39 protein-coding genes (2 of these 39 running past the window's edge) are annotated in these 57,671 nt (G+C 34.8%); 3 read left to right on the top strand and 36 right to left on the bottom strand.

Annotated elements, in window-relative coordinates:
• The 20 genes from J8M14_RS08410 to J8M14_RS08315 all read right to left on the bottom strand — a co-directional run.
• A protein-coding gene (locus tag J8M14_RS08410) for a hypothetical protein (RefSeq protein WP_211074146.1) crosses the window boundary here: on the bottom strand, nt 1–1,095 show its 5' portion. It extends 231 nt beyond the left edge of the window; 1,095 of the gene's 1,326 nt are visible here — the first part of the coding sequence; the start codon lies at nt 1,093–1,095; its stop codon lies beyond the left edge, outside the window.
• 4 nt (nt 1,096–1,099) lie between these two features.
• Entirely contained in the window at nt 1,100–2,113 is a 1,014-nt protein-coding gene (gene pseI / locus J8M14_RS08405) for a pseudaminic acid synthase (RefSeq protein ID WP_211074145.1), read from the bottom strand.
• 3 nt (nt 2,114–2,116) lie between these two features.
• Complete coding sequence (locus J8M14_RS08400) at nt 2,117–2,983, bottom strand: UDP-3-O-(3-hydroxymyristoyl)glucosamine N-acyltransferase (RefSeq protein WP_211074144.1); 867 nt, start codon at nt 2,981–2,983, stop codon at nt 2,117–2,119.
• A complete protein-coding gene (locus tag J8M14_RS08395; protein ID WP_211074143.1) occupies nt 2,984–3,214 on the bottom strand; it encodes a phosphopantetheine-binding protein in 231 nt (76 codons plus the stop codon).
• A 4-nt stretch (nt 3,215–3,218) separates the two neighbouring features.
• Nucleotides 3,219–4,148: a ketoacyl-ACP synthase III gene (locus J8M14_RS08390; protein ID WP_211074142.1), complete on the bottom strand. Its 930-nt coding sequence runs from the start codon at nt 4,146–4,148 to the stop codon at nt 3,219–3,221.
• Nucleotides 4,149–4,159: 11 nt separating this feature from the next.
• A complete protein-coding gene (locus tag J8M14_RS08385) occupies nt 4,160–4,792 on the bottom strand; it encodes a hypothetical protein (RefSeq protein WP_211074141.1) in 633 nt (210 codons plus the stop codon).
• Nucleotides 4,779–5,828, bottom strand: a complete 1,050-nt coding sequence (pseG, locus tag J8M14_RS08380; protein WP_211074140.1) for a UDP-2,4-diacetamido-2,4,6-trideoxy-beta-L-altropyranose hydrolase — start codon at nt 5,826–5,828, stop codon at nt 4,779–4,781. Before pseG ends, J8M14_RS08385 begins: the two co-directional genes overlap by 14 nt.
• 8 nt (nt 5,829–5,836) lie before the next feature.
• The gene (gene pseF / locus J8M14_RS08375; protein ID WP_211074139.1) at nt 5,837–6,529 is read right to left on the bottom strand and encodes a pseudaminic acid cytidylyltransferase; all 693 of its coding nucleotides are present in this window, start codon (nt 6,527–6,529) and stop codon (nt 5,837–5,839) included.
• On the bottom strand, nt 6,522–7,670 hold the full coding sequence (gene pseC / locus J8M14_RS08370) for a UDP-4-amino-4,6-dideoxy-N-acetyl-beta-L-altrosamine transaminase (RefSeq protein ID WP_211074138.1): 1,149 nt from the start codon (nt 7,668–7,670) through the stop codon (nt 6,522–6,524). The genes pseF and pseC overlap by 8 nt, the downstream gene beginning before the upstream one ends.
• Nucleotides 7,670–8,689, bottom strand: a complete 1,020-nt coding sequence (pseB, locus tag J8M14_RS08365) for a UDP-N-acetylglucosamine 4,6-dehydratase (inverting) (RefSeq protein ID WP_211074137.1) — start codon at nt 8,687–8,689, stop codon at nt 7,670–7,672. Before pseB ends, pseC begins: the two co-directional genes overlap by 1 nt.
• A 25-nt stretch (nt 8,690–8,714) precedes the next feature.
• Entirely contained in the window at nt 8,715–9,680 is a 966-nt protein-coding gene (locus J8M14_RS08360) for a type I phosphomannose isomerase catalytic subunit (protein WP_211074136.1), read from the bottom strand.
• A gap of 4 nt (nt 9,681–9,684) precedes the next feature.
• A complete protein-coding gene (gene rfbD, locus J8M14_RS08355) occupies nt 9,685–10,530 on the bottom strand; it encodes a dTDP-4-dehydrorhamnose reductase (RefSeq protein WP_211074135.1) in 846 nt (281 codons plus the stop codon).
• 56 nt (nt 10,531–10,586) lie between these two features.
• Nucleotides 10,587–11,645, bottom strand: coding sequence for a hypothetical protein (locus tag J8M14_RS08350; protein WP_211074134.1), 1,059 nt, complete (start codon nt 11,643–11,645; stop codon nt 10,587–10,589).
• A 45-nt stretch (nt 11,646–11,690) separates the two neighbouring features.
• Entirely contained in the window at nt 11,691–12,245 is a 555-nt protein-coding gene (rfbC, locus tag J8M14_RS08345) for a dTDP-4-dehydrorhamnose 3,5-epimerase (protein ID WP_211074133.1), read from the bottom strand.
• The gene (gene rfbA, locus J8M14_RS08340; RefSeq protein WP_211074132.1) at nt 12,246–13,103 is read right to left on the bottom strand and encodes a glucose-1-phosphate thymidylyltransferase RfbA; all 858 of its coding nucleotides are present in this window, start codon (nt 13,101–13,103) and stop codon (nt 12,246–12,248) included.
• 58 nt (nt 13,104–13,161) lie between these two features.
• Nucleotides 13,162–14,172: a dTDP-glucose 4,6-dehydratase gene (gene rfbB / locus J8M14_RS08335; protein ID WP_211074131.1), complete on the bottom strand. Its 1,011-nt coding sequence runs from the start codon at nt 14,170–14,172 to the stop codon at nt 13,162–13,164.
• A 1-nt stretch (nt 14,173) separates the two neighbouring features.
• On the bottom strand, nt 14,174–15,166 hold the full coding sequence (locus tag J8M14_RS08330; protein ID WP_211074130.1) for an AtpZ/AtpI family protein: 993 nt from the start codon (nt 15,164–15,166) through the stop codon (nt 14,174–14,176).
• A complete protein-coding gene (locus J8M14_RS08325) occupies nt 15,163–16,863 on the bottom strand; it encodes a hypothetical protein (RefSeq protein WP_211074129.1) in 1,701 nt (566 codons plus the stop codon). The genes J8M14_RS08330 and J8M14_RS08325 overlap by 4 nt, the downstream gene beginning before the upstream one ends.
• A gap of 115 nt (nt 16,864–16,978) precedes the next feature.
• Nucleotides 16,979–18,478 (bottom strand): GH3 auxin-responsive promoter family protein, encoded by a 1,500-nt coding sequence (locus J8M14_RS08320; RefSeq protein ID WP_211074128.1) that lies wholly within the window; start codon nt 18,476–18,478, stop codon nt 16,979–16,981.
• Nucleotides 18,479–18,480: 2 nt separating this feature from the next.
• Nucleotides 18,481–19,350 carry a M23 family metallopeptidase gene (locus tag J8M14_RS08315; RefSeq protein ID WP_211074127.1) on the bottom strand — a complete coding sequence of 290 codons (870 nt, stop codon included), beginning with the start codon at nt 19,348–19,350 and terminating at the stop codon, nt 18,481–18,483.
• Nucleotides 19,351–19,520: 170 nt separating this feature from the next.
• Here J8M14_RS08315 and J8M14_RS08310 point away from each other — a divergent pair, with 170 nt between their 5' ends.
• Nucleotides 19,521–19,709 carry a twin-arginine translocase TatA/TatE family subunit gene (locus tag J8M14_RS08310; protein ID WP_282100241.1) on the top strand — a complete coding sequence of 63 codons (189 nt, stop codon included), beginning with the start codon at nt 19,521–19,523 and terminating at the stop codon, nt 19,707–19,709.
• A gap of 209 nt (nt 19,710–19,918) precedes the next feature.
• On the opposite strand, the gene J8M14_RS08305 is transcribed toward J8M14_RS08310, so the two are convergent.
• The 6 genes from J8M14_RS08305 to J8M14_RS08280 all read right to left on the bottom strand — a co-directional run bounded on the left by J8M14_RS08305 (nt 19,919) and on the right by J8M14_RS08280 (nt 29,145).
• Complete coding sequence (locus J8M14_RS08305; protein ID WP_211074126.1) at nt 19,919–22,045, bottom strand: Tex family protein; 2,127 nt, start codon at nt 22,043–22,045, stop codon at nt 19,919–19,921.
• Nucleotides 22,046–22,132: 87 nt separating this feature from the next.
• Nucleotides 22,133–24,571: a hypothetical protein gene (locus tag J8M14_RS08300; RefSeq protein WP_211074125.1), complete on the bottom strand. Its 2,439-nt coding sequence runs from the start codon at nt 24,569–24,571 to the stop codon at nt 22,133–22,135.
• 155 nt (nt 24,572–24,726) lie between these two features.
• Nucleotides 24,727–25,713: a DUF4837 family protein gene (locus tag J8M14_RS08295; RefSeq protein ID WP_211074124.1), complete on the bottom strand. Its 987-nt coding sequence runs from the start codon at nt 25,711–25,713 to the stop codon at nt 24,727–24,729.
• A 147-nt stretch (nt 25,714–25,860) separates the two neighbouring features.
• Nucleotides 25,861–27,489: a lytic transglycosylase domain-containing protein gene (locus J8M14_RS08290; RefSeq protein WP_211074123.1), complete on the bottom strand. Its 1,629-nt coding sequence runs from the start codon at nt 27,487–27,489 to the stop codon at nt 25,861–25,863.
• Between the two features lie 212 nt (nt 27,490–27,701).
• On the bottom strand, nt 27,702–27,968 hold the full coding sequence (locus J8M14_RS08285) for a hypothetical protein (protein WP_247672585.1): 267 nt from the start codon (nt 27,966–27,968) through the stop codon (nt 27,702–27,704).
• Nucleotides 27,958–29,145 carry a phosphoglycerate kinase gene (locus J8M14_RS08280; protein ID WP_348772830.1) on the bottom strand — a complete coding sequence of 396 codons (1,188 nt, stop codon included), beginning with the start codon at nt 29,143–29,145 and terminating at the stop codon, nt 27,958–27,960. Before J8M14_RS08280 ends, J8M14_RS08285 begins: the two co-directional genes overlap by 11 nt.
• 178 nt (nt 29,146–29,323) lie before the next feature.
• On the opposite strand from J8M14_RS08280, the gene J8M14_RS08275 reads away from it, so the two are divergent.
• Together J8M14_RS08275 and J8M14_RS08270 are read left to right on the top strand one after the other, a co-directional pair.
• Nucleotides 29,324–30,478 carry a DNA polymerase III subunit gene (locus J8M14_RS08275; RefSeq protein WP_211074122.1) on the top strand — a complete coding sequence of 385 codons (1,155 nt, stop codon included), beginning with the start codon at nt 29,324–29,326 and terminating at the stop codon, nt 30,476–30,478.
• Between the two features lie 89 nt (nt 30,479–30,567).
• Nucleotides 30,568–30,966, top strand: coding sequence for a DoxX family protein (locus J8M14_RS08270; protein ID WP_211074121.1), 399 nt, complete (start codon nt 30,568–30,570; stop codon nt 30,964–30,966).
• A gap of 66 nt (nt 30,967–31,032) precedes the next feature.
• Here J8M14_RS08270 and J8M14_RS08265 read toward each other — a convergent pair whose 3' ends face one another.
• The 10 genes from J8M14_RS08265 to J8M14_RS08220 form a co-directional block, all read right to left on the bottom strand.
• A complete protein-coding gene (locus J8M14_RS08265) occupies nt 31,033–31,992 on the bottom strand; it encodes a type IX secretion system membrane protein PorP/SprF (protein ID WP_211074120.1) in 960 nt (319 codons plus the stop codon).
• A 180-nt stretch (nt 31,993–32,172) separates the two neighbouring features.
• The gene (locus J8M14_RS08260) at nt 32,173–47,052 is read right to left on the bottom strand and encodes a T9SS type B sorting domain-containing protein (RefSeq protein WP_211074119.1); all 14,880 of its coding nucleotides are present in this window, start codon (nt 47,050–47,052) and stop codon (nt 32,173–32,175) included.
• Nucleotides 47,053–47,109: 57 nt separating this feature from the next.
• The gene (locus tag J8M14_RS08255) at nt 47,110–50,265 is read right to left on the bottom strand and encodes a PorP/SprF family type IX secretion system membrane protein (protein ID WP_211074118.1); all 3,156 of its coding nucleotides are present in this window, start codon (nt 50,263–50,265) and stop codon (nt 47,110–47,112) included.
• 4 nt (nt 50,266–50,269) lie between these two features.
• On the bottom strand, nt 50,270–52,117 hold the full coding sequence (locus tag J8M14_RS08250; protein ID WP_211074117.1) for a gliding motility-associated C-terminal domain-containing protein: 1,848 nt from the start codon (nt 52,115–52,117) through the stop codon (nt 50,270–50,272).
• 566 nt (nt 52,118–52,683) lie between these two features.
• The gene (locus J8M14_RS08245; protein WP_211074116.1) at nt 52,684–53,217 is read right to left on the bottom strand and encodes an OmpH family outer membrane protein; all 534 of its coding nucleotides are present in this window, start codon (nt 53,215–53,217) and stop codon (nt 52,684–52,686) included.
• A gap of 231 nt (nt 53,218–53,448) precedes the next feature.
• Nucleotides 53,449–54,300 (bottom strand): class I SAM-dependent methyltransferase, encoded by an 852-nt coding sequence (locus J8M14_RS08240; RefSeq protein WP_211074115.1) that lies wholly within the window; start codon nt 54,298–54,300, stop codon nt 53,449–53,451.
• A 56-nt stretch (nt 54,301–54,356) separates the two neighbouring features.
• Nucleotides 54,357–54,836: a hypothetical protein gene (locus tag J8M14_RS08235; protein ID WP_211074114.1), complete on the bottom strand. Its 480-nt coding sequence runs from the start codon at nt 54,834–54,836 to the stop codon at nt 54,357–54,359.
• Nucleotides 54,836–56,707 (bottom strand): tRNA uridine-5-carboxymethylaminomethyl(34) synthesis enzyme MnmG, encoded by a 1,872-nt coding sequence (gene mnmG, locus J8M14_RS08230; protein ID WP_211074113.1) that lies wholly within the window; start codon nt 56,705–56,707, stop codon nt 54,836–54,838. The genes J8M14_RS08235 and mnmG overlap by 1 nt, the downstream gene beginning before the upstream one ends.
• Nucleotides 56,708–56,791: 84 nt before the next feature.
• Nucleotides 56,792–57,214, bottom strand: coding sequence for an rRNA maturation RNase YbeY (ybeY, locus tag J8M14_RS08225; protein ID WP_211074112.1), 423 nt, complete (start codon nt 57,212–57,214; stop codon nt 56,792–56,794).
• A protein-coding gene (locus J8M14_RS08220) for a DUF4175 family protein (protein ID WP_211074111.1) crosses the window boundary here: on the bottom strand, nt 57,207–57,671 show its 3' end. The gene runs 2,904 nt beyond the window's last position; 465 of the gene's 3,369 nt are visible here — the last part of the coding sequence; the start codon falls outside the window, past its right edge; the stop codon is at nt 57,207–57,209. Before J8M14_RS08220 ends, ybeY begins: the two co-directional genes overlap by 8 nt.

The raw sequence follows: 57,671 nt of genomic DNA, 5'->3' as shown, positions 1-57,671 counted from the left end.
TCCTTGTTCGTTATTAATTGTGTTTACTAGAGTAACCACAGGAATATTAGATAATATGCATTCAATGGCGATGGTACCTGTTACCGTTATTACCAAGTCGATATCTGCCAATATATCATCCATTTTGACCTCATGCTTTAGCATTGTTATATTATCAGTGGTTTGAGCATAATCCAACAATGCTTCTGACAATTCGTACTTTGATTTGGGATTCGGTTTAACTACAAGCTTTGTTTTTTTGTTAAGTAAATTTTTACTGATTTCTTGAATCAATTTGAGTTGATCTCTATGCTTGCGCCCCCAGACATCCAAGTTAGCTTCGGGTTGCATCTGCAAAGGATACAACATAATAAGTTCACCTTTACTTTTATCAATTTTTTCATTCGCTAGCAAATCCCAACGCTTTATATTTTTCTTTTTTGTTTTTTCTATCTTAAATTTGACCAAAGGACTTGGAGTATTATACGTATCTCCTTTTATGAACGAAACTGTTTTAGAAAATTTATCTTTAGTATTTTTAGATCTAGATTTCTTAACAACTTTCATATAATCAGGTTTAGTAGATCTATTAACTATCCCATTTATTATTTCTAATGCCTGAGAATATGTTAGTTCTTCATTACTTCCTTTATAAGGTTCTAAGGTGTCGTATTTATAAAAAGAAAAGCGGTTTTTTGGATATCTGCAGGTAGAAGGATTTAGATATAAAATGTTTCTTTTTTTACAGTTTTTTATTGTGATTAATTCGTGAAATGCTGTCGATTCTCCAAAAACTACATCAGGTTTAACTAAATCTAATATTTCTTCTATTTTTTCATTGTAATAGTAAAAGTAACTAGTTCCTTTTTTATGAAAAAAATTTTGCATTCGATCAGAATTAATAATATTTATTATTTCTGAATCAGCCTTATATTCTTTGTTTAATTCTTTTGAATCTGGAAATGGAATAATGTGACAATTGAAGTCTTCTTTTTTTGGGGCATAATAATTGTTTTGAATCAAAAAAGAAACTTGGAACCCATCTTTTATAAAGAGATTTCCTATGGCCTCATAGGTAAATGTTTTATATCGGTTCTCTATGAATAAAATGTTCATCTAACTAATTTATCAATTCAAAACTTAATGGTGTTCCCTTTTTAATATCCTTTTTAAAAGTTTTATTTAACACTTCTTGATAATATTTAGGATGTAAGCCATAGGCAGGTCTAATAGAACGAATATTCTCTTTAGTAATAAAATCTCCCTTCTTAACGTCTTGGGATACATATAATGATCTCCCTCTCTCTCTTGCAATCTTTGACTCATCAGATATCTCAAGAGAAGACGTTCCGAGTGCCTGTTCTAGTTGACGAATACCTTTTACCATGAAGGTAAACTCTTCAGGATTCATAGAGAAAGATGAATCTGCTCCTCCTAGTTTTCTATCCAAAATGAAATGCTTTTCTACTACTCTGGCTCCCAAAGATACTGCTCCCAAGGGCACAATACTCCCCATAGTATGATCCGACAAACCTACTTTAACATTAAATTTTTCTTTCAAAGCCGGTATGACGTTAAGGTTAATCTCATTATAAGGTGCAGGGTATGCAGATGTGCACTTAAGGATAGTAATGTCATTATTTCCAACCTTTTTACAGGTTTCTATTGCAAGTTTTATATCTTCTTCTATAGCAATTCCGGTAGATATGATCATTGGTTTTCCTTTAGAAGCAGCATATTCTATAAGAGGTATATCCAGAATCTCGAATGATGCGATTTTATAAATCGGACAATTTATAGATTCTAAGAAGTCTACTGCTTTAAAATCAAAAGGAGATGAGAACCATTGTATACCCAAAGAAAGGGCATAATTTGATAATTCTATCTGCCAATCATAACGTAAGGAAGTTTCTTGGTATAAATCGTACAGTTTTCTTCCGGCCCACGCTCCTTTTGGATTAGCTTCAAAATCCTTCCCATCTATATTCAAGGTCATAGAGTCTGCCGTAAAAGTTTGAAACTTAACCGCATCCGCTCCTGATTCTTTCATTGCGTAAATCGTATCTTTAGCCAATTGAAGATCATTGTTGTGATTGGCAGATAATTCGGCAATAATAAATGTCTTATTTTCCACTTTCTATAAGTCTTTTATTTTTCTTGCAGGATTTCCTAAATAAAAACTATTCTCTAATACGTCTTTGATTACCACAGCTCCTGTTCCAATCTTGGCTCCATCACCTACTTTGATATGATCAACTATAGAAACTCCCGGAGAAATCCAACAGTTATCTCCTATGTTACAAGCACCTCCAATAATTACTCCAGAAGAAATGTAGCAATTCTTTCCTATAACGACATTATGTCCAATATTGACGTTGTTCCCTATTTTGGTTCCTTCGCCAATATACGTTTTTTCAAAAATACCTCTTAAAACACTCACGTTAGATCCAATATCCACATTATCACAAATCTCTAGTATTCCTAATTGAACAATCTTATTGAAGTTTCCTAAATCATCTTTAACATAAGACATCCCAATTCCTCCTAATACACTTCCTGATTGTATGACACAATTACTTCCTATAGAAGTAGAATTCAGAATGGTGACATTAGGATATACTTTCGTTTCGTTTCCTATATGAACCTCGTCCTCTATATATGCATCTGAAGATATCTTCGATTCATCGTTAACTATTTTTTTTTGATCTGTAAAAGTATTTTCAAAATTTTTAGCTAGCAATTTTGCAAAAAACAACATTGGATTATCTGTAAATAAAATTGCTGATGCTATATAGTCTTTGATTTTGCCCTTGAGTTCTTCTTTGACAATTAAAATTCCGGCCGAAGTTTTGGCAATACGATCCAAATCATCTCCCTTGTAAAAAGTGATCGTTGTATCATCACTATAGGCTAAAGAGGTAATATATTTTACCTGAAAATCTGAATTTCCCAAGAACTCCTGTTCTAAAGAAGATACCGATATCGGTCTAATAGGGTGCTTCATTTAATTTAACTTTTCTTCGATATATTGCTTAACGTCTTGAAACGTTTTAAGTTTATCTACATCTTCATCCGGAATTTGAATTTCATACGTTTCCTCCAGGTGCATATAAAAATCCAACATATCCAAAGAGTCGACAATCTGACTTAATTCACTTGTCATCTCAATCTCATCCAAGTCTCCATGATAAGATTTTTTTAATATTTCTTTTAAGTTTTTTTCTGTTATTTCCATTTTTCTATTTATTTCTTTTCAATATTGTGCTTGACCAAGAAAGTCCTACTCCAAATCCACTTATTGCTATTTTATCTGCATCAGAAGCCAATCGATCTTTAACTAAAATTGGGATGGAGCTTGAAACTGTATTACCATAATTCTTTGCCGAAAATATAACTTTGTCAGGGTCTAGTTTCATCCTTTTTGTAAGAACGTCGATCATATATTTACTGCCCTGATGAAACAAAAACAAATCAATACTGCTTTTGTCAATTTCATTTAAAGCATATAACTTTTCAAGATCTTTCGGTATATTTCTTATTACAAAATTATAAATTCCTCTACCGTTCATATACAATTTACTTCCATCAATCCCGGCAGTTAAATTATGACTTTCTTTACCGACCGTCCCAAAAGTAAATTTCCCTAATGTGAGAATTGGTTCATTTCTAGTAATATAAGTAGCCGTTGCCGCATCACCAAATAACAGTGAAGTATTCTTGTCATCATAATCCATAATTTTAGAATATGGGTCACAGGTAAATAAAAGAGCATCATCTATATTGTTGGATTCCATTAAGGATTTAACAACGGATAATCCATAAACATATCCTGAACATCCCAATGAAATATCAAAACAAGCACAATCATTTGGTAAATTTAACTTATCATGGATTAAAGCAGATGAATGAGGAATATTGCTTTCTGGGTTTTGTGTAATTAGAATACATATCTTAATTGTGTCTAAATCAATTTCCCCTAATTTTTTTAAATCTTCGAATGCCTTAACACACATATCCGAAACATCCTCGGTCTCTTCTTTTACAGCTACCTTTTCTATACCAATTTTGTTGATTACAAAATCTTCTGTTGTTTCAAACTTGGATAACTTATCTAAATTTGAAACTTTCTTATTAGGTATGTATACACCAACGTTTTTTATTCCGATCATTTCATTTTTCTTTAGATTAATGAGAAAAATAAATTTCCTATTTTTTTATTATTGCTGAGCAGTATGCTTTTTGAATATTTATTTGAAAAAACCTTAATTAACTCAACCGCATAATTTGACCTTTCTTTGAGTAAATCCTCAAGGTCATCTAATTGCAATCTAACTGAAAGCCATTTCCCTTCAATATCCGGCCTAACCTCATAGAGTAATCTCTTATTCATTGCGGTTAATACATCAAGGTTAGAATATTTTTTATAGTCATTTGACAATTCTATTCTTTGCTTCACTTTATCTATTTCAGCATTTGAAAAAACTTCTTTTTCATTATACTCAGTTCGCTTTAAAATTTCTGACGAGCCTTTTCTAATCACACCAAAGTAAGTTGTATCATTGGATTCAAATTTTATTTGCGCCAAATTATCTTCATTGGTTTCTAAAACATCACTTTGAAAAAGTAATAATTTAATTTCTTTGTTAGATATACTATGTACAGAAAAATCAATATTTTTTATGTTGGTAAAATCTTTTGCTATTAATTCCTTTGCAATTAGGATAAACATATCTGATGCATAAATATAATCCCTGTCTCCTTTAAAGGAAATTTCCAAATCCTTTTCTAAAATTATGGTGTTATAATTTTTCATATTCTGTAATAACTTGGTTTATTAAATCGGTTTTCCCGTTAATATTTATATGATCGTATAATTTATCCAACCCTGATCTATATTGGTTCATGTTATCAATATATTTATCCAATCCCGTTTGCCATTTTTTCTCCCAATCTTTATCATCATAGTCCCCGAGATTATAACAATAATTTTCTTTGCCTATATACTTCAACACCGGTTTTTCTCTTTCTGAACCGGAAATCGCTATACAGGGAACTTTATGCAATGTCAACTCCCAAAAAGTGAGTCCCATAGATGTTATAGCCAAATCAGTATCCGACATAAGTTTATACATTTCTTTAGTATCGATATAAATTTCTACATTATTCTTCGATAAGAGTTTGTGTTTTTTTATATTATCGACATTTGTGTTTAGTCCCCCCGCGACCACTCTAAGCTTATTAAAGAAATGTTCATATCTTTCTAAAATCGAAAGTAATTTATATGTCAAATTGTTTGGGTCAGCGCTTCCAAATGTCAATAAAATATTTTTTGTTTTTGATTCTTGCCTTAAATTCGGTTTTATTTCTTTGAAATTATCATCCAAAATAAAATATTTTGGACCAAGCATTAGTCTTGTATACGATTGTGTTTCATAATTTGTTGCTAATGCAATTATATTCGGATTTAAAAGAAAATGTGAGTAATAGGAAATGTTATTCTTTATAGTAATATACATAAACCTAATACCTCTTTCATATATTGATTTTTGATAATTAGACTCATAAAATTCTTGGTCGTCTGTGTCAATAATTAACAAACTTTGCTCTTTGTTAATGAAGTGAAATGATGTTTCTAATAAGGATTTTTTAGTGTCAAAAAGTTCTAATTCATGTTTTTCTTGAACCTCATTGATCATATGTTTTGAGATATTGTCACTTAAAAAAACAGTCTCAATACCTTTCGAATTAAACTCCTTTGCTAATAACAAACACCTTTTTAAATGCCCAAAACCTATTCTGGAATTTGCGTTTACTATGAAATAAATCTTCTTAAGTCTATAATTAGACATGATTTAATCTAATTTGATTTAATTAACTTATATTTTAATTCCGCAAGTTGCCAATCTACTTCATTATCAATGTCTTGAGCTTCCATTTCTGACAAGATAATTGGTTTACAACGCATATTAAATATCGACTTCTTTTCTAAATAACGCTTTGTTTTATAAAAATAAAACTGACCCACATCGTGGTAACTTTCTTTTAAATCCTGAGAACGTGTCTTTAGATGTTCTTGTGAATTCATTTTTATAAAATTGGTTTCGTCTAGGCTTAACGATCTTTGAATTGGATACGAATAAGGAGTTACGGTTAATACTCCATCAGTATTATCCTTTTTCAATAGGTTAAACGCTTTAATAAGTTGTTCAGGACTTACAAACGGTGCTGTCGGATAAAGGCAACAAGTATAGTCAAACTCTCTTTGTCTTTCTTTATAACAGTTAATCACTTCATTAATTACATCATATGTTGTAGCATAATCATCTGAGTTTTTTGTGCTTCTTAAAAAAGGAACTGACGCCCCATATTTTTTGGCTATTTCTGCTATCTCAACATCATCTGTAGAAACCATTACCTCATCAAAAATATTAGCCTCCAATGCAGCTTTGATAGAATAGGCTATAATCGGTTTTCCAAGAAAAAATTTTAAGTTTTTTCTTGGAATGCGTTTACTTCCTCCTCTAGCTGGTATAATAACTACATTACTCATTTATAAAATCCAAAACTTTAGAAATCACAAAATCTTGTTCTTCATCTGTTAAAGTAGGGTACATGGGCAAGCTTAAACAACGAGAATAATAATTTTCTGAGTTCTTCAGATCTGCCTCTTTATATCCAATTTTTCTATAATAAGGGAGGGTATGTATTGGAATATAATGTATTTGTGCATAAATTCCATTTTCCCTCAAATAATCATAAAGTTCTTTTCTATTGTCCGATTCAATTACAAATAGGTGGTGCGCATTATACCTGTTTTGAGGAAGTGATTGAAATTTTATTTTATTTTCAAAGGCTTGACGATATCTTTTAGCGATTGTATTTCTTTTTGCAACTCCTGTAGCATTTTTAGCTAATTGAGTTATCCCCAATGAAGATTGGATATCTGTTAGCCTATAATTGAACCCTAATTCTTGCATCTCATAATACCAACCTCCATGATTTTCAGACATATTTTCTTTAGTAATACCATGGGTCCTTAATAATAAAAGCTTTTTATATAAATCTTCATTATTAGTAGTAATCATACCTCCCTCACCACAAGCAATATGTTTCACTGGATGAAAAGAAAAAATGCCTATATCCGCATAATTTGAATTACCAGACATTTGCTTGATGTTATTAGAATCAGCAAAATATCCTCCCGGTGCATGACAAGCATCTTCTATAATCCACAAGTCATGTTCAAGTGCAAGCTTTCTAAAATTCTCAAGGTTAACAGGCAATCCCGCAAAATCTACGGGTATTATTCCTTTAAAAAAACCTTTAGGTTTGCTTTCAATTAATTTTCTAGTTTCTTCAAAAGAAAGCAAATAAGTGTCTGGGTCTATATCCGCAAACCAAACTTCACCTCCAGCATATCGGATACAGTTTGCAGACGCAGCAAAAGTTATAGGAGTCGTAATTACTCTATCGCCAGGTTTAAGTCCTAATGCTAAAACTGCCAAATGTAAACCAGCTGTAGCGTTACTGACCGCTATAGAATATTTGCACCCCACATATTCAGAAAACTTGTCTTCAAAGCTCTTTACTACAGGCCCTTGTGTCAAAAAATCTGATTGTAGCGTTTTAACAACCATATCGATATCTTTTTGATCGATATTTTGTCTTCCGTATGGAATATTCATTTTCATTATACCTCAAAAGTTGAATCTACGTGAGTTTTTATAAGTGATCTTAAGCTTTCTACTGTTTCCCATTCATTATTTTTTCCTGAGTTATAGCTAAAACCTTGTGGTACCTTTTTGGCATTGAAAGTTTTGATAAAATCATCTAAACTCCATTGATGTGTTGCAGGAAGGATCGTATAATACTTTCCTAAATCATATGTATAAAATGAATCCGAAGGAGTAATCATTTCCTCGTGTACTTTTTCACCGGGTCTTATTCCTACTATTGGTTTTTCACATTCCGGTCCAATAGCCTCAGCTACATCCATAATTTTATATGAAGGTATTTTAGGCACAAAAAGCTCACCTCCCCAGGCATTTTCTAAGGCATGCATTACCATTTCTACACCTCCTTCTAAAGAAATATTAAAACGTGTCATGCCTGGATCTGTAATTGGTAACTTACCTTCTTGTTTTTTCTTTTTAATAAAAAACGGAATAACCGAACCATTAGACCCCATAACATTTCCATATCTCACTACAGAAAATCTAATAGGGTTTTCTCCTTTAATATTATTGGCAGCGACAAAAAGTTTGTCAGAAGTTAATTTGGTAGCTCCATAAAGATTAATAGGGGCACAAGCTTTGTCGGTTGACAGTGCAACAACCCTTTCTATATTGGTTTTAAAACAAGCTTCTACGATATTCTCTGCTCCTCCAATATTTGTTTTAATACATTCATCAGGATTATATTCGGCAATATGCACGTGCTTCATGGCTGCAGCATGTATTACATAATTAACATTTTGGAAAGCCCGAACCAATCTATCCTTGTCTCTAACATCCCCTATGAAATACCTAAGTTGTGGATATTTTTCATTGGGAAACTCTTGAGCCATTTGAAATTGTTTCTGCTCATCCCTTGAAAAAATTATTAATCTTTTTATCTCTGGATATTTAGATAAAATATGTTTCGTTAAAGCTTTTCCTAATGACCCAGTACCACCAGTAATAAGTATTGATTTTCCTTTAAGATCAAACATGTTTACTTTGTTTTTATTGCAATGTTTAAATAAATACTTCAATAATTTTTGAAGCATCACATATTAATTCTACTTCTTGGATACAGGCAGGCAGTAAAATTGTTTCTCCCATTACCAGATCGTATTTTTGGTTTTTACACATGATTTCAGTGATTCCCTCAACGCAAATCAAAGTTACAAAAGAATCAATACTACTATAATTTCTCTTTAATTTTCCATTTACATTTAGAAAATTGGTGTTGAAATAAGTGCTGTTTACGTGGGGATTAACACGATTGGTAGTTTGAGAATACTCTATTTTATAATCTTTTTTAAAACTAAAATCCAAAGCTTCCAAAGCTAGTTCGGTATGTAATTCTCTCTGATTTCCCTTACTGTCTTTTCGCTCCCAATCATAAACTCTATAAGTGATATCAGAAGTTTGTTGTATCTCGGCAATCAATGACCCCGCTCCAATAGCATGAATTTTTCCAGCATTAATGAAATAACTATCTCCAGCAACTATATTCTCAAAATTCAGCAGCTCTTCTATTTTACCTTCTTCCAAATACTTCTGGTACTCTTCTTTGCTGGTTTTCCTATTAAATCCAACGATCAATTTAGTCTCCTTGTCTGCCTGTACCACGTACCACATTTCGGTTTTCCCGAAAGAATTATGCCTTTCTTTTGCTAATTCATCATTGGGATGCAACTGAACCGACAACTCTTCTTTAGCATCAATAAATTTTATTAGCAATGGGAATTGATTTCCAAATTCCTCATAAGTTTTCTTGCCGATCAAGTTTCCCTTATATTCCTTTATGAGTTCTACCAAATTTCCACCGACTAATTCTCCGTTAGATACTACAGAGATGTCTTCTCCAACAGTCGAAATTTCCCAACTTTCACCAATATTACCTTCCAAAAAAGGTTTGTTGAGTAAAATTTTAAATTTATTTCCTCCCCAGATTTTTTCTTTTAAAATTGGGTGAAATTTTAATGGGTATAGCATTATTCTAATTCTTCATTATTTTTTCTAAAGATTCTTTCCAATTCAAAATCTTTAAATCAAAATTCTTTTCAACCTTTTCTTTACTTAACACGCTATGTTTCGGACGTTTTGCAAAAGTAGGATAATTATCTGTTTTTTCCAGCTTTATTCCCTCTAGTTTACCTGAAATTTTTAAAATTTCCTTTGCAAAATCATACCAGGTAACGTTTCCAAGATTACTGAAATGATAAATTCCATAATTTTCACTTTTGGTTTCTACAATTTGAAGTAAAAATCTAGCTAAATCATTTGCATTTGTTGGGGTACCTGTTTCAGAAGTTGTTATGGTAAAATTGGTTTGAGTATTTGACCTTTCAAGAATGGTTTTATAAAAATTCTTACCGTATTGAGAATAAAGCCAAGAGGTTCTAATAATAAAATATTTTTCTAAAATTTCTTGAATATATTTTTCGCCTAAAAGTTTAGACTCTCCATATTTGTTAATAGGATTGGGAAGATCTTCCTCAACATATGGGCTACTTTTCTTTCCATCAAATACATAATCCGTCGAAATATGAATTAAAATAGTATTGTTTTCTTTACAAACTTGAGTCAGGTTTTTGACTCCATTAGCATTGACTAAAGAAGCTTTCTCTGGCTCTTTTTCCGATTGTTCTACATTAGTATAAGCGGCACAATTAATAACATAATCAAAAGATTCTTTTCTGAAATGATGTTCTAAACTATCCTTTTCAGTAATATCTAATTCTTTAGAGTCAGTAAAAAAGAAACTTAAACTAGCATACTCACTTTCGATTCTTTTAATACATTGGCCTAATTGCCCATTACTACCTGTGATAAGGATTTTCATGCTACTATATTTGGTTAATTTTGATAAGGATTTCAACAAGCTCAGCCTAATAAACTCTAGAAACTTGTTTCATTATAATTTTTTAAATACTTATTCAGTGATAGCAAAACTAAACTTATAAAAACCAAACCAATACATAAAATTGGTAATAACACCTTCTTTTGATTAAAAAAACTATTGGCCAACACGCCTTTATCCGGAAAATCAGAAATAACGTTAATAATATTTTCAGTATTAGCTTTACGTTGGTTTAACACCATAATTTCATTGTTCAGCGCTTTTGATTCTTTAAGTAAAGTAATTTCCGAACGATCCAGATCCTGATTTTTTGCTGCTAAATTTATACTAGTTCCCGATGTACCTTCTGGTTTTTGAATTTCGAGCATTTTCAAGTTTTGATAGAAAAATAATAACGAGTCTACTTCTACCAATTGTTTACGGACTACTGAGTCATTTATCCTAAGATTTAATTCATTGGTTCTTTTTTGTGACCTAAAATATTCATTATTCTCAATAGATCTTACTATGGCATTCTGACATTCTTTAGCTACACCCGAATCTGTTGCTACAATTTCAATTTTATGAAACCTCGAATTTATATCATTAAAATTCTCCAGATAATCATTGTAATCTACCAGCTTTCTTGAGACCGTATCTAATTCTTGAATAAACTCACTAAACTGTCTTATTTTTTGAGTATTATCAGAAAAAGATTCAATTCGAACTCCGTGTATGGTTCTTGCTAAGCTGTCAGAAATTTTTAATGCTCCAGCTAATGGTCTATTGGCACCCTCTTTAGCCAACTCGTTATAAAAATCAATATTATTATATAATTGCTGAACACTATTAAAATTAGGCTCAACTATCATAGAAGATATATATATTGGTACAGCTTTGTTATCTAAATACCATCCAATAGCTATACCCACTACTCCGGCAATAACAAATTTTAAAAAGTGAATTCTAATAAATTGTAAAAATTGTATTAATAAGTGAAATAATCCTTTAAAAATATTTCCGACGAATTGAAATAGTTTATTAAAAGCATCTCCAATTAACTTAAACAAATGTCCTAGATCTATTTCTTCTGATATGTTTTCTTTATTAGTACTCATTCTCTATAAATAATTTGTGCAAATGTAATTCCTTTTACTGAATAATTACGGCGTAAAAACTCCTAAGTCCTTTAAGGATAATAGTTCCATATCTTTTTCTGACAGAAGTACTTCCGAAGCATCTAATTTCCAATCTATATCGAGGTCAGGATCGTTATAAATAATTCCGGATTCAGACGCTTTATGGTAATAATTATCACATTTATAGGCAAAAACGGCTCTTTCACTTAAGGTAACAAATCCATGCGCAAACCCTCTTGGTACGAAAAGTTGATAGTTATTTTGATCATTTAACACTATTGAAAAGTAATTACCATAAGTTTTAGACTCTTTTCTTACATCAACAGCAACATCTAATACTTCACCTTCAATAACTCTAACAAGTTTGGCTTGAGCGTACTCTCCCACTTGCATATGTAATCCTCTAAGCACTCCTCTTGAAGAGATAGATTGATTATCTTGTACAAAATTAGTTTGTAGACCTGTTAATTCCTGAAATGTCTTTTGATTAAAACTTTCAAAAAACGACCCACGCTCATCTTTAAAGACCCTAGGTTTAAGAACAAAACATCCTTCTAAATATGTGTTTTCGATTTCCATTTAATCTAATTGTAATAAATACTTTCCGTAACCACTCTTCAATAATGGTTTAGCTAATTCTTGAAGTTGATTCTTATCTATAAAACCATTTGCATATGCTACTTCCTCTATTGCTCCAATCCTAAGTCCTTGTCGTTCTTCTATCACTTGTACAAACTGCGATGCCTGCATTAAGGAATTAAAAGTTCCTGTGTCTAGCCAAGCAGTACCTTTATCCAAAATACTAACTTTTAAATTCCCTTTTTGGAGATATGCATTATTGACATCTGTAATTTCGAGCTCTCCTCGGTCACTCGGTTTTATATTTTTAGCTATTTCCACAACCTCATTATCATAAAAATAAATTCCAGGCACAGCATAATTAGATTTGGGGTGTTCTGGCTTCTCTTCAATTGAAATTACCTTACCGTCTTTATCAAAGTCTACCACTCCATAGCGTTCAGGATCTTGAACATGATATGCATATATAATGCCTCCATCCGGGTTATTATTACTCTTTAAAAGATTCTTTAAGCCAGAACCATAAAAGATATTATCACCCAGGATCAAAGCCACTTTATCTTTACCAATAAATTCTTCTCCTATGATAAATGCTTCAGCTAATCCGTTAGGTTGATCCTGTATAGCATATTCAAAACGACATCCATATTTTTTACCATCTCCCAATAGCTGTTCGAATAAGGGTAGATCTTTTGGTGTAGAAATTATCAGTACCTCACGAATTCCCGCTGACATTAAAGTAGAAAGTGGGTAATAAATCATGGGCTTGTCATATACCGGCATTAATTGCTTACTTACGGCCAATGTTAGCGGATGTAAACGTGTTCCTGATCCTCCAGCGAGTATAATTCCTTTCATATTCTAAAAGTATTTTTGAGGAAAAAACATCCCCTCACCCCCTTAAAAGGAGGAATAATTAATTTTTATATTTTTTTAAATACCAATCTATTGTTTTTTCAATTCCAGATTCAAAATTTTCATCGGCTTTCCAGCTTAATTCACTTTCAATTTTAGAAGCATCTATAGCATATCTAAAATCATGACCTGGCCTGTCTGTAACAAAAGAAATCAAATCCTGATATGACCCTTCTTTTCTTGGATGTTTTTTATCCAAAATATCGCAAATAGTTTTGGCTATATAAATATTCTCTCTTTCATTCTTTCCGCCAATATTATATGTTTCACCAAGCCTTCCTGATTCTAACACAATATCAATTCCTTTACAGTGATCTAAAACATATAACCAATCTCTTATATTCTTTCCGTCGCCATAAATAGGGATGTTCTCTTCATTAATGGCTTTTCTAATGATGGTAGGTATTAATTTTTCGTCGTGTTGTCTCGGACCATAATTATTAGAACAATTAGTGGTTACGACCGGTAATCCATACGTGTGGAAGTAGCTACGGACCAACATGTCTGAAGATGCTTTAGAAGCGCTATACGGACTATTAGGTGCATAAGGAGTTTCTTCTGTAAAAAGCCCTGTTTCTCCCAATGTTCCATATACTTCATCCGTAGAAACGTGCAGAAAACGAGCATTTTCATACCCTTTGTTTATTTTATTGGGTTCACTCATCCAAGTTTTATATGCTGCCTGAAGTAAGTTAAAAGTTCCCGTGATATTTGTGTCTACAAAAGCTTTAGGACCGCTAATAGAATTATCCACATGAGATTCTGCAGCAAAATGAACTACCTTATCTATTTTGTGTTCTGAAAAAATCTGTTCTACCAAATCATAATTACAAATATCTCCTTCAATAAAAAGATAATTCTCATCCTGATCGACCTCTATATTATAAAGGTTTGCTGCATATGTTAAGCTATCAAGATTAATTAGTTTTGCTTCTCCTAATTCAGATTTATAATTCAAATAGTTTGATCCTATAAACCCTGCTCCTCCTGTTATTAAAACTGTTTTTTTCAAATTATTTAACTTTTGTGATAAAATTTTCCATACTCCTATAAAGAAATATACTTATATAAAAAAATAATATGCTAAAGCATAGTGTTAATGGAACTAAAGCGATCATTCTATAATATAACTTTTTTTTCTCAATAATAATATTGGTTTTTTCAATGACTGAGAAAAATTCATTATGTAAATTAATTACCTTTTCACTTTTATTAATTGACTTAACTATCGCAGCTTTTTCTTTTAACAGAGAGGCTACTGTTGAGGTTTGAGAATCATCGGCAACAATTACAACATCCAGAGTATCATCTGTTTTTTCTTTTGTGAGCTTCGATAGATATTGATCAATAAATTGTAAGGACGTTTTATTTTTTTCTAATGATTCTCTAGCCTGATTAACCGAAAGATCAGTTTGTTTTTTAAAGTGTTCATTAGAATAAATATATTGTAAAAACGTATCAGTAATCCTTTTGTTATATTCCTTTTCAGCTATAAATGAAATAGTAAGCTTGTGGTACCGATAAAAAAAGGTGTATTTATTGCTTTCTATTTCTTTTTCAGAATAATCCCGGATAGTATATTGAAATTGATAATCTTCATAATTAGTATGTAAATGATCAAAAATATCTTCAATAGCTACTATAGGTTTTATTTTAATTGATTTAATATTTTCAATCCATTCTGAGCGTAATCCTAAGGATTGAAAATACTCTTCACTATTATGTATTGAGGATAGATTGTCTACAAAATTATATAGATAACTGGTAGAATTATGCCTGGGTTCAATGGTAATTTCTTGCTTAATAGTATTTGTTTCAAAATGTCGGTCTAGAAAATATCCTAAAATTACACCTACAACAACCAATCCAATAAATAAAAAAGCTTTTTTTCTTAAAAACAGAATAGACAAGTAAAAAAGTCTTAAAACAGATTTAAAAAACTCCCTAATCGGTCCAAAAACTTGTTTTAGATAAACTTCTTCATCGTTTTGATCAAGTTGACTCATAGTTTTTCATTCATTATCTGTTCAATGATTTTTTCGGTTATCAAATACGTAGGCTTTACTCCAGTGGTTCCTAATCCTCCAGAGGCTAGTGTACTTCCTGTTTCTAATGGATTATCAGAAGCATAGTATGCATATCTCACTTTCACCTCATCACTTATACTTCCTCTTAGTTTTGAGGCTGCCTGAATAGCCTTTTGATAATGAGCTCCTTCCATCTCTAAGCCTATGACGTTCCAGGTAGAATCGTGGAAAAACTTTAGGATATCTCTATTCTGCAATGAAGTTCCTAATACGGTAATCATGGAACCATCAAAAATATCTATTCCATTTCCTTCTAAATCCTTTTTCTTCAACTGATTTCTAAATGGATAATTATCTGCTGTTCCTTCAAAAACATGAGCAGAAGGAATCATGATATCACCCTTTCCTCCTTCAAGAATTCCAGCTTTACCCATAATAGAAACAGATTTAACATTTAAATATTTCTTAACACCATCTTTTTGAACAAAAGGTTTTAAAAGTTCGTCCATCGTTTCATATGCTTGTTCACCAAAAGCATAATCCATTACTATAATTATCGGCTTATTTTTGTTATTAAGATCAGAAATCTGAGCTGCAAAATTCCCTTCAGTATATTTTGATGTGTCAAAAATCTGAACATTGATATTAGCGCCACTTTGATCTTCGATATAAGTCATTCCTTTTTGCAAAGCAGCTTTCTCTACTTTTGCCCTCAACCTTCCGTTTGAATCATCACTTAGTAATTCATATATATCAAAGGTACTTTTATTTTTAAGCTCGGTTTTTAACGCAATAGGTGTATACAGTGTATTCATAACACTATGCATATTAGCGCTAATGATATGAATCGGTCGTTCCAACAACCCCAGTTCTTGCAATTTTATCTTGATAGTATTCGCCCAGATCTCTCCATGGATGTGATGACCCAGACGTTCTCTTAAAACAGGACTGAACGTTACAATGCGTTTATTATCATTGATATACTCTTCAATAGCAAGTTTACCAAGCCAATAGATAATATGTAGAAAACGTTCTTTGTTTTCAGGACATGAGAAGCTTCCATAAATAGAAGTAACCTCTTCAAAGGTCCGGCCTAAAATATTGGCAGTATGTGTTAATGCGACCTCACGATCAGCTTGTGTCAACTCTTTTTTCGACAAAACTGCTTTCTCCAGTTTTTGCCAATCCCTAGTAACATTTCCTTGTTCGTTAATGACTACTTGTTTCATCACCTTATGTGACTCAATAAAAAGAAAGGTAAGGTGAGTAAGAATATCATAAATCTCAGAACGTCCTCTGGTAATCTCGATATTCATCTGTTCTTCATCAATACGATAACAGTTTCTTCTTCTTTTTGGGGGAACTATAGCTTTAAAGTGAGAGTTTTTATATCCCTCCTCACTTGTCAGGTTAATATATTGACATTCTTCAATTCCATAAGGCAAACGATCTATTACATAAAGTAACCCATCTAATTCCACCTTTTCTTCTTCTGCAACAGAACCATAAATCTCAGGACGAAGTGTCAATAAACCTTCACGCAATGTGTCTCCAGAAACTCCCATAGGCTTATAAAAACCTCTGTTGAATAAATGGCGCATAGTGATATACATACGTTCTATTGCGCTAGAACTTTCCTGGGCTCTTGTTCTTCCTTGTAGTTTGAGATTTATCATAATTTTTTCCTGGCAAAGATATATAAAAAAGCATCACAATCCTCTATTGTTTTTATAGCAGGAATAAGGCTTCTATTAATTTTTCAACGGGGAAATGTTTTGAGAGAAATAAACATTACTTTTTAAACATCTCTACAAGAGCGTCAGCTATCTTTCTATCATTAGAAAGTCTCGGTAATTTATTTTGACCTCCGAGTTTACCTATAGACTTCATATAGTCATTGAATCCATTTTTAGGGACTGAGGTAATTCTAAGAGTTCTCAGGATATTGCCTTCTATCAAGTCTTTATAATACGAGTTTTGACCACATAATGCTTCATCTATTTTTTGCTCTAAAAGTTTCAGGTCTTTTGGTTCTTCTTTGAATTCTATAAACCATTCGTGATAAGGCAAATCGGATTCATCAGGGTTTATTTGCGGGGCTACAGTGAATTCATTTATCATAGCTCCTGTAGCCTCTGCTCCTTCTTTAAGGGCTTGTTCTACCTCTTTACCAATGACATGTTCTCCAAAAGCAGAAATAAAATGCTTTATTCTTCCTGAAACGACAACTCTACAGGGAGAGGTACTGGTAAACATAACAGTATCTCCAATATTATATGCCCATAATCCTGCATTAGAAGAAATTAACATCACATAATTGATGCCTACTTCTACTTCGCCAATAGTTAATCGTTTGGGGTTTTCTTCGAAAAATTCATCTGCTTTAACAAACTCATAAAACATTCCTGAATCTAGCTGAAGAAGCATTCCCTTTTCGTTTTGTTTATCCTGAAAAGCGAAAAAACCTTCAGAAGCAGGATATAGTTCTATACTTGCAACTTTTCTTCCTATTAATTTTTCGAAAGTTGACCTGTAGGGCTCAAAATTTACTCCACCATAAATAAACAGTTCAAAGTTTTTAAAAAGTTCTCCGATAGATTTACCAGTCTTTTTCTGAAGTCTTTCAAAATACATTTGTACCCAGGGTGGAATACCACTAATAATAGTCATATTTTCATTGACTGTCTCCTCTACAATGGCATCTACCTTTTCTTCCCAGTCTTCGATACAATTAGTGTCCCAGCTAGGCAATCTATTTTTCTGAAGGTACTTAGGTACGTAGTGTGCTACAATACCTGAAAGCCTTCCTAAATTGACTCCGTTCTTTTCATTTAATTCTGGGCTCCCCTGTAAAAATATCATTTTACCATCTACAAAACCTGCCTTTCCGCTTTCAGCAACATAACACAAAATTGCATTACGCGCTGCTCGTATATGAGTGGGCATAGATTCCTTCGTTAAGGGGATATATTTTACACCACTTGTCGTTCCAGAGGTTTTTGCAAAATACATGGGTTTTCCCGGCCAAAGCACATCGCTTTCTCCCTTAACCACTCTATCCACATAAGACCTTAATTGTTCATAGTCCCGAATAGGTACCTGTTTTACAAAATCTGAATGCGTTTTTATATTTTGAAAACCGTGATCTTTTCCAAAAGCTGTCTTACGAGCTGAGTTTATTAAGTTTTTAAAAACCCGATCTTGGGTTTTCACTGGATTACTGGCCCATTTATTAATTTTCTTCTGAATTCTTTTTGCAAAAATTTTTGCCCCTAACGCTTTAATAGACATATTTATTCAAAATCAATAAATTTTGACGGATCTGTAGGATATCCATCTCTCCATAACTCAAAATGTAAATGCGGTCCTGTAGAAAGCTCTCCTGTAGACCCTGCCGTAGCTATTACTTCTCCAGCTTTGACCTGATCCCCTTGTTGTTTTGTCAAAGATGCGTTGTGTTTATATACCGTAAGTAGTTTATTACCATGTTCTACAATAATCACATGACCTGTTTCTGCCGTCCATTCAGCTAAAATTACGGTACCCGAAGCCGCTGCTTTGATGGGAGCGTCTTTAGGAACAGCAACATCTATCCCAAAATGCTTTTCATTTACATTATATTCTGATGTAATATTACCTTCTACAGGAGGGAACAAAGAAAATGATACATTTGATTTTTCGCTCTCAAACAAACTATATTTATCTTCTTTAGAAACCTCTTCCCTAAGTTTGATATCTTCTTGAGATGGACTTAGATCCACTTCTTCAGGATCTAATTTTTGTGATTGTATAGCAGAATCGATATCAAATTCTACTGTTTTTACATCTCCTGTCAATACTTTTCTGATAGAATTATAATATTTCTGATTCACGCTAATTATTGATTCTAGAGAATCTGTAGTGGTTTCTAGTCTGGCAGCTTTTAGGTTTAAAGAAGTTGAAGAATATCCCGGTATATATTCACGTAATGGTGTAAATGCAATTAATACAGTAGTAAAAGCAACTAAGAAGATTCCTGTAATAGTAACCAAAACAAAGACATTAAGCCTATTAAGTTTAAAAGAAATTCTTTCTTCAAAAGTATCCTCATTAAGGATAACCAAGCGATACTTATTCAGCAGCTTTTTGGTAAATTTTTTTTGTTCTTTTTTCTTTTTTGCCATGATATTCTAATCGCAAATATACATATTCTCGTAATTTCTGAATATAACGTTATCTATTAATATATCGTCTGAAAATATTTAAAAAATAATGTTCTGAATCACTGTTTTTAACACTTTAAAAACAGTTTTAATATTATTCTTATTAACTTTGTATTCTAATTTTACAGATCATGATATCATTAAGTATATTTTTAGGAATGATTGGTCCTTGGCAGATAGCCCTGATCGTTGTAATCGTTCTACTTTTATTTGGAGGGAAAAAAATTCCTGAATTGATGCGAGGACTTGGAAGCGGAATTAAGGAATTTAAGGATGCATCTAAAGAAGAGGAAGACCCTAAAATTGATGAAAAGAAATAATTTCTATATTCAATAATTATACAAACCCATCTACGTTTAGATGGGTTTTTTGTTGTCTCTCTATCTTCTATGCCTTGTATAATGTGATTTTTTTATGAAAACCCATCATTACTGAATCAAGTTCAGCACAGGCTCTAACTTCTCTCCGAGAAGAAGTAATATACTTATATTACGAATCACAAAATAATAGTACTTACTAAAAATAAAAGTTAGTCGATAAGCGAAAGTTGTATTCGTTTACGATCAAGATCGACATTAATCACTGTGACCATTACATGCTGGTTTAGTTGTACTACTGCATTAACATCGCTAATAAATTCGTTCGCTAATTTTGAAATATGAATCAAGCCACTTTCTTTGATTCCAATATCTACAAAGCATCCAAAATTGGTAATATTATTGACAATTCCAGGTAATTTCATCCCTGTTTTGAGATCATTGATCGTTTTTACATTTGGGTCAAATTCGAAAACTGAAGCAGCTTTTCTAGGATCAACACCAGGTTTTTCTAATTCTTTTACAATATCGGTTAATGTTGGAAGGCCAACATCCCCAGAAACATACTGCTGTAAATCAATTTTAGTGATCTTTTCTTTGTTTCCTATTAGTTCCGAAAGTGGAACTCCAGCATCTTTCGCCATTTTAGAAACCAACTGATATCGCTCAGGGTGTACTGCAGAATTATCTAATGGGTTTTTAGGATCTGTAATCCTTAAAAATGCTGCGGCCTGCTCAAAAGCCTTACCTCCTAATCTTGGTACTTTTTTTAACTCCTGTCTTGATTGTAAAGCTCCATTTTCTGATCGATACGCTACAATATTTTCTGCCAATTTTTCTCCAATACCAGAAACATAACTCAGCAATGGCACACTGGCCGTATTTACATTTATCCCTACGCTGTTAACACAACTCATCACTACAGTGTCTAATTCATTTTTAAGTTTGGTTTGATCTACATCGTGTTGATATTGACCAACACCTATAGATTTAGCATCTATTTTTACAAGTTCTGCTAGTGGGTCTGCCAACCTTCTTCCAATAGAAACGGCTCCACGAACCGTTACATCATAATTCGGAAATTCTGCGCGGGCAATTTTAGAAGCAGAGTAAACTGAAGCTCCGCTTTCATTAACCATAAAAACCTGTATATCCTTATCAAAAGGAATCTTTTTAATGAAAGCTTCTGTTTCTCTAGCCGCAGTACCATTACCAATAGCAATTGCTTCTACTTTATATGCATTAACCAATGACTTGATTTTTTTGATTGCATTTGTAGTTTCTCTCTGAGGTGGATGTGGATAAATGTTTTCATTATGCAATAAATCACCTTGTTCTGCCAAACAAACTACCTTACATCCAGATTTAAATCCAGGATCTAATGCCAGAATTCTCTTTTGCCCTAACGGGGAAGCCAATAATAACTGTTTCAGGTTTTGAGCAAATACAGTAATAGCGCTATCATCTGCTTTTTCTTTGGCTTGATTTAATACTTCAGTTGAAATTGCAGGGGTTAATAATCTCTTATAAGCATCAGCTATCGCCAAAAACATATGGTCTGTGCATGATTCTACATTAGTTTTGATCATTAAATCATCAATAATGTCTAATGCATCATCTTCGGAAACTGAAATTTTTACTCTTACTATTTTTTCGTTTTCTGCTCTTAAGATGGCTAATAAGCGATGTGATGGACATTTATGAAGCGGTTCTTCCCATTCAAAATATTGCTGGTATTTCTGAGCCTCTTCCCCCTCTTTCTTTGTTTTTATAACAGTAGAAGAAATAGTAGCTTTTCGTTGATATAATCTTCTCAATCTGTTACGGACTTTTTCGTCTTCATTAATCCATTCTGCAATAATATCTCTGGCACCTTGTAATGCTAATTCTTCATTAACAATGGTATCATTAAGATATTGAGAAGCCCTAAAAAGTATTTCCTCTTCTTTTTGCTGCCAAATGATTTTAGCTAAAGGTTCTAAGCCTTGTTCTTTGGCTACAGTAGCTTTGGTTTTACGCTTTTTCTTGTACGGCAGATATAAATCTTCAACTTCGGTTAGTGTCTGTGCAGAAAGAATTCTTTTTTCCAATTCTGGAGTTAAAGCCTCCTGTTCTTTGATCGAAGACAATACACTTTCTTTTCTTTTTTCTAAAGCTTCAAAAGCTGTTTTATATTTTACAATTTCGCCAATAGCTACCTCATCCAGATCTCCTGTCATTTCTTTACGATAACGAGAAATAAAAGGAATGGTAGCTCCATCATTAAGTAAAGAAACCACATTGGCGATCTGCTTCTCTGACACCGGAAGCTGTTTAGCGATAAAAGAAACTGTATTCATTTGTTTATTTTTAGGTCGCTAAATATAATGTCAAAAATGAAAGATTATTTCATGTCTAGAAGAAAGTTTTCTACAATTTTAAAAAATCTAATTCAAATTTATGGTTTGCACTTTAGATATTAAACTTCCATCACTTCCCATACCTTCGACAAATAAGGTAATGTTCTCTAATCCAGTGTTAGGTATAGTAAATGTAGCAAAACCTTTCTGATCAAAATTTAGACGAGGTTGCCAGTGAATAGCTCCATAACTTATAAAGAACGGATCTTTATAATTAGAGTATCCTGGATTATAAAATTCTTTAACCGGCTCAAATCCTTTTTTGAATTCATACTCCAGATAGTCTTTGTCTGATGTTCTTGTTCTGACTAACGGAAATCTTCTGGTATATAATCTTATTGTTCTTCCTGCCCCCCTTGCTCCTGCTCCATAACCAGTCCTGTCTATATAAATCCTGTCCACATCGGCTGTTCTTAAATCCCATAAAATACCTAAATCTGAGAGTAGTATATCATCTATATAGACATTAACAGTGTTAATACTACTGGCAAAGCCAACTTCTTTTTCTACTGGTAAGACCTGCCCTACAGGTATGCCTATTGTTGATTTTCCTGGTGGTAAAATAACAACGTTCGAAGGATTGTCTCTTTGTACAGTAAACATTCCCGTTGAGGCTATGTAATCCAATATTGAAAAATATTGTTCTGCTTTCTCTAAGGTGACCTTCTTTGAATTCAACTCAAAGAATTTAGGTATTCGAATACGGCTTGTCTTTTCCAATTCTTTTTTACTACTTCCTTGTAATTCAACCAAATCCAATTCTTGTACCTCATTTAAAAAATTATACGGCACTACTACTCTATTCTGCTGCTTTTCGTTAAATCTCTTTTCTAAAATTGGAAACGTGTTAAAAAACGGCCTGTGTATTCTTTCTGATTGTACCTGTAAGTAAACCCCAGGCTTCTTAAAACTTCCTTTTGTCCTAATTCCAGATATTTTAAGTTTTTCACCCTTTTGTGGGAAAAAATTATCAATTTCGAACGTGTTATCCTTATTTACTTCAACTAGCTTTGCTCCATTATTGATCGTAGGATACAAATATACCTTATCGATCTCAGCTCTTTTCTTGTCTTGAATCTTACCTGTAATCTTAAAACCTTGATTAAAATTATAGCGAATTTGTGTGTTGTTTTTAAAGATATTTTCCCATTTGTATTTGCTCCAACCCTGGGTAATTAACAAAAGATCTAAATTATAGGTTTTCTTTCGGTCTATCGATGTAAAATAATGCTTTTCGTTTTCTATATGGCCTTTGATGTAAGGTCTTAGTAAAACCCCTGAATAGATGTTGTCAGAATGGTTATATACAAGTGTCTCACTTGGTAATACCGAAATACTAAGGTCATATGCTACATCTTCTTTATTTGGGGTCTCAATCCCTATAGACAACGAATCCTTGACAGCGCTAATTGAAGATATTTTTATATCATCTTCGTTTATTTCAACTGGATTAAATACTAATCGCTCCAAAATCGGAGTATTGTCTTTAAAAAAAGTAATAGTATTCATCCCTGAATAAAGGTTTGATCGCTTTATAGTAATCTTCTTTTTTAATTCTTTGGCTTTAAAGTTTACTTTAATCTTCTTGGAGAGATGGTTTTTACGGATAAGAATCGTATAGTTGCCTTTCTGCAAGTCTTTTATTGTTGCCGTATTAGTATTTAATTCTATAGCTACCTCATCCTTGATCAGGTTATTGACACTCAGGCTAATCCCCTTATTTTCAATGTTTGGAAACTTACCTTCAATTACACTACCATTTTTGAGCTGGATCAACGCCTTGTATCTCTTTCCTGATAATGGGGTGATGTTGAATTTACCCAAACCTAAAGAGTTTGAAGTAAAATTAGTAACCTCATTACCCAACTCATCTTGGATCACACCTGTGTCAAAAGCAACGCCATACCCTAGATCATTAATTAATTTGAAACCTATCGTATTAAATGTATTAGAAACCACATGGCCTCCTTCTGGAAGTAATTGAAAATCATAATTTACCTCTTCATTATAAGTTACTTCGGGAATAGCATCTCTAATAATTTTGATTTTTTTGATATACGACTCATCCTCTACAAAATTATGCATCCAATGTGTTGAGGCTCTTACATAATAAGTTCCGCTGCTCCAAGTAGAATCTACCTTTATATTACCTTGAAAACTTCCGTTATGGCCCAGAAAAACGCCATCAAATACTTCATTACCTTCTTGATCAAAGACCTCAACTTCAAAGTTGGTAGTTGTTACTGATGGAAGATTGTTTTGACGATCGTAGGCATACCCCTTAAACCATATCTCTTCTCCAGTAACAAACGTGCTTTTATTAGCATGAAGATATAGAGTTTCTCTAGGAATCTCAAAATAAGAAGCGTTTGCTTCTTCCACTGCTGTTATACTCTCTTGGTGTTGAGCAAGAATAGGAAATGAAATAAAGAATAAGGCCAAAAATTGAAGTAGATGATTTTTCATAAGCTTTGTGAATTAGTGAGTTGATTACAAAATAAAAAAACGTCCTGTTCTGAATATTCTAAAAATACTCATAAAAACAGGTAAATTTTCTTTATAAATTCACAAAAATTATACCGACAACATGTTTGTTAAGTTAATTTTTTGCCAAATATCAATTACTCGAACTTCACAGACTTCATAATCGCTTCTAACTCGAACATATTATCACGTTTATCTGTAGAAGGGGCAAAAACAAAACCTTCTAAAACCAATTGCCTGTTATTAGGAATATCATCAATAACATAATTTACAAAAGGACCTGCCATATATCTGTCCTTGATTTCCCAGGTTCCTTTGGTTTCATAAGCAAAGTTACCATCCATCTTGATTTCATAAAGATACGGTGCATAGGCTTGTTCTGTGATGAATTTTCCTGATGACGTTGGAATCTTATTTGCTCCTATAGAATCTCGAATTTTTATAATTTTAGAAATTGTTGTGGAATCCTTTGGAACAGAACCTAAAGGCAACTCATAAATTAATAAATCTGATGTGCCTTTTGGAATATCCTTACGGATCCAAAAGAATTTATCCTCTTCTGTAGCAATACGATATGCTGTAGGAATACTAAGTGTGATTCCCATTTTTTCCTTCAGTTGAGGCATCCTTTCTAAAGATTTACGAATTCTTTTCTGCTTTTCGCGAGTTTCAACGAATTTGTATTTTGAAATGATCGATTCAGAATTATCTCGTATTAATTCAATGATATCATCATCAGTAGTTCCAGTAATCAACGCTCCTAATTGTGGACTAGCATATTTGTTGTTCAAAATTTCAGCACTAGCTAAATCCCCTTTTTCTATTCTAAGAAATATTCTACCTTTTTGTGCAAAACCCGAAAAGATCTCCGGAGGCATTTGTCTCATCGAAAATAATGGTTCCTGCTGTGGTAAACCAGGCACTTCTGCTCCAAAATACTTTCGGATGCTATCGCCAACTCTACCTTCCCACAGGTCATTATCAATAATTACTGAAAGATCATTGATTTTACCAACAGAAGACGCTAGTGCTCCTTCATGTTTTTTTTTAGCGGTTTCTTTATTGTTTTGAGTACAACTAACTATACATAGTGCACAAACGATGGCAAATGCTATTTTCTTCATATTACAAACATAATTAAAAGATTATAAAAACCTTATTTCAACAAGTAAATCAATAATCAAATATTGAAGATAACATAGCACAAATCATACCATAGACAGTCACCTGAAGGAAAATAGTATAGTTTATGAGAATAATTAAACCTGTAATTAAGATTTAGAAATCCTTAACTTCATCCCAGGTTTAATTCCGCTACCACTAATGTCATTCCAGGTTTTAAGATTTTCTACTGTGATGCCTTTTAGTTTTTGTGAAATGCTCCATAAAGTATCTCCTGATTTTACAGTATACGTTTTAGCATTTGCAGGAATTGGTTTTGACGAAGCTACTTTAGTTTTTTTCGGTTTGCCCACAAATGGTTTTCGTGGATATATCGTTAAACGCTGACCAATTCTAAGGTTATTGCTTCGTAATCCATTCCATTTTTTAATCTGGCTTACTCTTACACCATATCTTCTGGCGATTTTACCTAAAAAATCACCGCTTCGCACTCGATAACGAATACGATCATTGGCTTCAAAATATTTAGGAAGTGGTTTTTCTCGTTTATCTAATTCTGCCTTAGCAATTGCATACAACTGATCTTCATTAGCTACAAAGGTTCCAACTTTATCAAGAGGTAAACGCAACACATAATCTTCATCCTTAATATGCGGAATAATGTCTAACTTATATGATGGATTAAGAAATTGTAATTCTTCGACATCTACATTTATATATTCTGAAACCTGATCCAGAGTGATCATTTGCTTCACTTTTATAGTATCTGTTTCGAAATAAGCAAATTGTGGTTTAGCGGGTTTAAGGTTATGCTTATCAGCATACTCAAAAATATACATTGTCGCCAAAAATGCAGGAAGATACCCAGCAGTTTCCCTAGGCAGATTTCGTCTTATATTCCAGTAATTGGTATATCCTCCACTACGACGAATCGCTTTGGTTACATTACCTGGACCTGAATTATAGGATGCCAAGGCTAAATCCCAGTCTCCAAACATTCCATATAGCTTTGCTAAATATTTACAGGCCGCCTTTGTTGCCATTATTGGATCCATTCGTTCATCTACATAAGAACTTACTTCTAGTCCATACATTTTTCCGGTTCCATACATAAATTGCCATAATCCGGTAGCTCCTACTCTGGATTTTGCACGAGGTTTTAATGCTGATTCTACTATGGCGAGATATTTAATCTCTAAAGGAATGTTTTGATTGTCAAGCTCTTGCTCAAATAATGGAAAATAAAAGTGACTCAGCCCTATTAATCTTTCCAGATGCTCGTGACGATTTTTTAAATAGTTTTTGATAACACTTTCCAGCGATGGATTGTATTCTACATTAAATGGAGTTCTGGTATTTAGCTCTGCTAATCTAGCTTTGAGCGTATCTGTAGGAAGGTCAACAAACTCTACAGGTTCATATTCTAGCTCTGTTACTGATTTATATATAGTGTCAAATAATGTTAAACTATATAATTCTTGTCTCCAGATAGAATCCAATGCTGACATCTTTGGATGATCTTTGGCTTTGTATACCGTGCTATCTTTTACGCTAGTAGTAGTTACTGTTGCTGTTTGAAATTCATTGCCAATGGTATTAATAACCTTAGTGGTATCTACTACCTGAATCGTTTCTTCAGTTATTCCTGCATTTGTTTGCAATACAATATTTTTGGAAATCTTCTTTTCTGATCGAACCTTAGCAGGGATTGTATCCTGTGCTTGTAGAAAAGTAATAGCAAATAAAAAACTAAGAAATAGCAAGGAATGCTTGTTCATCTTAACAAATCAATTTAATTCAACTAGGGGTTATTTCTGGAGCAATACAGCAATATTAATAACATATTATAAACATCACTTTTGCGAAAATCGTATATTTTTTCTAAAATCCAAAGAATCAAGGCGTTAAAAACCTAAAAAAATCAGCCCAATGGACTGATTTTTAGTGTTTTTGCTATTTAACACGTGTTTTCCTTCTATTTCTCTGCTAATTAACTCTTTACCTCATCACCTTTTCTAGTCAACGCAAAATAAATTACATAAATCCAACTAAGAATTCCTGCTAGTATCGCCCAAAGAATAGATTTGTTGCGCTCCCAGCTTGTAATAGCAGCAATTACAGAACCCAAACCAATACCGGTTCTATATACTTCTGTTCCTAAAATTTCAACAGAAGGGTCATAAGCATTTGCAGTTATGCTACAAAAACATGCTATTACAATAAAAATTGGTTTTACTCTTATTAATCTAAGCTTCAATTGCCGCAATTCCTGGTAATGTTTTTCCTTCCAGACTTTCTAGCATCGCTCCTCCTCCAGTAGATACATAACTTACTTTTTCTCCAAAACCAAACTGTTTCACAGCTGCAACAGAATCTCCGCCACCAACTAGTGAGAAGGCTCCTTTTTCAGTAGCTTCAGCAATAGAATGTCCTAAAGCGATCGTTCCTCCTGCAAAACTTTCCATTTCGAAAACCCCTAGAGGACCATTCCAAAGGATAGTTTTTGACTTCAGAATTACTTCATGAAAGTTTTTCAATGTTTCAGGACCGGCATCTAATCCTTGCCAACCATTAGGAATCATAGTAACATCCATCACCTCTGTATTGGCATTGTTATCAAAGGCATCTGCTCCTAACACATCAACCGGAAGATGTATTTCTACACCTTTTTCGGCAGCTTTCTTCAGAATTTCTAAAGCCAATTCTTGCTTATCATCTTCGCAAATAGAATCTCCTATCTGACCACCTTGTGCTTTAATAAATGTATATGTCATTCCACCACCAATGATTAGGTGATCTACTTTATCCAAAATGTTTTCGATAATTGTAATTTTAGAAGATACTTTTGATCCTCCTAAAACAGCTGTTATCGGTTTTTCGCCACTGCTTAACACTTTATCGATACTTTCGATTTCTTTGGCCAACAAACTTCCGAAGCATTTATGCTCAGGAAAAAATTGTGCTATAATTGTCGTAGAAGCATGTGCTCTATGTGCTGTCCCAAAAGCGTCATTTACATAAATATCACCAAGCTTAGACAATTGTTCTGCAAAATCTTTATCTCCTGCAGTTTCATTAGGATGAAATCTTAAATTCTCTAACAACAAAACTTCTCCTGGGTTAAGAGCCGCAACAGCATCTTCTGCCTCTTGTCCTACACAATTAGCAACATATTTTACCTGTACACCCAGAACTTCTGAAGCTTTATCTACGATGTGTCTTAACGAAAATTCATCCTGTACACCTTTTGGTCTTCCTAAATGAGACATCAATACGGCACTTCCTCCATCTTCCAGTACTTTAATAATAGTAGGCTTGGCAGCTTGTATTCTAGTGTCGTCTGTAACTTCAAAGTTCTCATTTAACGGAACATTAAAATCTACTCTTATTAATGCTTTTTTATTTTCAAAATTAAAATCGTTAATCGTCTTCACGGGTATAGATGTTTTTATAGTTGTTATACAGTTGATTTTTTGCTTTAAGCAACGCAAAGTACTTAAAAATTAGGCGAAAAGAATAGCTCACTATCACTTTTGTCAATATTTAAGAAAAAGCAGCTTTTCACTGTAAAAATCATATCTGATTTTGAATATTAATCAACTATATTTGCTTATGCTTTTCTCAGAAATATTAGGGCTTAAACATATTAAAAGTTACCTAACCACCAGTGCAGAACGTGGTCGTATTCCTCATGCACAACTTTTTGTAGGCCCTAATGGAAGTGGAACATTGCCTATGGCAATAGCCTATGCTCAATATATTTTATGTCAAAATGTAGAAAGTGAAAACACTGGTGGCAACCAGGCTTGTAATATAAAATTTGACCATCTGGCACATCCTGACCTTCATTTTGCTTATCCTGTTGCTACTAATGACAAGGTGAAAAAACACCCAACCTCTGATCATTTTGCAGAAGAGTGGAGAACTTTTATCAAAGAAAATCCTTACGGAAGTATTTTTGACTGGTACCTATCCTTGGGCATCGAAAAAAAACAAGGGCAGATTGGAGTAGATGAGGCACTGGATATTGTAAAAAAGCTTTCGCTGAAAAGTTATGAAGGTGGGTACAAAGTCATGTTGATCTGGATGGCGGATAAAATGAATATTGCAGCTTCTAACAAATTGCTGAAACTTATTGAAGAACCGCCTGAGAAAACTATTTTTTTACTAATTGCTGAAGATGAAGAGCAATTGATACAAACCATTCGTTCCAGATGCCAGGTCTTACATTTTCCACCACTAGGAGAACAGGTTATTAAAGAGGCTCTCCTGAAAACAGAAAACATTACTGATAATGAGGCACAGAAAGTCGCTCATCAGGCAAATGGCGATTATAGTAAAGCTTTACATCTATTACACCACGATGGAGGAGATGATCAATTTGAAGATTGGTTTATACAATGGGTGCGAACTGCATTTAGGGCCAAAGGAAATAAATCTGCTATAAATGATCTGATTGTATGGAGTGAGTCTATTGCAGGCTCCGGAAGGGAAACTCAGAAAAGATTTCTGAACTATTGTCTTGATTTTTTCAGACAAGCAATGTTATTAAATTATGGTGCCCAAGATCTGGTATTTCTAGAGCCAAATACTTCTGGTTTTAAACTCGAAAAATTTGCTCCTTTTATCCACGGTGCCAATATTATGGATATTAGTGCCGAACTACAGAATGCCATTTATCACATCGAGCGTAATGGTAATGCCAAAATTGTGCTTACTGATCTCTCTATCAAACTCACGCGATTACTTCATAAGAAAAGTAGTTAGTGGGTGGTTGTTAGAAGTTAGTTCTGAATGTCTATAAATTGCATTTTTGTCAATTATATTTGAAAAACAACTTTTAACCCTATTACTCTATGGATAATTTTATGACTCATATTGTCTCGATAACCATTTTACTATTTCTATTGATTACTTTTTTACAATCCGGAATTGATAAGATTGTAGATTGGAAAGGAAACCTGGGATGGCTAAAAGAACACTTTTCTAAGACTTTTTTAGGCAACATGGTGCCATTGCTGCTCTCTACCATTTTAGTCATAGAAATCATTACAGCAGTGCTCTGCGTAATGGCAATCTATCATCTTATTGCGGATAATGATACTGTTTTTGCTATTTGGGCGATGTTTTTAGCATGTGTTGCCCTATTGATGTTATTGTTTGGTCAACGAGTGGCTAAGGATTATCAAGGTGCTTTAACAATTACCTGTTACTTTGTGGTCGCTATCTTTGGGTTGTATGTAGTTACTGCCTAACTTAAGATTACAATAAAAAGAGTGCCTAAAAATTAAGGCACTCTTTTATTAAATATTTTAAAAAAATTAATATGTACATCCACACTTACTCTGTCTACATCCAAAGTCAAATCCTAGAGTGATCATATGTGATCCGGCTGCGGTACTGGGTTCAAAAACCTCATTGACATTGATTTGATACCCATACGCTACATAAAAATTCGCTTTCTTGATACCTATCATTGGCGATACTGAAAGAGGTTTAAAATCTTGATCTACTAGAGAACGAAGGCTAACACCAGCCCAGTAGTAGTCCTGACGATGTAATTTACGTACCTTAAGGTTTAAATCTGCAGTAGATCTCCCGTCGCCAGCAAAGTTTTGGTATAACATTGTAGGTTCTATCTCAATATCACTAAATCTATGATAGAAAGTATACCCTGTATACACATAATAGTTTTGAATCGTTGAAGGCTCCGAAACAGGGTTAAAACCATCTACCTGTTTTTGCAATAAATTAACCGCATTGGCACTAATAAAAAACCTTCCTAATCGATATAACATGGCTATGTCAAAGTTAGAGTTGTTAACTCTTACATTAGGTAATCCCGGGTTTATAGGATTGTCAGGGTTTCCGTTATTAAACTCCACAGCATCTATACCAAATGAAGTAAACCTATAACTAATACCAAAAGATAAATATTGATTATTGTACTCATTTAAGGTTAAGTGGTGTGCAAACGATAATTGTACTCCCTTCTGAGAAGTAAATCCATTCTCATCATTGAACAATATTGCACCTACACCTGATCTGTCAGAAATTCTTCCATCTATAGATAAGGATTGAGTACCTGGTGAATCCGCAATGTTAACCCACTGCTCAAATCCTGATCCCCTTATCTGCCAACAATCTCCTATCCCGGCATATGCCGGAGATACTAAATAAGGGTTATCTGCAATGTACTGGTTCTGGACAGGGTTAAAAAACTCCTGAGCCATAGCAACACAACTCGCAAATAAACTAACTATTATAATATACTTTTTCATGTGTTTATATTATTCTTTTAGGGGGCACATGGAACCTTGGATAATCAATAACATTGTTTTTTATCTTTTATCTATATCCTTCAGTTTCATATATCATTAATTTATAGATCAGCGATCTTTTTAGTAGGTTAAAATTTAGTTGTCTATTTATAAACGCTTATCCATCTCTTTTCATATAATTTACATTCTATATAACGTAAAGTGTCCTGTAAACTCTCTATTGTCAATATCATTAAGGATAACCGTATACCAGTAATCACCCGACGGAAGCATACTTCCTTGGTAAATACCACTCCATCCTTTTTGATCTCCCTGGAATTCTTTTAACAATCGGCCATAGCGATCAAATACTTTTACTTCTATATTCTCAAAGAAGAATGGATCACTATCATTAGGCGAAATCTGTCTTGGATACCAATATCTATCATCTTCTTCAGTCGTCGGATCATCTCTATCCGGAGTAAAGTAATTAGGAATACGGATATTGATATATGTCAATAACTGAGTGCCTATAATTTCACAATTACTAGCGCTGCTATCTACTACTCGTATGATGTAGTTTCCAGTTTGGCGAATGGTAAATATATTAGAGGTCAATTCTCTTTCGACTCCTTCATCCTCAAAAGTAACATAGTACGTATATGGAGGAATACCTCCACTTACTTCTATCATATACTCATTAGGATCCTGAGGGTTATTTGTCATTGTAGCAACTGGTACCGTCAATGGCATATATTCTTCAATAATAATTGTACCCACTAGTTCAATACAACCTCCGCTATGTTCCATTGTTCCTTCATATTCTCCTGGTGTAACTTCGAATATACCATTGTTGTTTAATGAAATTGCAGGATCTGGTGTTCCATTAATTCCAGTAAGCATATATTCTATATCCGTCGTAACTGAATTAGGCCCTAAAACAAAGTCTACAAAATATCGAGGACCTTGCGTCATTACAGGATTCTCAGGATCCGTGTAATCCCACTCAGGACATTCTAACCTAGGATTAAGGTCTGCATTAAGCATTACTCCTTCTGGAATAAATACCGGAAGTTCAAATGTACAATCATTAGTATCTCTAACATAAATTGTTGTTATACCTCCCGGAAGACCAGTATATGTTAATTGATCCTGAACAAAATCACCATCAACATTAGTAATGCTAGTAAAATATGGTGCTATACCTCCTGTTATCGCAATCGTAACTGCTCCATCACTATCTCCAAAACACGTCTCTGGTGTAATTGCTCCGTCAACATTAGCCGTCAATTGAGTTGGTTCTCCAATAGTTACATCATATACTTGAGGACAACCTTCAGAGTCCTGGGCAAATACCTGATAATTTCCTGGAGCTAACATCGTAAACGTATGCTGATTAGGATCATCATCAGAATCATCGTTGAAGAATTGATCAGGATCCGTGCTGATTGCAAAAGAATACGGTGGTGTACCTCCTTGTGCAAATACAATGATCTGTCCATTATCCTCACCAAAACAAAGTACATCTGTTGCATCCGGAGGAATATTCAAGAATTCAGGTGGATTAATAATATCAAAGTCCTCCTGATCGATACAGTTACGATCCGTTCTTACTGTATATGTATAGTTTCCTGGTGGCAAGTCTCTAAACTCACTTGTTGATTGTGGAGGCCACGTTTGACCCGTTGTATTATTAACTAAGTCGAATACATAGTCTCCAATACCACCGCTTACCGTAGCATCAATGATTCCTGTTTCCTCATTAAAACAGTTAATGTTTGCAAAACGCTCATCAAGTACAATAACTATCGGATTAATTGGTATTACAGGTACTGGACCAGCTAACTGAGATCTACATCCATTGTTATCTTCAACAAAGAACAAGTATTCTCCCGCAGTAAGACCTATAAATGTACCGCTTCCTCCGTTTGGCACTTCGTTTCCGTTTTGATCCACATAATAGTACTGTGTTATTGTACCATCACTAGTACCACTAATGGTAACATTTATGGTGTCTAATCCACATTCAACTTCAGTAACAGTATCAATACTCACCGTAACTTCATTAGGTTCATCTATTGTTGCGGTAGTAGTTGCACTACAATTTAAGTTATCAGAAACCGTAACCGTATATGTACCTGGGCCAAGGTTGTTAAATTCACCAATATCCTGAGGGCCACTTGTTGTAGTTCCATCAGGGAATGTTAATGTGTATAAATAAGTACCCGGTCCTTGACCTCCATTAGCAGTGATTGAAATAGAACCATTAGTATCTCCAAAACAAGTAACACTGCTATCCGGAATAGGATCAACAAGGATAGGGTTAGGAGCATTAATAGTTATCGTAGCATCATCCGTACAGCCATTAGCATCAACAGCTGTAACAGTATATGTTCCATTAGGTAAATTCTCAAAAAGACCCGTTGTATTGGCTGGTTGTGCAGCTGGAGCTATAGTATACGTTACTACACCTTGTTCACCAGTAGTAAATGCCTGGAATGAACCATCTGATCCAGGAACACAAGATTCCTGAGTATTAATAGGTGATATCTGTACATCAATTGGAGCTGCAGGACCTATAATGTTAACCACATTAGACAATTCTGTACACAAAGGATCAGCTGTTTCGGTCACACCAACAATATAAGTTCCCTGAGCTAAGGTTATCGGTAATGTAAATACAAATGGGTCAGTGGTAGCGTTACCATTACCCAGAGCTCCTGGAACCGCAGTAACACCATCTTCTTCATATACCTGGAAATCGAATGTTCCGGTATATCCAGTAATGGTTATACTAATTTCTCCATCAGCATCTCCTAAACAAGTTTCAGGAGTTTGTTGTACAGCTGCTACCTCAATAAAGTCAAATTCATCGATCTCGTGAGTAACTTCGATCGTACACATTGTAATCTCATCTGTGATTCTGAACGTATAAATACCCAATGGTCTTGGTAGCGTAAAGTTTGCAGTATTCGTTCCTGCAGGTGTATTAACAGGTGCTGGAGGATTAATAACATTTCCTGAGTTATCAACCATCTCAAATAAGAAATCTCCTGAACCTCCCTGGACCGATACCTGTACTTCTTCATCTACAGCACAAGTAATATCCGTTACCACCGCAACTGCAGGGTTTGTCATTATCGGGAATGGGTTTACAGTTTCTGTAATGGTAGGTGTTGGATCTAAAGCACAACCCTTGCTATCAGTAACTGTAATCACATAATCACCTTCTTCATCAGCTAAAATTTCATATTGAACACCATCAGCTGGATTACCATTGGCATCTGCAACATCTATATCAGTTACCGTATTTCCAGAAGGTGTAACATAAGAAACGCTATATGGAGGTGTTCCATTTTCTATTGTAAGAGTAATAACAGGGAATATCGAGCTATTATCAGAAGTGTCACAACTATATGCACTTTGCGAAGGAACAACAGTTACTTGTGTTGCATTCGGCACATTAACAGTTGCCTGACCAGAACATAATCTATCTGATGTCACAACCACCACGTAATCACCTGTTGGAACTCCTATAAACACAGGGTTATCTATCTGATCTACACCTACTTGAGCTCCAAAAGTTACTGCTGGAGGAACTGCTGTATTTACAAATAACTGATATGTATATGGTGCATCATCATCGGTTGTAGGATCTAGTGTTGCAGTAACCGTTCCATCACTAGCGCCAACACAAGATACTACGGTTCCAGTTGCAGAAACGATTGGATCTAGTGGAACATCCGGTGGTGTTACTCCAATAGTGATAGAACAAGGAGTTGTAATCGTTGGATCATTTATATCTGTTATTGTAATTGTGTAATTACCCGGTGATATATTATTAAATATATTACTGCCTACACCTGTCTGGATCACATTGAATGGGGAACCAGTACTATCTGTTCCATCTAATTCAAAAGTAAAATTAGTTGGGTTTGTATTAAAATCTGTACCTCCATTAACTGTTACTGTTATAGTACCATCAAAATCTCTACACGTAGGATCTGCAGTAAAATCAGCACTAGCTGTTAACTGTGGGAAAATAGTAACCGACTGAGAGTTAGAAGGACAATTGTTTTCGTCATATGCAGTCACAGTGTATGTTCCTGGAGTTGATACTGTAATTTCAGTAGAAGTCAATGTTAAATTAGCATCTTCTATAGTACCACTATCCAATTGGAAACGTAAAGCTCCTGTACCGGGTGGTGATGCTATATTACTCGTTCCCGTAGCTGTAATTACATAACTACCATCGTGTGTACATACATCATCTACTGTTAATGGCGCTAGCACAGGATTTTCCGTTACAAATACAGTTTCTGTTAGTGATGCCGGATTTGATGTACAACTATTAGCGTCAGTTACTGTAATCGTATAGGTAATACCGGCTATCGAACCAGGTAATGAGAAATCACCTGTATTATTTGTAAATACCGGATTTGTTCCATCATCAGCAGTAAACGTATATGGTGGAGTACCTCCATTAGCTTCAACTATAACCCTACCATCTGATGTACAGAATCCATTATCATTGGATACTGGAGCTAGAGTTAATTCTTCTGGCTCCGCTATAAATACTGTATTAGAATCATCATCACAATTTGTAGCCAGATCCACAACATTTACCTGAATATTACCACTTTCCAAACCAGAGATAGTTATTGTTCCAGAAGAAGTGTTTTCTGGAATAGGTCCTGTCACGGTACCCGTCGTGGTATTTGTTACTGTATACTCATATGCTCCTGTAATACCAGTAACATCAAGAGTTATAGACCCTGTGTCATCATCAAAACACTGAATAGCTGGTGGTACAACCGCTATAGATGCTTCTATAGTATCATATGGCGCTATAGTGTAAGTAGGAGTTAAAATGGAACATCCAGTACCATTATCTGTTACTCTAAATTGATAACTAGTTCCTACCACACCAGGAAGTGAGAAAGTAGCACTAGTTGTAGTAGCTCCTCCAGAAGGTACATTATTATCTGCTGGTACAGCTCCGCTTACTTCTTCAAAATTGAAATCTCCTAATCCACCTGTTACGGTAACAGTTACTTCCTGTATATTAGTCGTACATGTAATTGGTGCTCCCACATTGATAACCGCATCTGTCATTATTGGGAACGCAGGGATATTATATGGTGCCAAAGTATTTGGACAGTTATTAGCATCATAAACAGTAAACGTATAATTACCAGCTTCATTCGCAATAATTTGAACACCTACTGTAGTACCGTCTGTATCCAGAGTGGCAGGATCTATCGGCCCAACAGTATTTCCAGAAGGATCTGTATATTCAATTCTATATGGTGTTCCTGCTCCATCTCTAAAATTATCTAAAGTAATTACCGGCAAGTTAACAGTGTCACCAGTACATCCGTAGTCTGTATTCGAAATATCTACTATTGGAACTGTTGGGTTTACTAAAGTAACTGCTTCCTGATCTTCACAACCTAACCTTGATCTTACAATCACTAGGTATTCACCAGCCGTTGGGTATGGTGCTGGCTGCGCATCAAATGACAATCCAGTAAATAACGGGTTATCTACTTGGGTAGCAATCAATACTCCCTGAGTGCCCCCATTGTTTTCATATAATTCATACGTATAAGGATCAAAACCATTAGTAGCTGCTGTAATACTTACCAAGATCTCTCCATCACTCGCTCCAATACAAGATATTTCTTCTACAGAAGTTGAGATAATCGGATCTACCAGAGCAGCTCTTGAGAAGGTGTCTGAAGCAGTACAAGTAGATACCGGGTTGGTATCTGTTACTGTAACTTCATAATCTCCCGTTGGCACATTAGCGAATACATAAATATTTGGTGCAGTAAATGTAGGTGCTATTCCAGTAGGTGTTCCTGTTCCGTCTAATAGAACTACAGTCCAGTTGGCTGAGTTATTAGATCCTCCAGTAACCGTTGCTGTAACGGTACCACTATTACTATTAAAACACGTTGGATCTGTAGAGAAATCAGCATCCACTATTAACTCAGGATGAATAATAACTGCATCAGTCACAGGACATCCGTTTTGATCTCTTACTGTAATTGTGTATTGATCAACACTTGGTCCGGATACTGTATATGTATATTCATATTCATTAGGGTTTCCGGTTGGTGTTCCATTTACAAATATCGGAGCATCTGCCGTACCGGTATCGCCATCGTCGATACCAAATTCTAATTGACTTTGTCCTGTTGCAGTAACAGTAAACTCAAAACTACCATCAAACACACAAGGATCAACTACCGCAGAAATATTATCGATAGTTGGGTCAGGAGTTACGGATGCAGTTAAATCAAACGGACCAATAACACATCCATTAGCATCTCTGATATAAAGATCCCAATTTAGATTAACATTTTGATCAAGGATAACTACGTTACTATTGGAATAAGCTCCCGAATTTGGAAATGTATCTTCTACTACAACAAATTCATACGGTGCAGTTCCTCCAGAAACTGAAACTACGCCCTGAGAAAGCGCATTACAATTTCCATCTATAATATTAGTTCCATCATAAGATAATGGTGTAGCAGATTCTTCAATAGTAAATGGTATAGATGCATTACAAGGGTCTGCTAAAACTCCTGAGGTTTCAATTACTCTAAATAAATAGTCTCCAGGTCCAAAAGTACTAATATTACCCGTTGCAGTTCCAGCCAATACAACTGTCTGAGGGTTTGCATTGGTAAATGTCAATCCACCACTAAGATCAGTAGTTAAGTCATTAGTTCTATAAACCTCATAAGTCAACTCTGTACCTTGATATCCTGTAATTGTATAATCAATAGATCCATCCGCAGCACCATTACAGGTTACATTGTTTTCTACTAATGCGATATTAATAGTTGATGGGTTCGTTGGTGGAGGTAATGTTGCTATATCAGAACAATCATTATTTCCTCTATCTCTTATTTCAAAAACTAAAGGACTATCAAATGGAAGACCTGTAATCACATGTGTTGTTGGTCCAGGGTTTAACGGAAGGTACGGTTCAGTACCACCTGGAGTAAATTCTCTAATTTCAAACGGACCTACACCTCCAGAAACATTAATAGTAGCAGTTACTCCATCAATACAATTTCCGGTTGCTGTCGCATTAATCGTAAAACTGGCAATATTGGCAATAGAACGAGGAAAATCATAAATACATCCGCTATTATCCTGAACACGAACTATATAATCTCCAAAAGCCAAACCTGAAAAGGTTATAAAATCATTCGCTGTTGCTAATGTAGGATTAGGAGCTGTAGTTGTAGATGCTAATGTATTATCTGGATTTAATAATGTATAAATGTATGGAGGAGTTCCTCCAGTTATTCCTGTAAATTCAATTTGTCCAAGAGTGTTTCCTGTAGCATCACAACCTATATTTGTGATAGTCTCTGCTCCAATAACAACATTTGCTGGTTGTGAAACAATAATACTAAAAGTATCAGTACATCCTTTAGCATCTCTTACAGTATAATTATATGTTCCTGCTATCAAGTTTCCGTAGGTAGTTTGATTACTGAACCCTAATCCATTAAAATCGATCTCGTAAGGACCCGTTCCAATAGTTGTATCAACAGTTATCTCTACTGATCCATCCGATTGCCCAAAACATGTGACATCATCAGCTGTTGCACTAGCAACCGGATCTGGAGCAGGTGTTACCGTAATATCAGCTGAAATAGCCTCACAACCTTCTGTATCTCTAACTCTGAATTGGTATGTTCCTGCAGTGTCAACATTATATATAGGACCAGCTCCCCAAGAAGCAGGAATCGTCACAAAGTTAGGAACACCAGTAGAGCCATCTAAATCAACAGTAACAACTTCTCCTCCATTTCCACCTGTAGTAACAACCTGAATTTGTGCATCCGGTGAAGCGGTACAATCTAAATCTTTTAATAAACTTGCCGCTATGGTAAGTTGTGGCTGAATCGTTTCGTTTATTGTAAAATCACAGCCATTGGCATCAGTAATTACAATTGTATACGCTCCAGGTGTCAATCCACCTGCTGTAAATGTTGAACCTACTATTGCAATACTTGAACCTCCATTAACCGTATAAGTGTAAGGAGCAGTGCCCGTATTTACAGTTATATCTAAGCTTGCCTGATTCGTTGGGTCAAAACAGCGATCAGATGTCCCTTCTACTGTAGCAGTAACAGGTGTTGGATCAGTTACTATAGCAGTGGTGCTAGCTGTACAACTTTCAGAATCAGTAATATTAATTGTGTAAGTATCTGCGGTTCCCACAGAAAACACATTACTAGTCTGTGGTCCTGCAACAGTGGTTCCTCCACTATTAACAAGTTCATATTGGTATCCACCATTTCCACCTGTTGCGGTAACAGTAATAGTAGCATTTTGTACACAAGTCAGTGCCGGATCCACCAGGGCACTTGCACTAAGAACTATAGGTTCTGTTATAATAACCGTTTCTGTAGCAGAACAATTGTTGGCTATAGTTCCATTAGCATCTGTGACTGTAATAGTGTAAGTACCAGGAGCAAGTCCTGTTACCGTTAATGGATCTGCAGGAAATGTTCCTGTCGCAACCACTGTTGTCGCTGGAGATGGTCCCTCAACTTCAAAAGTAAAATTCGGGAATGTAGTCGTATCTACCGTAAAACTTAATTCACCATCGTTGGCACCGTTACAGGTTACTGCTTGTGATTGTGTAGCGCTTGTGATTGCTATTTCATCTAAAACAGGCTGATTAAAGTCCACAAAATTAGTACACTGAGTATCACTTCTTCTTGCAGTCACCCTATATGTTACTCCATTAGTAAAGGTGTAATTTACCGCTATATCAAATCCTGTTGACCCTGTATTGGTTGCAGGATCCGGAGTTACATCAAACTCATAAATCACTGGTGCCGTTACAGCAGGAGACGCAGAAAGTGTAACTTCAGTCGTTTGTGCTGAACAATCCTGATCACCTGGAGTAACTGTTACGGAATCCACTTCTAATAAAGGGTCGATTGTTATTGGGAAAGTCTGTACACAATCATCTGTTGCTTGATTTCTTATAGATAAAGTATACGAACCATCTGTTGCAAAATCAATTGTAAACGGCAGTGTCGTTACCGAAGTAAAGGTAGTTCCATCCAAACTCCATTCATAAGTGCCTGATCCGCCAGTAATAGCTGTTACTTGCGCCTGAGCATCCGGAGTTGCTGTACAATTTAATATTCTAAAGTCTTCGTCAATAGTCGCTACTATTGGATCGGGATTGGTTAAAATAATATCACTAATTGTAAATATACAAGGTGGTGCTGCACCAGAACCATCAGTTATAACCACTGTATGAGTTCCTACTGCTACATTAGTAAATGTTACTGTGGTGTCTCCTGTAGAACCAATTGTAGTTGTTCCATCCAATACATAAGTAAATGGTCCTTGTCCTGCTGTAACGTTAACTGTTATTGTTCCTGTTTCGTTAGGACAAGCAGGATTTGTAAAGGTGTGATTTGCATCTAATGCATCATATGTCGTTACTGTTACTGGATTAGAAAATGCAGTACATCCTTGATCATCTTCTACCAAAATAATATAATCTCCAGGTGTTAATACTGGATCAGAATAAGGAGAAGTACCAATATTCGACTGTACTAACGTGTTCGGTGTTCCTGGTGTATAAAGATCAAATCTTACATAATTTAAACTTCCACCAGCAGCGGTATAAGAAATAATAGCATCACCGTTACAGTCAATATCTTTATCCAGTGCTGCAGTTATAGTAAGTTCAGGATTGATAGTAAAGGTTTCAGTACCTGTAATACATTGTGTGTTTGTATTTCTTACAAATACTGTGTATGTTCCTGGTGCTAAATTGTCAATTTCGAAAGTATCATCATTTGGAGCCGGCAAGAAAGTCACCGCAACCGGAGTTTCTGGTCCTGTACCTCTATCTAAAATATACTCAAATGGTCCTAATGGAGGGTTTATCCCTGGTGTAATTGTAATCCATTGGCTTGCCTGATCTATTCCATCAAAACATGGGTCTCCACCCGTTGCCAAAGCAATAGTAGGTGAAGCAAACTGATCAACAACTTCTGTATTATTAACCTCACAAGCAGTTGTAGGATCACTTCCATCTCTTACAAAAATAGTATAAGTGTCTACTGCTAATCCTGTAAATACATTATTAGTGTTTGGATAATCAACGATTACCGTTCCTCCACTACTCACTATTCTGTATTGATAATTCCCTCTTCCTCCTATAGCCGTTACCGTTATAGTTCCTGTATCAGCTCCACAATCAGAACTTTCTGATGTTGTAGTGAATGATAATGGATCAGCTGGCTCTGTTATTGTTACCGTAGCAGAATCTGTACAATTGGCCGAAGATGGAGTTAAACTTGTGTCTGTAACCTCTATCGTATAAGTTCCTGCAACTAAAGGCACAGCTGGACTTTGAATTACAACAGGTGTGGTACTTGATGTTCCACTTGTAACCACACCATTGCCAGGTGCTGGACCTCTAACTGTATAATCAAATGTTGTACTATTAGCAACACTGAAAGAAAATGCTCCATTATTATCTCCAACACAAACTATAGGGCTTGTTTCTGTTGCACTTGTAATCTGAATCTGTGGTATTGTGTTTTCAGTAAAATCTTCACTATAACTACACTGGTTATCAGTATTCGTTGCAGTAAAAGTATAAACAATTCCTCGAGTTAAGCGAAATACACCGGTGTTCGAGTTACCAGACACTGGTGCCGGAGTTACACTGTACGTATATGTTGGACCAGCTGGTAATGCAGTCGCAGTCACATTAAATGTTTGGGCCGAGCAATTTGAATTTCCTGGAGTAGTAAAGGTAATATCAGTAACATCTATAAGATCTGGAACTGTAACATTAAAAGGAATTGCACAATCATCTGTGGCTTGATTTCTAATATAAACGGTATACGATCCGGCGGTACTCACCAGGATATCTGTTGGATCAGCAGTGATGTTAGTAAAGTTTACATTATCAAAACTCCATTCGTAAGTTCCGGATCCTGATGCAATATTTTCTATTCGGATTATAGCATCCTCACTACCAACAATACAGCTTAAAGGTCTTTCTAAGCCTACATCTGCGGTAATATCCGTAGGAGAAGTAATCGTAAATATACTCTGTCTTACAGGACAAATCTCTGCAGGTGTAGTACCAGGTGGTGTAGTGTTATTATGCAAAACACTAACTGCATAAGAATTACCGTCTGCTACTCCAGTAAATGTAATCGTTTGATTTATTGTTGGTCCAACTTGGTCCACTATAGTCCAAACCGTTGTGTCCCAGGTTGATTGATCTGCATTTCCACAATCAGGATCTGCGGAACAATCTAATAATTGATAGGTGTATGTTCTACCAGCAACTGTTGGAGAAACATCTACCTGAATTTGACCGCTGTCTCCTGGACAAGCTGGTTGAGTAACCGCAATATTATCAATTACTATAGGCTCATATGCTGTAATATTATCAATACTAACCTCTATAATACAAGCTGGTGTAGAGCCATCAAGAACATCTTGATCACTAACAAAAAATGTATATGTAGCTGTTGGGTCAGCGGGAGCAGGAATTTCGAAAATATTACTCAACTGAAAACTTCCTCCGCTATCGGCATATCTATAATTTCCTGAACCATTTAATACATTAATTTGTACTAAAGCTCCAGACTCACAAGTTTCGGGGGCAAGTAATACCACTTCTGCATCAAAAGCCGGTGGTGGATCAAGTGTAATAGATTCATTAAAAATACACTCTGGTGTTGGTCTGTTTGATATTACTTCTACCGAATATATTCCCGGAGGCAGATTATCTTGTGTATAATTTCCGTTATTGGCACTACTATTAGGAACGATAATAGGATTTGCAGCACCTAATGCAGGGCTGGAAATTGTATATTGATATTCAGGAGAACCTGCTGTAACAGCGATTCTTATACTACCAAAACCAGTACCATTATCGTCATTTATACAAGTGGCATTTTCACCGGTAACACTAAAAGTAGGAATAATTTCAGGTACATTAATAGTTGCTGTATATTCACATCCAGGGAAAGTGGTGTCTATAGCATATACTGTAACATCTCCTCCTGAACCTGGTGGAATTGCAAAAACACCCGTAGTATTATTATAAGGTCCGCCTTGTGTTAAACTGAATGCAAAATTTGTAGGAACATTGGTAACCGTAACGCTACCATCATTACCACACTCTATTGGATTCATATCTAACTCCGGCTGGTAATCATTTTTAAATACACTAAAATAGAAAGGAATAAAACACCCTCCTTCGAACTCTGCTAAAATTCTATAATCCCCAGCGACAGATACTGTAAAACTAGAAGTATCACCATTAGGTTCTTGAACCCAATTCGTGTCTGTACAATCTCCAGATAACAAGGAACAAGGATCGTTAGGGTCTGAAATACAAGATCCGCCAGGAGAAAGACGCTGCCACGAAATATTCTGTAAATTCACAAAATTAGTTTCTAAAAGCAATGTTTGATCACCACATAATAAAATCTGAGGTATTGGTAATCCACTACAATCTTCAGTCACTACTGTGGTACCGTTTACATAATCCAATACCGGGTTAGCAATATCTCTAAAATCTTCTACCACAAACTCTTCAGTAAGTGTCATACATGTTCCATCAGCAGGATTTGTGTCTTCTTTTACTACTACATATGTTCCTGTTTGTGGACTAGGCACATTAAATACATAAGGAGTGGAGTTTGTTGCTAATTCCTGAACTATAGGGGTTGTAATACCTGGACCTGTCCAAGTATATCTATCATATCCTTGTCCAGCAACCAAAGTAAGATTATTGTTACAAAAAGTTACTTCCTGAGAACAAGCTGGTACATTTACTAATATATTTGACGCTTCTCCATCTGTATTACCACAAACTCCTAGCTCATTACTACTTAATGTATTTGAAGTTGTTCCAGATCTAGCACCTGTATATACAGCTGTAGCAGAGTTTGTAATCACATCAGAACATGCGTCTCTTAATGCCTCGCAAGAGTTTACTAATTGTGCTCTAAAACGAATAAAAATAGGAGCATCATCATCACCCTCACCATCATTATCTGTTTCCACCAAACTTGATGGAATATTAAACACTAACGTTCCTGGTGTAGTTTCTGTGTATGTTACTCCTGGAGGTAAGGTTGCATCTACCACACCTAATAAATTGGTATTTGCAGGGAGTATATCTGTTATAACTACCGAATTGTTTACAAAATCTTCATTACCTACATTCTCTATCTCCAGATCATAAAATAACTCATCTCCTAACTCTACGTTTTGGTTTGTAATTTCAGTAGTTCCGTCAGTGTCAAAAACTCGTTTAATAATTCTAAGTTCTGGTTCAATAATAGTAACCGAAAAAGCGTTAAAAAACACACTATATCGATCTTGATCTGTTGACAGTCTAAAAGTAGCTGAGCTTTGATCATTTCCTATCAATAAATTTCCATCATTATTAAGATCGAATATATCCGCATCAAATCCCATTGTATTGGTAGAAGCCGGATTACGCGCTGTTATATGATTATGGTTAATAGAGATTGTACTGGCAAAAAAGTTATTGGTTGCGTTAACATCTGTGTTGTCGTTAGTACCTTCACCTAAAGGAACGAACGCATTTAAAGTATTCTGCACACTTAACGCATCTAATTCTAGACCTCTATCCCCTTCAAGACCTGCTGCTGCATATTTTACATCAATTGGCTGAGTCCCCGATAAAGTCGTAAATCCTGTATAATTAAAATCAACATCAGCACCCCCTGAAAAAATCTGAACATAACCATCGGAAGTACTTATAAACTTTGCACTTTCTTCCGGGTCTTCATAAATTGCTATTAGCATCCATCCCCCACAAGCACCATCTTCTCCCGGAGTATACCCTTGTGTAGCATTCATGTTTGCCACAGTATATGTTCCAAAGGGATTAGCGGCGTCTAATAAGCTCGTTACATCTTTATAACAAACATACTGTACCTCGTCATTAGCATTAACATTTGGATTACCTGTATTTGGGTCAATGTTAGTAGCAGTTCCTGCATATCCATCAAAAACTACTCCTCGAGTGCTTTCTGGTGTTATGTCGACATAAGCCCCTCCTGGAACTTTAAATTTTATACTTTGAAAATCCGCTGGTCCTACCTTTCTTGGATCATCAGCAGGTAAATTAAAAATCCAATCTGCACCTATGGTAGATATTGTTCCCAACACCACATTTGTTTGCGCTTGTAGTGCTGTAATTAAATTGCCTCCATTAATATCATCATTTCCTATGGAAACTGAAGGAATATTGATTGTAGTACCATTACCAGTAAGTCTAGGTAAAAGACCTGTATCACTTACTATAACTACTCCTACTGCTCCTGCTGCTTCTGCATTAACAACTTTTTCTCTTAGAGAACAACTTCCTCCTTCTTGTACTACTGCAATATTTCCAGAAAGAGCAGTACCGTTCGTAATGCCACAACCATTGGTCGGTTGTGCTACTACCAGATATGAAGAAACTGGACTAAACTCTAAATCAGAGTTGTCACTGCTAAATTCCGTTGCTCTTGTTCTATACATATCTGCAAGACTACCATTGTTAATTGTCAATGCAACATTAGTCTCATCGTCACTATCTACCGAACTAATTTCATCATCAGAAAAATTTCTAACCGCACCAGATCTTGCCATATAGTAGTTGGCTGACCAATATAATCCGGCATATACTAACTGACTACAAGCTTCTCTTGAAGGATCATCTAATCTTAAATCCGCTTCACTGGAACTAAAGGTAGTTGGATCGCTATCTACATCTATATATGCTGTGGTATAATCACCATTACTTACCTCGCCAAGTAACGTAAATGCAGTGTTGGGATCAAATGAGGTACTACCTCTTTGTTTTACTCCCACAATATCATTACCTGTCATCACCAGGTTTCCTCTTATATTATCTCTGGTTTCTCTTGCCTGAAAAGACTGTAATTCCTGAGCATATGTATTGCTTATGGTACCGGCAAATATTAAAAACATTACCAGCACAATTTTAAAGGGTGCTATTGTTTTCATAAGCTGCGTAGTTAGTGTTGTGTACTTAGTCATCCTAATTTTACTTTGGGGTGATGGTTATTGTATTTTTAGTATATACAACTCGCCATCATATGTGTTATTCACGTTAGAGAACAAGCTCTGCTTAGCATCATCCAGGTTATCGAATCGCTTCAGATAAACATAGATGTAATTATCTTTGGGGTTCCTGAAATATTGAGGCTCCAGTCCTTTTGATCTAAGCCTTTCCATTCCACGTTCAAAATAGTTTTCTCTTTTGAAAATACTTGTAATCAAGTAGTATCCATTTTGAATATTATGCCCTCCAATATAAGACAGCGTTTCTGATACTACAGTATCGTCTTTTACGGTATCTTTTATCAAACGGGTTTCTTGTAATAGTTTTTTATACGATGCTACTCTACTCTTCGCGATATGTAAAATCCACATATCACCATAGAATCTGTTATCTATATTATTCAGATATTTCTCCGCAGCTTCTTCTTTGTTATCATATTTCTCAATTGAAACATACTGAAATTGGTTTTCTGGGTTCAGAATAATTTCAGCATTGTTAAAGCCTAAATCTTTTAGACTATTAGCAAACTTATTTGCATATTCTCCACCTTTAAACACATTACCAATTAGGTAATATCCTTCTGGATAACCTGGTATAAATTTAGTAGCATATTGTGCTTCTGGCCTTGAAGCTTCGGCAAATTTGATAAATCTGTTTTTAGCCGAAAGTCTTTTAGAACTAGTAGGATCGTTATCATTTTTAGCATCAGTAGCATCATCGTTCATATTAACAAGTGATTCTAAAAGTTTGCTGAATTCACGTTTATCAACGTTTAGGCTAGTGGTCAATAGTGAATCTCTACGTGCAAATATCTTACTAGAAATTCGACTACTGTTATCTAACTCCTTCTGGATTTCTTCAAGTCCTTCTTCACCTCCTTGATCAGCGGCTGCAGCTGCTAATCTTGCGGCTTCAGCTTCTGCAGCTTGTCTTTGCTCTTCAGCTATACGAGCTGCTTCGGCCTCTTGTCTTTGTCTTTCTTCCTCAGCTAATCGTGCAGCCTCTGCTTCTGCAGCTAATCTTTGCTCTTCAGCTATACGAGCTGCTTCGGCCTCTTGTCTTTGTCTTTCTTCCTCAGCTAATCGTGCAGCCTCTGCTTCTGCGGCCAATCTTTGTTCTTCAGCTATACGAGCCGCTTCTGCCTCTTGTGCTAATCTTTGTTCTTCGGCTAAACGCGCAGCCTCTGCTTCCTTAGCCGCAATATCTGTTTCTATTTCAGATAATAAACTTTGTTTCTCTGTATCAGAAATAAATTGACTTGAACGTACTAATTCTCTTTGACTTCTTAACTGTTCAGCAGTTCCATTAGTAATTAAATTACGAGTAGCGTTTATTAACTCGTCTGATTTACGTTGATTCTCGGCTAATCGTGCCGCTTCAGCTTCTTCCGCTAACCTCTGTTCTTCAGCTAATCGCGCAGCTTCAGCTTCTTGTGCTAATCTTTGCTCTTCAGCTAATCGCGCAGCTTCGGCTTCTTGTGCTAACCTCTGTTCTTCGGCTAATCGCGCAGCTTCTGCTTCTTGTGCTAATCTTTGCTCTTCAGCTAATCGTGCCGCTTCAGCTTCTTCTGCTAACCTCTGTTCTTCAGCTAATCGTGCTGCTTCTGCTTCTGCAGCTTGTCTTTGCTCTTCAGCTAATCGTGCTGCTTCTGCTTCTTGTGCCAACCTTTGCTCTTCAGCAAGCCTTTTTTCTTCTTCCTCTTGCTGTCTAGCAGCTTCCGCTTCTCTGGCAGCTTCTTCGGCAGCTATTCTTGCTTCTTCTGCACTAGTATCCTCATTCATTTCCATCTCTAGCTTCTTCTGAGATGCTAGTCTTGCTTCTTCTTCTTTTTGTAGTGCTACTTCTCGTTCGAGTTTTTTCTGAGCAGCCATTTTAAGTTCCTGCTCATTCATTTCCATCTCTAGCTTCTTCTGAGCAGCTAATTTTTCTTCTTCTGCTTTTTTATTAAGGAGTTTAACTTCCTCTTCACGCTGCAATGCAAGACTCCTAGCCTGTCTAGCCTCTTCTTCTTTGGCTTCTTGGATTTGTTTTTCTAAACGACTAATAGATCTTTGAGCTTGAGTGGCAGAATCACCGCTTTTATTCTGTAACTCTCTAATAAGCCTATTTTGCTGTAAAATTTCTTTCTTCAATCTTCTAATCTCAGAATCTCTAGCCTCGTAAGATTTTTGTTGTGTTGATGTTTTTCTTCTTCCTCTTCTGGTTTTCTGTTCTGTAGCAAAATTATATGCAAGTGTTATTTCGTGGGTCGATCCAAAATTACTTGTGTCTCCAAGTCCCATTTCATAGTTATATCCTATGGATACTGTAGAGGTAACATTTCCTCCAACTCCAAGAGAAACACCATAAAAACTATTATATCCCGCCTGAGCCCAACCAAGTTTTGGCAAATCTAAAATGGCACTACCTCCGTATCTAAGTTGTGAATCTGAATTAGAATCTGAAATCATATTTGCATACCCCATTCCTCTGATGGTTTTGTCAGATCGTCTTCCTCCTATCGTAGTTGTATACATAACATGCCCATTAAAGGCTATATTATCGGTTTGTAATTCACTAGCGCTTAAATTATATGCTACAAGATTTACCACAGAAACACCAATATCAAAATCGGTGTAATTAAAATTAACTCCAGGAGTTAATTGAAAAGAAGAACTATTCTCGAAGTTTAGTAAAACAGGGTCGTCCACTTGCACTCCACTATTGAGAACCGTACTAGTGGCAGAGTCAATATTGGATTTTATTCCACTTTGAGAAAAACCAAGATTTATACCAAAAGTAAAATTCATATCATCATTAAGTTCCAGGTTATAAGCAAAGTTTGCTATACCTCCAAAATACCTATAGATTCCTTCATTCTGTTGGTGTAAACCGAGTGCTACTCCTATTTTTTCATCAAAATTTGAAGTATAATTTAATAGGTACGTTTGCGGGTTGTCATTAAATCCAGCCCATTGAATTTTATTGTATACGTTTATTGATTTTCTATTTTCTCGAACTAAAGAAAAGGTAGGGTTAAAATAGAATCGATTATATCTTATCAGGTTATGCGTTGGAATATCTGTTGGAAGTACTCCATAATTAGTATTTTCTTCCTGTCCCTTAACCAAGTTAAGTGATAAGCATATTATTAATAATAGTAATTTTCTGATCATAAAATTATCTCCTTACCGTGATCGAACCTTTTTTGATTACTGAATTATTTTTTGATATTACGTAATAATAAACGCCATTTCTTCCTTCTGATTTTGAGTTTTCCTGTGGCCAATCATTTTGATAATTAACCCCTGAAAAATCAATTTGTCCATTAGAACTATATATCGTTACTTCTACATCTTGCTGATTATTCATTGACGCAGGTAAGCCCCAAGTATCATTTATATCATCACTATTGGGTGTAACTATATTAGGAACCAATTCTGAAATTGCTGTTGTACAAGGGCCTAAAACAATTGGATTAGATTCAATTCCTGTAAACCCGCCTGCTCTCAAATCTGCCCTCAACTCATAACTCTCTGCTATTGCTGACTGGTTTGCTGTTAATGATAAAGAGGTTACTCCTGTTGCAACATCATCTTTATACCATTCAAAATCAAATAACGCAATCTGTGCCTCAGTCAAAGGAATCGGATCTCCTGAGGATACTCTTCCAAACATATTTATAAGCTCTAGAGTGATAGGGTTTTGATCACAGGTTATATCTCCTCCTCCTTGAACACCTATTTCTATAAAATACCCGGTCGCTGCAAATATTGTTGTTTCAGAAACCAAAAAGGAATCACATACATCATTTGTTTGAATTTCTACTCTGTGAAGACCCGTAAAAGGAGTTTCTATAGATGTCGTTGGTCCATCTAAAGCTCCTGTAAATACTATAGAAGATTGAGCAAACCATGTTACATCTCCTCCTGGTGCATCTGTGGTTACCTCCAGGGTTAAAGGGTTTGGTAATTGTATAAGTCGTTCGGGTAATGGTTCTGTAATACTTGAGCCTTCATTAGTTACAGTAGTAGGAGGGTCACTTCGAACTGTACATTCTTCACTAAATGTAACCTCCAAGTAATAATCTCCTCCAAAATCATTGTCTGGTAAAATAATAGATGGGCCTATCTCGCCAGGTAAAGCAACGCCATCTTTGAACCATTGATAGCCATTAGAGAAATCTGTAAGTCCAGATGTTAATTCTTTAATGTCACCTGGGCAAAAAGAAAAATCTTCAAGTGGATCTACTCCATTTGTAATAACAACATCGTCTACGTCTTTTAATTCTACTGTTACTCTATTAGATACCGCGCCAAAAGCATCAAAAAAGTTTTGACATCTACCCAAGTCTACCCTGGCTACAAATCTTCCTGGCTGTGTTACTGTTAAACTAGCTCCAGTCTCTCCTGGAATTATACTTTCGGTATTAATGCCTGTTATTGTAAACCATTTCCATGTAAAAATATTGGGATCTATATCATTTTGGTTTTCGTCCAAAACCCTTACGTCCAAAACTTTGGTAAAAGAAGTAACCCTACAAAACGTAACATTATTACGATCATTAAGAATTATCTCTAAATTATCATTAAAAAAATGAAAAGGTATTGCATCAGAAATCCCACTAATAAAGTCATCAGGATCTGCTTCGGTTAAATTAACTCTAACCCTATAATTGTCACTATTGGCATCTATTGGAACCAAAACATTATCAAATCGTAATTCTTTAAGCCCAGAACCTGCAGCATCATTAAGGGTTGGGTCAATAATTCTGCCAAGTATTATATTTTGTCCAGTATCAAAGTTACCATCAGGATCAGACAACTCTAAAACAAACTCGTTATTTGACGGAAAAGCAGGTCCGGGTAATAAATTAGCCGTAAAAGTAAATGAATTTGTAGGAGTACCACAGGCCTCACCAACCACCTCAAGTGTCGGGGCTGTGATCTCCCTTTGCGCCATCACATCGTTAGTGATGAAGAGTATCAGAGTGCATATGATCAGCGATAGGTTAAGTCTTTTTTTCATAATATCTCACTTTGTTTTTAAGGTGGATATTTCAATATTATTTCAGCGATTTGGGGCGCTTGTTAATAATATTGTTAATATATTTTTTACCAAGACATAAAATTATAAATTAAAAGTTTATATCAAACTAAAATTCTGTTTTTTTTTGTAATAATATTCTTACGCGCTTGGCTTTGCACCTTTCTTTAACATTTAGCTAAAAAATCAAAAAACAATCTAATATACATAAAAATATATTAATCAGAATGTTAACTGGTAATACAAGGAGTAATTAACCCTTATAAAAACGATAAAATTTCCCCAAATTAACATCCAAAAACATCACAAAATTGTCGTAATATCTGCTGAATTTTTAATGATTAATGAATTTTTAATGGATAAATAACGCCCCAAAACGACATTTTTTTTCGACGAAGTGTAAAACGATCTAAAGAACTATTTATTGTAATCGTTTGTTTTATTTGATAAAATCATCCCTAAAATTTAAGTTTTTTACTCAAAATTTTAAGCATAAAAAAACGTCTAAAAACTTAGTTTTTAGACGTTTTATACTAGTATAAAGAAACTTACTCCTTAGTCTCTTCTTTCTTTGGCGCTTCGCCATTTAATTCTGTTAAAATCTTATCAGTAATGTCTAATTCTTCCTTACCATACAAGATGTTATTAACTTCAGTCTCACCATAAATATAGGTATAACCATTTTTCTTACCATATTCCTTAATGAAGTCCTTAACTTTATTAATTATAGAGTCTATTTCTTCCTGGCTACCTTTTTGGATCTCTTGCATTTTTACCTGCTGTTCTCTCTGCAACTCTTGCTGCTTTCCTAATAGCTCCTGCTCTTTCTTTTCCTGATTGCTTTTAGACATTGATTTCTTAATAGAATTATATCCTTGTACCTCTATCTGAAACTGTCTTGCTTTTTCTTGTAACTCAGCTCTAACTTCATCACTTCGTTTAGTCCATTTTTCTTCAGCAGTTTTCATTTCATTAAAATCAGAAACCACTTTTGTACTACTCACATAAGCTGTTTTCTCAGCTTGTTGATTACAAGAAGCCAGCGTTAAAAAAGCAACCGCAATCCAAATGTATTTTTTCATTTCTCTAAAAATTAAGTTCTGGGCAAAAATATCAAAGTTCAAGTCATGATAATTACTTTAATCCACTAAAATCTAAACATATAAGAAAAAACAATTGTTCCAATAAAAACCATACTTAAAACCTATAAAAAACAACTAAAAATAAGCTGTTTTAAGCGTTTTTGAGAAAAAAGCAATACAAATACACCACAAACAGGCTAAAGCTCCTTTAAAAAATATTAAAAACTAAAATTAGCTGTTTTTCAGAATATAAATATGTGAAGAATACTCTTTGGAACGTTTAGCTTTTGCATTTGAAAGAAATCCAATACGAAAAGCATTAAAGAAGTTCATTTTTCCATTTTTATACTTCTCTGACAAAAGTGACACATAATATGAATCGAATTTCATCGGAAGTGTTTTTTCTAATTTCAAGTCGTGTTTCGAAAAAAGTTTTCGAATCGAAGTTTTAGAAAAATGCCAAAGATGTCTTGGCACATCATATGCCGCCCAAAACGATTTATAATATTTGGCATCGAACGATTTAAAATTTGGAACAGCTATAATCAAATATCCATTTGGTTTGAGTAATTTTTTTAGCTCAATTATTTGATCCTCCAAATTCGAAACATGTTCCAACACATGCCACATAGTAATTACATCAAAACTATTGATTTCTAAATCAGTAATGTCCTGATTCATGTTTACTTCTTTTGCTTCTGCAAGTTTTCTGGCTTGATCATTTGGTTCTGTTCCAGAAACATTCCATCCTTTTTTTTGTGCGGCAACCAAAAAATCTCCTGTCCCCGCACCAATATCTAAAAGATTACCTGCACTATTATGTAATTTGGAAATAAGCTTTACTTTCTTCTGTAAAGAATAAACCTTAACCGTGTGGTATAGTTTTTCGAAAAGAGATCTTTTGGCATCAGTATGAGAAATATAATCTTCACTCTCATAGTATCTACCTAGATCTTCTTCTTTAGGTTTTGGAGAGGTAATTAACATATCAAGATCAGAATCATGAAACAGCTGAAACGTTTCTCCAGAAACTGTATGATCTTTACATTCTATAAAAAGATTCAAATTCTTTTTGTTTTCCATTAATTAAAAAGAAATTATTCTAACAAACTTATAATTTTATCATGTTCCACGTGGAACTATTCTTTTGTTGCATCATGAATTTCTACGTTAAGTAATCCGCTTAATTCATTCGCTTTGTCTAATGCTTTTTGATAAGTATTAGTTTTATATAACGTAAAATTTCTGTTTTCTGTAAAAAACCGAACAACAGTTTTATCATGCCTTTCTTTGGTTCCTATTGCAGAAACTGCTCCCCATTCATTATCTAAACTAAAAGAAGTAGAAAATACAGAAATATAGTCCGGGTATTCAAGACTCAATTTTGTTTTAAACAATGGAATGCCAAAAACTGAAAACAGTTTTTCATTATCAAAATCCGAATTAATTTTAAAAGATATCGAAAAACCAAACACAAAAAGTGAAACAATAAAGAAAGCTAATCTGCCAAAAATAGGTTCTGAAACGGCAAACAAAAAAAGAACAGAAAACACCAAAACAATTGTAGAAAGAATTTTTCCTTTAAGAGCTCTTTCTTGTTTACAAATAACACCTTTCATTATCTACCCATATAAACTAAAAGCACAGAAATATCACTTGGAGATACTCCACTAATTCTTGATGCTTGAGAAACCGTAGCGGGTTTTATTTTGGACATTTTTTCCTTTGCTTCAAAAGACAGTGATTTTAATTTAGAGTAATCAAAATTCTTAGGTATTTTAATATCCTCTAATCTATTCAATTTATCAGCGTTGTTTTTTTCTTTTTCTATATATCCAGAATATTTTACTTGAATTTCTGTTTGTTCTAAAACTTCCTTATCTAAATTATTTTCTTCTATATAGGCAGAGATCTTTTCAAAATGTTTTATGTCTTCCAAAGTAATTTGTGGTCGAGCAAACAACTTAAATAATTTTCCACTTTGTTTTATCGGTGAAGAATTTTTATCTTCTAAAACGGGATTTGCTTCCTCCGGTGAAACACTTGTTTCTTTAAAGAATTTGACAAAAGCATTTGATTTCTTTTCCTTTTCTTCCATTCTTCTCATTCTATCATCCGAAGCTAAACCAATTTTATGCGCTTTAGGCGTTAATCTAAAATCCGCATTATCCTGTCTTAATAAAGTTCTATATTCTGCGCGAGAAGTAAACATTCTATACGGCTCTTCTGTTCCTTTCGTAATTAGATCATCTATTAGAACTCCAATATAAGCTTCGCTTCTTTTTAAAATAAAAGACTCCTGTTCCTTAACTTTTAATGCTGCATTCATTCCTGCCATCAGCCCCTGAGAAGCCGCTTCTTCATATCCTGTCGTTCCATTAATTTGTCCAGCAAAAAACAAACCAGAAACCAATTTAGTTTCCAATGTATGGGTTAATTGTGTAGGAGGAAAATAATCGTACTCAATCGCATAACCTGGTCTAAAAAACTTTACACCCTCAAAACCTGCTACAGATCTCAACGCCTTAAATTGAACATCCTCTGGTAATGAAGTTGAAAATCCGTTTACATAAACCTCCACTGTATTCCATCCTTCTGGTTCTACAAAAATCTGATGTCTGTCTTTATCAGCAAAACGATTAATCTTATCTTCTATAGAAGGACAATATCTAGGACCAATGCTTTTAATTCTTCCATTAAACATTGGAGAACGATCAAATCCTTCGCGAAGTAAATCATGCACATCAGAAGATGTGTATGTCATATGACATGATCTTTGAGAAGTTAATGGTTTAGTTAAATCTGTATAACTAAACTTTTCCGGACTTTCATCTCCTGGCTGTTCTATCATTTTAGAATAATCTAAGGATCGACCATCTACCCTTGGAGGTGTACCTGTTTTCATTCTTCCTGAATCAAAACCTAAATCAACAAGTTGTTCTGTTATTCCAGTTGCAGCTCTTTCTCCTGCTCTTCCTCCACCAAATTGTTTCTCTCCTATGTGAATCAATCCATTTAAAAAAGTTCCGTTTGTCAGCACAACCGCCTTTCCTTTTACCTCAATTCCTAGTGAAGTTCTCACTCCTCTAACCTCTCCATTCTCAACCAAAAGCCCACCCACCATTTCTTGATAAAAATCAAGATTTGGAGTTTGTTCCAAAAGCAATCTCCATTCTTCTGCAAAACGCATACGATCACTCTGCACTCTTGGACTCCACATTGCAGGCCCCTTTGATTTATTCAACATCTTAAACTGAATCGCTGTGCGATCACTGACAATTCCGCTATATCCTCCGAGGGCATCAATCTCTCGAACAATCTGTCCTTTTGCAATTCCCCCCATTGCAGGGTTACAACTCATCTGTGCAATGTTTTGCAAATTCATGGTAATCAGCAAGGTGCTACAACCTAAATTTGCAGCAGCAGCAGCAGCTTCACTTCCTGCATGTCCTGCTCCAACCACTATAACATCATACTCCTTATCAAACATAATTTCTCACTGTTTGTTCCACGTGGAACACTAAATATTCTTCTCAAAATTTGTTCCACGTGGAACAAATTTTCTAATTAAAAACTAACTATGTTCCACGTGGAACATAGTTAGTTTTTCTTCTTCCTTTTGCCTCATAAGTCTTGCTTCATCTTCAGACTTGTCTTTATAACCACAGAAATGTAACACCCCATGAATTATAACTCTTCTTAGTTCTTCGTCATTATCGGTTTCATAAATTCTTGCATTATCAAACACTCTTTCAACGGAAATAAAAACATCACCATTAAGTTGATTTCCTATTGAATTATCGAAACTAATAATATCAGTATAGGTGTCATGGTCTAAAAAATCCTGATTGATTTTTAGCAAGTATTTATCGTTACAAAAGATGAAATTTATCTCTCCCTCCGATTTTTTTTCTGACGCAATAACTCTGCTTATCCATGAAGAAACTGCATTCTTATTTGTTAGTTTGAAATATGTCTCGCTATAAAAATTAATCATTATCTTTCTTAAAATACTCCTGTACCTTTTGTTTATAATTTTGCCGCAAAGGTAATACTTGTCTGTTTAATATTTCAGTAGTATTAAAATATTGTTTAGCTCTCTCTAGTGTCTTTATATTTTCGTTTTCAAACTGTTTTTGGTTAGTTTTGCTTTCCCTTCTTTCTTCCTCTCCTTGTTCAAATGTTGCTTCTTCTAACTTCAATAGTTCATGTTTTAAGTTAAGCATCTTACCCAGCGTTCTTTCATTAAATCCTTTATCTAACAACTCTTGTTCTACCTGTTCCATTTTCCTTAAAAGATTTCCTCCAGCTTTACTCCCCTTACCTTTCTTGTCCTCATTTATCTTTTCTTGTAAAGCTTTTCTTAGCTGTTGTTGTTCTTTATATATTTCATATAACTCACCATTGATATCTTCACTTTGTTGTTCAGAACCCTCTCCTTCTTTTCCTTCTTT

Source organism: Aquimarina sp. MMG016, from assembly GCF_018100805.1.
Classification (GTDB): domain Bacteria; phylum Bacteroidota; class Bacteroidia; order Flavobacteriales; family Flavobacteriaceae; genus Aquimarina.
The sequence above is the reverse complement of the archived record's forward strand: the minus strand, read 5'-3'. Positions and strand labels throughout refer to the sequence as shown.

What these genes read in the sequence shown, in the direction of transcription:
- J8M14_RS08400 (WP_211074144.1), bottom strand. Translation starts at nt 2,983, where the DNA reads ATGAAGCACCCTATTAGACCGATATCGGTATCTTCTTTAGAACAGGAG.
- J8M14_RS08395 (WP_211074143.1), bottom strand. Translation starts at nt 3,214, where the DNA reads ATGGAAATAACAGAAAAAAACTTAAAAGAAATATTAAAAAAATCTTAT.
- J8M14_RS08390 (WP_211074142.1), bottom strand. Translation starts at nt 4,148, where the DNA reads ATGATCGGAATAAAAAACGTTGGTGTATACATACCTAATAAGAAAGTT.
- J8M14_RS08385 (WP_211074141.1), bottom strand. Translation starts at nt 4,792, where the DNA reads ATGAAAAATTATAACACCATAATTTTAGAAAAGGATTTGGAAATTTCC.
- pseG (WP_211074140.1), bottom strand. Translation starts at nt 5,828, where the DNA reads ATGTCTAATTATAGACTTAAGAAGATTTATTTCATAGTAAACGCAAAT.
- pseF (WP_211074139.1), bottom strand. Translation starts at nt 6,529, where the DNA reads ATGAGTAATGTAGTTATTATACCAGCTAGAGGAGGAAGTAAACGCATT.
- pseC (WP_211074138.1), bottom strand. Translation starts at nt 7,670, where the DNA reads ATGAAAATGAATATTCCATACGGAAGACAAAATATCGATCAAAAAGAT.
- pseB (WP_211074137.1), bottom strand. Translation starts at nt 8,689, where the DNA reads ATGTTTGATCTTAAAGGAAAATCAATACTTATTACTGGTGGTACTGGG.
- J8M14_RS08360 (WP_211074136.1), bottom strand. Translation starts at nt 9,680, where the DNA reads ATGCTATACCCATTAAAATTTCACCCAATTTTAAAAGAAAAAATCTGG.
- rfbD (WP_211074135.1), bottom strand. Translation starts at nt 10,530, where the DNA reads ATGAAAATCCTTATCACAGGTAGTAATGGGCAATTAGGCCAATGTATT.
- J8M14_RS08350 (WP_211074134.1), bottom strand. Translation starts at nt 11,645, where the DNA reads ATGAGTACTAATAAAGAAAACATATCAGAAGAAATAGATCTAGGACAT.
- rfbC (WP_211074133.1), bottom strand. Translation starts at nt 12,245, where the DNA reads ATGGAAATCGAAAACACATATTTAGAAGGATGTTTTGTTCTTAAACCT.
- rfbA (WP_211074132.1), bottom strand. Translation starts at nt 13,103, where the DNA reads ATGAAAGGAATTATACTCGCTGGAGGATCAGGAACACGTTTACATCCG.
- J8M14_RS08330 (WP_211074130.1), bottom strand. Translation starts at nt 15,166, where the DNA reads ATGAGTCAACTTGATCAAAACGATGAAGAAGTTTATCTAAAACAAGTT.
- J8M14_RS08325 (WP_211074129.1), bottom strand. Translation starts at nt 16,863, where the DNA reads ATGATAAATCTCAAACTACAAGGAAGAACAAGAGCCCAGGAAAGTTCT.
- J8M14_RS08320 (WP_211074128.1), bottom strand. Translation starts at nt 18,478, where the DNA reads ATGTCTATTAAAGCGTTAGGGGCAAAAATTTTTGCAAAAAGAATTCAG.
- J8M14_RS08315 (WP_211074127.1), bottom strand. Translation starts at nt 19,350, where the DNA reads ATGGCAAAAAAGAAAAAAGAACAAAAAAAATTTACCAAAAAGCTGCTG.
- J8M14_RS08310 (WP_282100241.1), top strand. Translation starts at nt 19,521, where the DNA reads ATGATATCATTAAGTATATTTTTAGGAATGATTGGTCCTTGGCAGATA.
- J8M14_RS08305 (WP_211074126.1), bottom strand. Translation starts at nt 22,045, where the DNA reads ATGAATACAGTTTCTTTTATCGCTAAACAGCTTCCGGTGTCAGAGAAG.
- J8M14_RS08300 (WP_211074125.1), bottom strand. Translation starts at nt 24,571, where the DNA reads ATGAAAAATCATCTACTTCAATTTTTGGCCTTATTCTTTATTTCATTT.
- J8M14_RS08295 (WP_211074124.1), bottom strand. Translation starts at nt 25,713, where the DNA reads ATGAAGAAAATAGCATTTGCCATCGTTTGTGCACTATGTATAGTTAGT.
- J8M14_RS08290 (WP_211074123.1), bottom strand. Translation starts at nt 27,489, where the DNA reads ATGAACAAGCATTCCTTGCTATTTCTTAGTTTTTTATTTGCTATTACT.
- J8M14_RS08275 (WP_211074122.1), top strand. Translation starts at nt 29,324, where the DNA reads ATGCTTTTCTCAGAAATATTAGGGCTTAAACATATTAAAAGTTACCTA.
- J8M14_RS08270 (WP_211074121.1), top strand. Translation starts at nt 30,568, where the DNA reads ATGGATAATTTTATGACTCATATTGTCTCGATAACCATTTTACTATTT.
- J8M14_RS08265 (WP_211074120.1), bottom strand. Translation starts at nt 31,992, where the DNA reads ATGAAAAAGTATATTATAATAGTTAGTTTATTTGCGAGTTGTGTTGCT.
- J8M14_RS08260 (WP_211074119.1), bottom strand. Translation starts at nt 47,052, where the DNA reads ATGAAAACAATAGCACCCTTTAAAATTGTGCTGGTAATGTTTTTAATA.
- J8M14_RS08255 (WP_211074118.1), bottom strand. Translation starts at nt 50,265, where the DNA reads ATGATCAGAAAATTACTATTATTAATAATATGCTTATCACTTAACTTG.
- J8M14_RS08250 (WP_211074117.1), bottom strand. Translation starts at nt 52,117, where the DNA reads ATGAAAAAAAGACTTAACCTATCGCTGATCATATGCACTCTGATACTC.
- J8M14_RS08245 (WP_211074116.1), bottom strand. Translation starts at nt 53,217, where the DNA reads ATGAAAAAATACATTTGGATTGCGGTTGCTTTTTTAACGCTGGCTTCT.
- J8M14_RS08240 (WP_211074115.1), bottom strand. Translation starts at nt 54,300, where the DNA reads ATGGAAAACAAAAAGAATTTGAATCTTTTTATAGAATGTAAAGATCAT.
- J8M14_RS08235 (WP_211074114.1), bottom strand. Translation starts at nt 54,836, where the DNA reads ATGAAAGGTGTTATTTGTAAACAAGAAAGAGCTCTTAAAGGAAAAATT.
- mnmG (WP_211074113.1), bottom strand. Translation starts at nt 56,707, where the DNA reads ATGTTTGATAAGGAGTATGATGTTATAGTGGTTGGAGCAGGACATGCA.
- ybeY (WP_211074112.1), bottom strand. Translation starts at nt 57,214, where the DNA reads ATGATTAATTTTTATAGCGAGACATATTTCAAACTAACAAATAAGAAT.